The organism is Chryseobacterium koreense CCUG 49689, assembly GCF_001045435.1.
Taxonomy (GTDB): Bacteria; Bacteroidota; Bacteroidia; order Flavobacteriales; family Weeksellaceae; genus Kaistella; species Kaistella koreensis.
The window spans coordinates 1-52,388 of the sequence record NZ_LFNG01000015.1 but is presented as its reverse complement, the minus strand read 5'-3'; the positions used below and the strand labels follow the sequence as shown (position 1 = coordinate 52,388).

Annotated in this window: 42 protein-coding genes and 4 tRNA genes; 18 read left to right on the top strand and 28 right to left on the bottom strand. The window is 42.1% G+C overall.

The genetic code is table 11. The features are described from left to right. Window positions 1-117: 117 nt before the first annotated feature. The 9 genes from ACM44_RS15355 to ACM44_RS11290 form a co-directional block, all read right to left on the bottom strand. The gene (locus ACM44_RS15355; protein ID WP_160304023.1) at window positions 118-264 is read right to left on the bottom strand and encodes a hypothetical protein; all 147 of its coding nucleotides are present in this window, start codon (window positions 262-264) and stop codon (window positions 118-120) included. Between the two features lie 28 nt (window positions 265-292). After that, window positions 293-366, bottom strand: a tRNA-Ala gene (locus tag ACM44_RS11325). 100 nt (window positions 367-466) lie between these two features. After that, window positions 467-1,273: a class I SAM-dependent methyltransferase gene (locus tag ACM44_RS11320; RefSeq protein WP_048500159.1), complete on the bottom strand. Its 807-nt coding sequence runs from the start codon at window positions 1,271-1,273 to the stop codon at window positions 467-469. 60 nt (window positions 1,274-1,333) lie between these two features. Beyond that, window positions 1,334-1,750 (bottom strand): EamA family transporter, encoded by a 417-nt coding sequence (locus ACM44_RS11315; RefSeq protein ID WP_048500158.1) that lies wholly within the window; start codon window positions 1,748-1,750, stop codon window positions 1,334-1,336. Between the two features lie 43 nt (window positions 1,751-1,793). After that, window positions 1,794-3,146 carry a histidine--tRNA ligase gene (gene hisS / locus ACM44_RS11310; RefSeq protein ID WP_048500163.1) on the bottom strand — a complete coding sequence of 451 codons (1,353 nt, stop codon included), beginning with the start codon at window positions 3,144-3,146 and terminating at the stop codon, window positions 1,794-1,796. Window positions 3,147-3,259: 113 nt separating this feature from the next. Beyond that, window positions 3,260-3,709: an HRDC domain-containing protein gene (locus ACM44_RS11305; RefSeq protein ID WP_048500157.1), complete on the bottom strand. Its 450-nt coding sequence runs from the start codon at window positions 3,707-3,709 to the stop codon at window positions 3,260-3,262. A gap of 98 nt (window positions 3,710-3,807) precedes the next feature. Further along, window positions 3,808-4,248: an HRDC domain-containing protein gene (locus ACM44_RS11300; RefSeq protein ID WP_048500156.1), complete on the bottom strand. Its 441-nt coding sequence runs from the start codon at window positions 4,246-4,248 to the stop codon at window positions 3,808-3,810. 93 nt (window positions 4,249-4,341) lie between these two features. Beyond that, a complete protein-coding gene (locus tag ACM44_RS11295; protein ID WP_048500155.1) occupies window positions 4,342-4,671 on the bottom strand; it encodes a single-stranded DNA-binding protein in 330 nt (109 codons plus the stop codon). Between the two features lie 82 nt (window positions 4,672-4,753). Then, complete coding sequence (locus ACM44_RS11290) at window positions 4,754-5,092, bottom strand: single-stranded DNA-binding protein (protein ID WP_048500154.1); 339 nt, start codon at window positions 5,090-5,092, stop codon at window positions 4,754-4,756. Window positions 5,093-5,354: 262 nt separating this feature from the next. On the opposite strand from ACM44_RS11290, the gene ACM44_RS11285 reads away from it, so the two are divergent. The 3 genes from ACM44_RS11285 to ACM44_RS11275 all read left to right on the top strand — a co-directional run bounded on the left by ACM44_RS11285 (window position 5,355) and on the right by ACM44_RS11275 (window position 8,760). After that, window positions 5,355-5,873, top strand: a complete 519-nt coding sequence (locus ACM44_RS11285) for a GNAT family N-acetyltransferase (protein ID WP_048500153.1) — start codon at window positions 5,355-5,357, stop codon at window positions 5,871-5,873. 42 nt (window positions 5,874-5,915) lie between these two features. Next, the gene (locus ACM44_RS11280; protein ID WP_048500162.1) at window positions 5,916-7,496 is read left to right on the top strand and encodes a Na+/H+ antiporter; all 1,581 of its coding nucleotides are present in this window, start codon (window positions 5,916-5,918) and stop codon (window positions 7,494-7,496) included. 205 nt (window positions 7,497-7,701) lie between these two features. Next, window positions 7,702-8,760 carry an NAD(P)-dependent alcohol dehydrogenase gene (locus tag ACM44_RS11275; protein ID WP_053215463.1) on the top strand — a complete coding sequence of 353 codons (1,059 nt, stop codon included), beginning with the start codon at window positions 7,702-7,704 and terminating at the stop codon, window positions 8,758-8,760. Window positions 8,761-8,843: 83 nt separating this feature from the next. Here the strand turns inward: ACM44_RS11275 and ACM44_RS11270 are convergent, their stop codons facing one another. The 10 genes from ACM44_RS11270 to ACM44_RS11225 all read right to left on the bottom strand — a co-directional run bounded on the left by ACM44_RS11270 (window position 8,844) and on the right by ACM44_RS11225 (window position 20,014). Further along, entirely contained in the window at window positions 8,844-11,009 is a 2,166-nt protein-coding gene (locus ACM44_RS11270; protein WP_048500152.1) for a TonB-dependent receptor, read from the bottom strand. A 37-nt stretch (window positions 11,010-11,046) separates the two neighbouring features. Further along, a complete protein-coding gene (locus tag ACM44_RS11265; protein WP_048500151.1) occupies window positions 11,047-11,589 on the bottom strand; it encodes a hypothetical protein in 543 nt (180 codons plus the stop codon). Window positions 11,590-11,632: 43 nt separating this feature from the next. Continuing rightward, window positions 11,633-12,100, bottom strand: a complete 468-nt coding sequence (locus tag ACM44_RS11260; protein WP_048500150.1) for a hypothetical protein — start codon at window positions 12,098-12,100, stop codon at window positions 11,633-11,635. Further along, the gene (locus ACM44_RS11255) at window positions 12,100-14,907 is read right to left on the bottom strand and encodes a T9SS type A sorting domain-containing protein (RefSeq protein WP_048500149.1); all 2,808 of its coding nucleotides are present in this window, start codon (window positions 14,905-14,907) and stop codon (window positions 12,100-12,102) included. Before ACM44_RS11255 ends, ACM44_RS11260 begins: the two co-directional genes overlap by 1 nt. 102 nt (window positions 14,908-15,009) lie before the next feature. Next, a complete protein-coding gene (locus ACM44_RS11250; protein WP_048500148.1) occupies window positions 15,010-16,278 on the bottom strand; it encodes an alkaline phosphatase family protein in 1,269 nt (422 codons plus the stop codon). Window positions 16,279-16,346: 68 nt separating this feature from the next. Then, complete coding sequence (gene rluF, locus ACM44_RS11245) at window positions 16,347-17,066, bottom strand: 23S rRNA pseudouridine(2604) synthase RluF (RefSeq protein ID WP_048500160.1); 720 nt, start codon at window positions 17,064-17,066, stop codon at window positions 16,347-16,349. Window positions 17,067-17,127: 61 nt separating this feature from the next. Continuing rightward, window positions 17,128-17,829: a tRNA pseudouridine(55) synthase TruB gene (gene truB / locus ACM44_RS11240; protein WP_048500147.1), complete on the bottom strand. Its 702-nt coding sequence runs from the start codon at window positions 17,827-17,829 to the stop codon at window positions 17,128-17,130. Window positions 17,830-17,949: 120 nt separating this feature from the next. Next, window positions 17,950-18,762 (bottom strand): undecaprenyl-diphosphate phosphatase, encoded by an 813-nt coding sequence (locus tag ACM44_RS11235; protein ID WP_048500146.1) that lies wholly within the window; start codon window positions 18,760-18,762, stop codon window positions 17,950-17,952. Between the two features lie 47 nt (window positions 18,763-18,809). Further along, window positions 18,810-19,109, bottom strand: a complete 300-nt coding sequence (locus ACM44_RS11230; protein WP_048500145.1) for a DUF3098 domain-containing protein — start codon at window positions 19,107-19,109, stop codon at window positions 18,810-18,812. 5 nt (window positions 19,110-19,114) lie between these two features. Continuing rightward, window positions 19,115-20,014 carry a cell division protein FtsX gene (locus ACM44_RS11225; RefSeq protein ID WP_048500144.1) on the bottom strand — a complete coding sequence of 300 codons (900 nt, stop codon included), beginning with the start codon at window positions 20,012-20,014 and terminating at the stop codon, window positions 19,115-19,117. 206 nt (window positions 20,015-20,220) lie between these two features. Here ACM44_RS11225 and rsmA point away from each other — a divergent pair, with 206 nt between their 5' ends. Next, a complete protein-coding gene (gene rsmA, locus ACM44_RS11220; RefSeq protein ID WP_048500143.1) occupies window positions 20,221-20,991 on the top strand; it encodes a 16S rRNA (adenine(1518)-N(6)/adenine(1519)-N(6))-dimethyltransferase RsmA in 771 nt (256 codons plus the stop codon). Window positions 20,992-21,024: 33 nt separating this feature from the next. On the opposite strand, the gene ACM44_RS11215 is transcribed toward rsmA, so the two are convergent. The 4 genes from ACM44_RS11215 to ggt form a co-directional block, all read right to left on the bottom strand. Beyond that, the gene (locus ACM44_RS11215) at window positions 21,025-25,863 is read right to left on the bottom strand and encodes a T9SS C-terminal target domain-containing protein (protein WP_048500142.1); all 4,839 of its coding nucleotides are present in this window, start codon (window positions 25,861-25,863) and stop codon (window positions 21,025-21,027) included. A 136-nt stretch (window positions 25,864-25,999) separates the two neighbouring features. Then, a complete protein-coding gene (locus ACM44_RS11210) occupies window positions 26,000-26,791 on the bottom strand; it encodes a TIGR02757 family protein (RefSeq protein WP_048500141.1) in 792 nt (263 codons plus the stop codon). A gap of 17 nt (window positions 26,792-26,808) precedes the next feature. Beyond that, the gene (locus ACM44_RS11205; protein ID WP_048500140.1) at window positions 26,809-27,729 is read right to left on the bottom strand and encodes a ribonuclease Z; all 921 of its coding nucleotides are present in this window, start codon (window positions 27,727-27,729) and stop codon (window positions 26,809-26,811) included. A gap of 191 nt (window positions 27,730-27,920) precedes the next feature. Then, the gene (gene ggt / locus ACM44_RS11200; protein WP_048500139.1) at window positions 27,921-29,603 is read right to left on the bottom strand and encodes a gamma-glutamyltransferase; all 1,683 of its coding nucleotides are present in this window, start codon (window positions 29,601-29,603) and stop codon (window positions 27,921-27,923) included. Between the two features lie 81 nt (window positions 29,604-29,684). Between ggt and ACM44_RS11195 the strand changes: the two genes are divergently transcribed. The 11 genes from ACM44_RS11195 (at window position 29,685) to rplI (ending at window position 43,077) form a co-directional block, all read left to right on the top strand. Next, window positions 29,685-30,647: an NAD-dependent epimerase/dehydratase family protein gene (locus tag ACM44_RS11195; RefSeq protein ID WP_048500138.1), complete on the top strand. Its 963-nt coding sequence runs from the start codon at window positions 29,685-29,687 to the stop codon at window positions 30,645-30,647. A 62-nt stretch (window positions 30,648-30,709) separates the two neighbouring features. Then, a complete protein-coding gene (locus ACM44_RS11190) occupies window positions 30,710-31,462 on the top strand; it encodes a polysaccharide deacetylase family protein (protein WP_048500137.1) in 753 nt (250 codons plus the stop codon). A 163-nt stretch (window positions 31,463-31,625) separates the two neighbouring features. Beyond that, on the top strand, window positions 31,626-33,224 hold the full coding sequence (locus ACM44_RS11185) for a T9SS-dependent choice-of-anchor J family protein (protein WP_048500136.1): 1,599 nt from the start codon (window positions 31,626-31,628) through the stop codon (window positions 33,222-33,224). A gap of 486 nt (window positions 33,225-33,710) precedes the next feature. Continuing rightward, window positions 33,711-34,385 (top strand): response regulator transcription factor, encoded by a 675-nt coding sequence (locus ACM44_RS11180; protein ID WP_048500135.1) that lies wholly within the window; start codon window positions 33,711-33,713, stop codon window positions 34,383-34,385. Window positions 34,386-34,502: 117 nt separating this feature from the next. After that, window positions 34,503-35,744 carry a sensor histidine kinase gene (locus tag ACM44_RS11175; protein ID WP_241477177.1) on the top strand — a complete coding sequence of 414 codons (1,242 nt, stop codon included), beginning with the start codon at window positions 34,503-34,505 and terminating at the stop codon, window positions 35,742-35,744. Window positions 35,745-35,854: 110 nt separating this feature from the next. After that, window positions 35,855-37,126 carry a TolC family protein gene (locus ACM44_RS11170; protein WP_241477176.1) on the top strand — a complete coding sequence of 424 codons (1,272 nt, stop codon included), beginning with the start codon at window positions 35,855-35,857 and terminating at the stop codon, window positions 37,124-37,126. Between the two features lie 2 nt (window positions 37,127-37,128). Continuing rightward, a complete protein-coding gene (locus ACM44_RS11165) occupies window positions 37,129-38,238 on the top strand; it encodes an efflux RND transporter periplasmic adaptor subunit (protein WP_152669345.1) in 1,110 nt (369 codons plus the stop codon). Further along, complete coding sequence (locus ACM44_RS11160) at window positions 38,238-41,339, top strand: efflux RND transporter permease subunit (RefSeq protein WP_048500131.1); 3,102 nt, start codon at window positions 38,238-38,240, stop codon at window positions 41,337-41,339. Before ACM44_RS11165 ends, ACM44_RS11160 begins: the two co-directional genes overlap by 1 nt. A 360-nt stretch (window positions 41,340-41,699) precedes the next feature. Then, window positions 41,700-42,041: a 30S ribosomal protein S6 gene (gene rpsF / locus ACM44_RS11150; protein ID WP_048500129.1), complete on the top strand. Its 342-nt coding sequence runs from the start codon at window positions 41,700-41,702 to the stop codon at window positions 42,039-42,041. 27 nt (window positions 42,042-42,068) lie between these two features. After that, the gene (rpsR, locus tag ACM44_RS11145) at window positions 42,069-42,371 is read left to right on the top strand and encodes a 30S ribosomal protein S18 (protein WP_048500128.1); all 303 of its coding nucleotides are present in this window, start codon (window positions 42,069-42,071) and stop codon (window positions 42,369-42,371) included. Window positions 42,372-42,555: 184 nt separating this feature from the next. Continuing rightward, entirely contained in the window at window positions 42,556-43,077 is a 522-nt protein-coding gene (gene rplI / locus ACM44_RS11140) for a 50S ribosomal protein L9 (protein WP_048500127.1), read from the top strand. Between the two features lie 99 nt (window positions 43,078-43,176). Here rplI and ACM44_RS11135 read toward each other — a convergent pair whose 3' ends face one another. The 5 genes from ACM44_RS11135 to ACM44_RS11115 form a co-directional block, all read right to left on the bottom strand. After that, window positions 43,177-44,511 carry a PDZ domain-containing protein gene (locus ACM44_RS11135; protein WP_048500126.1) on the bottom strand — a complete coding sequence of 445 codons (1,335 nt, stop codon included), beginning with the start codon at window positions 44,509-44,511 and terminating at the stop codon, window positions 43,177-43,179. A gap of 109 nt (window positions 44,512-44,620) precedes the next feature. Then, on the bottom strand, window positions 44,621-46,039 hold the full coding sequence (locus ACM44_RS11130; RefSeq protein WP_152669344.1) for a hypothetical protein: 1,419 nt from the start codon (window positions 46,037-46,039) through the stop codon (window positions 44,621-44,623). A gap of 142 nt (window positions 46,040-46,181) precedes the next feature. Beyond that, window positions 46,182-49,052 (bottom strand): M16 family metallopeptidase, encoded by a 2,871-nt coding sequence (locus ACM44_RS11125; protein WP_048500124.1) that lies wholly within the window; start codon window positions 49,050-49,052, stop codon window positions 46,182-46,184. Window positions 49,053-49,114: 62 nt separating this feature from the next. Further along, window positions 49,115-50,515 (bottom strand): aspartate ammonia-lyase, encoded by a 1,401-nt coding sequence (aspA, locus tag ACM44_RS11120; RefSeq protein ID WP_048500123.1) that lies wholly within the window; start codon window positions 50,513-50,515, stop codon window positions 49,115-49,117. Between the two features lie 127 nt (window positions 50,516-50,642). Then, on the bottom strand, window positions 50,643-51,665 hold the full coding sequence (locus tag ACM44_RS11115; protein WP_048500122.1) for an N-acetylmuramoyl-L-alanine amidase: 1,023 nt from the start codon (window positions 51,663-51,665) through the stop codon (window positions 50,643-50,645). A 132-nt stretch (window positions 51,666-51,797) separates the two neighbouring features. On the opposite strand from ACM44_RS11115, the gene ACM44_RS11110 reads away from it, so the two are divergent. The 3 genes from ACM44_RS11110 to ACM44_RS11100 all read left to right on the top strand — a co-directional run bounded on the left by ACM44_RS11110 (window position 51,798) and on the right by ACM44_RS11100 (window position 52,091). Continuing rightward, window positions 51,798-51,882: transfer RNA gene (locus ACM44_RS11110), tRNA-Ser, on the top strand. A gap of 20 nt (window positions 51,883-51,902) precedes the next feature. Then, window positions 51,903-51,977: transfer RNA gene (locus ACM44_RS11105), tRNA-Pro, on the top strand. Between the two features lie 40 nt (window positions 51,978-52,017). After that, a tRNA-Arg gene (locus tag ACM44_RS11100) sits at window positions 52,018-52,091 on the top strand. Window positions 52,092-52,388 lie beyond the last annotated feature (297 nt).

The following is a 52,388-nucleotide window of genomic DNA, read 5'->3' as shown; positions in this document are numbered from 1 at the left end:
AAACAGTAATTTTTATCTAAATTTGAACCTACATTAACACATGAAAAAAGCAGTTCACTGAATGAAAAAAGGGGTGGTCAGTTTACTCCGAAATTAGGTGGTCAGTTTAAACCGAACTTAGGTGGTCAGTTTAAATTGAAACTGGGTGGTCAATATCACCGAAGTTTCCACAAAGGTCATCCCGAACAAATCGAACACCTTTTTGAAATCTTTCAGCACGCTCCAATACACCACCTCGTCGATGTTTGGAACAAAAAAGCACAAAACAATTTTTGTTCTGTGCTTTACCTTGTGGAGGATATCGGGATCGAACCGACCACCTTTAGACTGCCAGTCTAACGCTCTAGCCAGATGAGCTAATCCCCCCTTTTTCAATTCAGATTTCTAAAATGGTCCTTTTAAGATCCGAAATTGAGATTGCAATAATACAAATTTTTCTCATAAATATTCCGACTTCTTTAAAATTTTATTCGCGCTCATTGGAGAGTTTTTCGGCGACGAGAGAAAAAACATGGGGCACCTTATTCCCAAACTGAGGGATCCTGTATTTTCCTTTTTCAAATTCGTCATTGTGCTGGAAACATCCGTACGGCGACCAGTCGTACTCGTCGAAGGAAATGAGTTGAAGGTTTTCCCGCAGGAGACTGTTCAAGACGTCGGAAGTCGGGTGGTTCCACATGACGTATTCTTGCTTAATCCCCGCTTCCCGGTTCGCATACGTTCCCTCGTAGGTTTCCACGATGGCTTTTTCGTTGAAATAATTGTATTTCACAAAGCTAAACTCGTCATCGAACATCCATACCATAGGATGAAATTCAACAAACACAAACTTTCCCCCGGGTTTCAGGAAATGGGAAATCACTTCCGCCCATTTTTCCAAGTCTGGAAGCCAACCGATCACACCGTAACTGGTGAAAACGATGTCGAATTTCTGGTCCAAAACATTCGGCAATCCATAAAGGTCGGAAACTATAAATTCGGTAGGGCTGCCACATTTTTGGGCTAAATCTTTTGCGGCTGCAATCGCTTTGTCGGATAAATCGATGCCGGTCACTTTCGCACCCATTCTAGATAATGAAATGGAATCCTGCCCGAAATGGCATTGCAGATGAAGGATTTCTTTTCCTTTCACATCACCCAACAGTGCTAATTCAATGGAATTCAGCGAGTTCCTCCCATTGATGAAATCTTCCACAAAATAGAAGTCAGATTTCAAATGGGGTTCCACTTTGGCGTTCCAGGAATTTCGGTTGATTTCGAGGTAATTTTCCATGGGTTGAGGTTAAGGTTGAGGTTAAGGTTGAGGTTGAGGTTGAGGTTGAGAACGAGGGAGTTATTTCCAGATCAGAAAAAGGGTGCCTGCAATAATTAATCCTGCACCCACTGCCGTTTTCCACGAAAGGGACTCTCCCAAAAAGAGGACTGCAAAAATAATCGTCAAAGCCAGGCTCAGTTTGTCAATCCCCGCAACTTTGGAGACTTCACCCAGCTGCAGCGCCTTAAAATAAAATATCCACGAAAGTCCGGTCGCCACTCCGGAAATACCCAAAAAAAACCAGGTCCTGAACGGAAGCTCGCCAATTCCCTTCGTTTCTGCGCGGACAATCACAATGAGCCAGATCATCACCAAAACAACAACTGTTCTGATAGCAGTCGCCAAATTCGAGTTTACATGCTCGATCCCCACTTTAGCAAAAATCGCAGTAAGGGCGGCGAAAACTGCGGAAAGAAGTGCATAGATCCACCACATCTGGGTTTTGGTTTAAAGGTTGAAGTTGAGCGTTCGTATTTATTTAATTTTTGATAAATTCTTTGATGGAAAGCGTTTCCTGTTCTCCGGACAGCAGGTTTTTCACGGTAATTTTTTCTTCGGAAATTTCTTGTTCGCCGAAGAAGACCAGGTTTGGAATCCCTTTCTTCTCGGCGTAGGTAAACTGCTTTTTCAACTTCGCGGATTCCGGATACAACTCAGCCGAAACCCCTGCTTCACGAAGCTGAGTGATGATCTTCATCGCCTCCAGAGATTCGGTTTCGCCATAATTTGCAAAAAGGTATTGCACGGCATTTTCCACACCTTCAGGAAACAAACCAAGCTCCTCCATCACCAGATAAATTCTGTCCAACCCGAAAGAAATCCCAATTCCCGGAATATTCTTCACGCCAAAAACTTCGGTGAGGTTGTCATATCTTCCGCCGCCGCCGATGGATCCCATCTGCACCTCATCTGCTTTCACCTCGAAAATAGCTCCGGTGTAATAATCCAGTCCTCTCGCCAAGGTAATATCGAATTTCAAATTTTCGGCAGGAATTCCTAAGTCGAGGCATTTCGTTAAAACAAACTCCAACTCCTCCACTCCTTTTGTACCGGTCTCATTTCCGGCGAACTTTTCCTTCAGCTCCAAAATATTCTCTAGAGCATCATCAGTCTGGCTAAAAAGGAAATCCAATTTCGAGAGGGCTTCTGCGGAAATGTTTTTTTCCTGCAATTCCTTTACCACTCCATCTTTTCCTATTTTATCAAGCTTATCGAGTGCCACCGTAAAGTCGATCAGTTGATCAGCAATCCCGGCATATTCTGCCAATCCCGAAAGGATTTTCCGGTTGTTTAAATGAAGCGTAACCGAAATCTTCAAATCTGCAAATGACTTCAAATACAATTGGACCAGTTCCACTTCCTGCCATAAACTCTCACTTCCCACCACATCTGCATCACATTGATAAAATTCGCGGAATCTTCCTTTCTGCGGCCGGTCTGCCCTCCAAACTGGCTGGATCTGGTATCGTTTGAATGGGAAAGTCATGGTTCCATGATTCATCGCAACATACCTTGCAAAAGGTACCGTCAAGTCATACCGCAATGCTTTTTCAGAAATCTGTGGAATCAGTTTCTGCGAGTTTTTGTTCGTCCAATCTTCATCTTTGGTTTTTGCAGCGTAATCTCCGGAGTTTAAGATCTTGAAAATCAATCGGTCTCCTTCCTCTCCGTATTTTCCGGTGAGTGTGGAAAGGTTTTCAAAACTCGGCGTTTCCAAGGGTTGAAATCCGAAAAGCTCGAAATTCCGCTGTAATGTATTGATAATGAATTTTCGGCGGGTAACTTCCTGCGCCGAAAAATCCCTGGTTCCTTTTGCTAAACTTGGCTTCATTTTGATCATTAATGAGTAATAATAAGTACGGAGCGATCCCCACGCTTTGTTTGCAAAAATACGGAATTATGGCAATCCTTCAAGGATTTAGAATCCCTGAAGAATTGATTTCATCAAATGCGTCCCAGAATCCCGATGATTTCTTCGCCATAATGCTCAATTTTGTGTTTACCGAAACCTTTAATGTCTTGCAATTCCTCTTTTCTGTGCGGTTTGCATTTTGCGATTAAGACAAGTTCTTTGTTGGTCGCGATGCAATAACTTGGAATCCTTTGATCTTTGGATTTCTCCGCGCGCCAGAGTTTGAGCGAATCCAGGATTTTCACCTCATCAGAACTGAGTTCGGCATCCGCCTCCGCGCAATACTGCTGTGATTTCAATTCATTTACCGTCATCTTCAGTTCTTCGTAGTACAGAATGACGGACCAGTAGCTTTCATCATCGCGCACAAATGCAGATTCGTATTTGTAGATGGTATTTTGTTGCAGAAACTGGTCGAGGATTCTTTGGTCCTGATAAATGAACTCCTCCGATAAACGTACTTTTAAAATTTTAACCTTCATTGTTGTTAGTTTTGGATGAATAATAAGTTTTGAATTGCGGTGCCTGAAATGGTCGGCCCAGAGCGAATCTGAAAGATCGACAACGGAGTCTTGGATGGTTACACATTTTGAAGGACCTCAATGATTTCCAGGCCATACTTTTTTATCTTGCTTTCGTTGAAACCTTTTATGTGCAACAATTCTTCCGCGGTTTGCGGTTTGTACTTCGCGATGGAAAACAAGTGGGTGTTATGACAGATCATAAAAGGCATCAATCGAAGATCCTTGCTTTTGGACATCCTCCATTTTCTTAGTTCAGAAAAGATCAGTTTTTCATCTTCTGACAACTCTTTTTCACTGGCCACAAAGAATTTTTGAGGAACAGTGGATGCACTTTTATTTTTGTAATAAATCAGAATGGACCAATAATTCGTTTCGTCCTCGATCAATTTCGCATTCATCTGGATGATCTCATGTCGGTCAAGAAAATCGTTGACCAAACACTCATCCGGATGCTGAAACCTTTCGGAAATTCTGATTTGCAGGACTTTAATTTTCATGATTCGGAGCTTAAAATAATTTGTAAAAAAACTTTGTCAAAGTCAGCAAGAGGATTCCTCAGAAATTTGACGAAGCGATGCAGTTCAGCCGAATTATTTGCTTCCGACCATCACGAGTTCTTCCACACGGATTTCAGTAAAATAGCGTTTGACTCCTTCCTTATCCTGGTAATTTCGGGTAACGAGTTTGCCTTCCACAGCGATCTCCTTGCCTTTTTCCACATATTTTTGCATAATGTCCGCAAGCTTTCCGTTGAAAACCAGATTATGCCATTGGGTTTCTTCAACCTTCTGACCGAGACCGTTGGTATAATATTCTGTCGTTGCCAAACTTACTTTTGCGATTTGACCATTGTCGAATTTTACGATTTCGACGTCTTTTCCTGTTCTACCGATTAAGGTAACTTTGTTTCTTAGTGACATGGTTTAGGTTTTATGAGTAATGAATAATGTTTGATAAACTTTGCCAATCCGGAAGCTTCGGGATTGGCAAAGCAGGGAAAAATCAGGCAGGTTTATTTCCTCCAACCATTACCAGTTCATCCACCCGAATTTCGGTGATGTAGCGTTTCACGCCATCTTTATCATCATAGCTTTTGTAAACGATCTTTCCTTCCACGGCAATTTCATCCCCTTTCTTCACGTATTTTTCAGCAATCTCTGAAAGTTTCCCGTGGAAAACCAGGTTGTGCCATTGCGTTTCCTCGATTTTTTCACCATTTGCGTTGGTGTAATGATCGGTCGTTGCCAAGCTTACTTTTGCGAGTTGACCGTTTTCGAATTTTACTACTTCGACTTCTTTTCCTGTTCTACCGATTAGGGTAGCTTTGTTTCTTAGTGACATGATCTTAAATTTTTATAATTAAACATTAGAATTGCGTCTCACTGTCTTTCCGCAAATCTCTGGTGCAAAGGTTCACCGCTTTGCAAAAATTAGTCGGTAGAGAATTGTTTAAAATCGTTTGTAGTCGTTTGCAACGGATAAAACATTGCTAATCAGTATTTTATTTTTGAGATAAATTTTGATTTTTAAGAATGTCAATAATTAACCGCTGCAAAATTTCAAGTGTAGTTGAAGAACCAGTTCAATTTTATAAATTTGATTGATGAAAAATTCCGAAAATATTAATTGGAGAAAAGCGAACGATTCCGATTCCGAAAAGATTTGGGAGATACTGCAACAGGCGATTAAGAGGAGGAAAAACGACGGTTCCAGACAATGGCAAGATGGCTACCCAAACCAGCAAACCGTGAAAACCGATATTGAATGGGGAATTGGTTATGTTTTGACGGAAAATGAAGACGTGGTGGCCTATTCCGCAATTCTTTTGAATGACGAACCAGCTTATGACAAAATCGTAGGAAAATGGCTGACTGACGGAGATTTCCACGTAGTTCACCGGGTGGCGGTTGCCGACGCGGTTGCCGGAAAAGGTTATGCCATGAAGATTTTCAGCAAGATAGAAGAGTTCTCCAGAGCAAACAATGTTTTCAGCATTAAAGTCGATACCAATTTTGACAACGGAGCCATGCTTCATATTCTGCAGAAACTGGGATATGCTTATTGTGGGAAAGTCTATTTCCGCGGTGCCGAAAGATTGGCGTATGAAAAGGTTCTTCAGTAATTATTTTTCAAAACGCATCCCCAATTTCAACCCAAAATGCAAATGCTTGATCATCTTTCATTCTATTTAGTGGTAGTGGTTTTGATCACTTTTCTCATCATGCTTGCCGACAGAGTAAAGATTGCATATCCCATTTTGCTGGTTTTGGCGGGATTGGGAATCAGTCTCATCCCCGGAATCCCGATGATCCATATCGAACCGGAACTTATTTTTCTGATCTTTCTGCCACCACTACTTTACGAAGCTGCATGGACCACTTCATGGAAAGAACTTTGGCGATGGCGCAGAATCGTGTTGAGTTTCGCGTTCATTGTGGTTTTGCTTACCGCAATTGCCGTGGCTTTCGTGGCCAATTACTTTATTCCCGGGATTTCTTTGGCACTTGGATTTTTACTGGGCGGAATCGTTTCCCCACCGGACGCGGTGAGCGCAGGTGCAATTCTGAAATTCATGAAAATCCCGAAAAGATTCCAATCTATTTTGGCAGGTGAAAGTTTATTGAATGACGCATCATCACTGATTATTTTCCGGTTTGCCTTGGTCGCGGTTGCAACCGGACAATTCATTTGGGCAGAAGCTGCAGCAAGTTTTCTCTGGATGTGTCTGGGAGGCGTTTTAATCGGGGTTTTGGTGGGATTGGTTTTCTACAAAGTTCACCGGCTTTTTCCCACGAGTGCCAATATCGACATTATTTTAACCTTTGTTGCACCTTTTGTGATGTACATTACCGCCGAGGAATTACATGCTTCGGGAGTACTCTCGGTGGTTTCGGGCGGACTTTTTTTGTCATACCGTGCGCACCAGTTCCTGAGCAGCTCCTCCAGACTTCGTGCAGTAACGGTTTGGGAAAGCATTGTTTTCATACTCAATGGAATCGTGTTCATGCTGATCGGTTTAGACTTGCCCGAAATTGTGCAGGGATTGGGAACCACCAGTGTTTGGACCGCTTTCAAGTATGGCTTGCTGATTACCGCGGTCTTGATTTTGGTTAGAATTTTAGCGGCTTATGGCGCGCTGGTCGTAACTTTGGTGATGCGGAATTTCATAACGGTTGCAGATCGCGATTTGCCGCCAAATCTGAAAATGCCGATGATTTTTGGATGGAGTGGAATGCGGGGAGTGGTTTCATTGGCTGCAGCACTTTCAATTCCACTCACCCTGAGTGATGGCTCGCCTTTTCCACAAAGAAACCTGATCCTATTTATCACCTTCGTGGTGATCCTTTTAACGTTGGTTGTCCAGGGTTTGACTTTACCGTGGCTGATTTCTAAAATTAAACTGGAAGACCGGGATTTCATAAAGCCAGAAAGAGAAATAGACAATGAAATAAGGCATGAACTGGCAAAAATCGCCATTGCTAAAGTGAAGAAGGACTATCGGCATAAACTCGAACAGTTCCCGGCACTCAGCGAACAACTTCAAATCTGGGAAAACAGAGTGAATTCGTCGGAAATCATCTTTAACTATGACGAATACCGCGACATCAACACCGCAATTCTCGAGGAACAGCGGAAATGGATCATCGCAAAAAACCGTTCGGAACTGCTTTTGGATGAGGAGATTATACGGAAACACCTTCGTCTCCTCGATCTTCAGGAAGAAAAACTGAATCTGGGGAGCTAAAATGATCCGATCAATATTTCGACTTTGATTTCAAAATTAGCTCAATATGCTGTTCATGAAGACTGTGGATTTATGGGCCATTTTCCCATCTTAAATAAACGTTAATCTTCTCAATTTTGAATGTTTTGCCCTTGAACTATATGTAAATTTGCATGAAGCAAAATGGAGAAACCAATGGAAAAACGATTAAAAATATTTAAATAAAATGAACACTTATCAAGTTAAAGCTTTCGGAACCGAGGCAAAAGACGCCGATTTGAAAGAAATGAACATCGCAAGGCGTGAAGTTCAGCCAAGAGACGTGGAAATCGACATCCTCTATTGCGGGGTTTGCCACAGCGATTTACATACCGCGAGAAACGATTGGAGCGGAACAAAATATCCCGCAGTTCCCGGCCACGAAATCGTGGGAAGGATTACTAAAGTAGGTTCGGAAGTCACCAAATTCAAAGTGGGAGATTTGGCCGGAGTGGGCTGTCTGGTGGATTCCTGCAGAACCTGCGACAGCTGCCAAAAGGATTTGGAACAGTATTGCCTCAACGGAAATACCGGAACTTACAATAGCAAAGACAAATATTTGGAACAGCAAACTTATGGCGGCTACTCCGAAAAAGTAGTTGTGGATCAGGATTTTGTTTTAAGAATTCCAGAAAACCTAGATTTAAAGGCGGTTGCACCGCTTCTTTGTGCGGGAATCACCACCTATTCCCCTTTGAGACACTGGAACGTGGGTCCGGATTCAAAAGTGGCCGTGGTCGGTTTGGGCGGACTTGGTCACATGGCGATCAAGATTGCAAAAGGAATGGGAGCGCATGTTTCCCTGTTCTCCAGAACACCTTCCAAAGAGCAGGAAGCAAAAGCGATGGGTGCAGATGAAATGATCATTTCCACTGATGAAAACCAAATGAAAAACGCTAAAGGAAAGTTTGATTTGATCATCGACACCGTTCCTTACGACCACGATATCAATCCCTATATTTTGACATTGGGAGTTTCCGGAACTTTGGTTTTGGTGGGCTATCTCGGTGAGATGGAAGATATGCTGAAAACCGTTCCAATGATTTTGGGGCGACGTTCTGTTGCAGGATCTGTAATCGGAGGAATCAAGGAAACCCAGGAAATGCTGGATTTCTGCGGCGAAAAAAATATCCTTCCCGAAATTGAAATGATCAATATGCAGGACATCAACAATGCTTACGAAAGAATGTTGAGGAGCGATGTGCGGTACCGTTTCGTGATCGACATGCAGAGCTTGAAAGGGTAAATCCACTTTTCCAGATAAAAAAATTGCCACGAGCCCACGATGAAAATTCGTGATTTCGTGGCAATATTTATTGATAAAGCGGCCTAAAAACGATATTTCAAATTCAGTCCACCAAAGAAATACGCCTTTGACGGTCCTGGATTGACATCGGTAGTGGCAACTCCATAATATTGCGAACCGGGATCGCTGTCCTTCACATTATTTCCGAGGAAAAGAAAAGTGTAATTAATCTGGCTGGTCAGATTATTTCCCGCGATATACGCATCCAGGTCAAACTTCCCGAAACTGTGCTTATATCCAAGTTTCGCATTGTACTGCGTGAAACCGTCCACATAAGGATTGGGATTCTGCGGATTAAAATTATTGAAATCAGTGTACACTTTGTCCAAATAACTGAAGGTATTAAGCAGATAGATTCCAAAATGAGTGTCAAAGTCCAATCCTACCGTAAACTTAGTTCGGGGAACACCCACCACCGACATGTGCGAATAATCCTGCAAAACTCCACCGGTCATCGTCTTAAAATCTTTATACTTGAAATCGTAATAAGACAAATCTACAACAGGACGAATGCTGCTTAAAAAACTGTTTTTGGGATGGTAAACATATCCCAGACTCAGCTCCAATCCCTGATTTTTCTGACTTCCGGTATTTGCCCAATAGTTGTAATTTCCACCAGAAAGCTGCGTAAGCTTGTCCTTCACGTCAATCCTGAACACAGAAACCTGATAATCCAAATGCGTATGCTCCAACAATCCGTGGATGCTGAAATCCCACATTTGAGCCCTTTCCGGTTTCAGGTCATCATTGGCTTTGCCCGTTCCCGCAATAAAAGCGGTTGCGGCACTTGGCGCATTGTAACCTTCGCTGTAACTTAGGTTGAAAATCTGGTTGTGCCAGGTTTTCTGTAAGGCGAAATGCGGCGTGAAAACCGTGGAAAAATTCTTCTGGAAAGACAAATCCTTGTTGTAATTGGGAACCAGTCCCGGCATAGCCAACAAATCAAGTCTTTCATACTGAAGGGAATTTCCGCTTACTCCGACCAATAGACTCATATCGTATGGAACATAAGTCAACCTCTCAATGGCGAAAACCGTATATGCCCGATTGATATTCTTAAAATAGCTTCCGCCTTTTGCCAGATCCTGCACCTGATTGGGTACCGCATCATTGGTTCCCGTAAACCGGTAATTGGTCACCAAAGAGCGGGAATCGGTATACTCCACTCCGGCTTCTACCGAATTCTGAAAATCTTCGCCGATTTTATTTTTAAGGCTAAAAGTGGAACGGAATCCATAATTCGGGTTCATGCTTTGTTCATAAGCTCCCGCCGCAATTCTGTTGGCATCAAGATTAGAATAATAAACCGAAGTCATATTGCTGAAATTCGGCAAAATATTCCAGTGATGGGAAACCGTGACCCGATCAGAAATGAATTTATTTCCCGCGTTTTTCTTGGCATAGGCATAATTCCCGTTATCGATTCCGGCATAATAGTCCGCATAAGATATCTGTCCGGAAACACCTTCATTAGAGAAATTATGACTGGCATAAACCGTCAAGGACTGTTTCGGATTGAGCTTGAAAGTTCCCAGGAAGGCATAATTGTTTTTAAGACTGCTTCCTCGCGGTCGATATCCGTCACTTTCCAAATGACCGTAATTCAACATCACGGAATAGTGATCTCCCACCGCATCAACACGGGTATTGGATTGCAGAAGTCCGAATGAGCCGGCCGCAATTTTTTCGGAGAGCGACACGCCTTTCGTGATCTCGGGACGCATATAAAATCTCACGGCACCGCCAACTCCGCCTCCATACATCGTGGCAGCAGGACCTTTGACGACTTCTATATTATTGATGAGCGAAAAATCGATATCCTCCAAAAGCGTCACTCCGTCTGCATTGGTAAGCGGAACGGAATTCAGGTAAAACTTCGTTCCCCAGTTGTTGAATTTCTGGTCGTTTCCGTAACCACGAACCACGACTCGCTGTCCACCCAAATTGGTTCTTTTATCGACCTGGACTCCCGCCATGGTATTCAAGGTCTGTTCCACAAAGGCGGAGTTGTTGCGGCTCAGTTCATATTCGCTAAGGGTCTCGGTACTTTGCCCGTGTCTCTTGAATTCCGCCCGCTCTTTTTTCACTTTGGTTCTACCGCTGATCTGCACGGTATCGATCATTTGTTCCTGCTGAGCACAGAGGAATGTTGCTGCAAAAATGGCAACAATTGATAATGTTTTATTCATTAATGAAAATTTTACTGTTAAAAAAAATATTGAAAATCTAACAGTAATTTTCAGGGGGGATTTTTAGCTTTTGGCAATAATTAGAGGTAAAACTGAACTTCTTCGAAGGAAATACAGTGGACAGAAAAATGATGCCCGCCAATTCAACACCATCCGCTTCCGGCTTTTCAAAGAAATGATTGGGAGGCGCGTGAAAAACTATTTTTGGAGCACCTATTTCGGGAATTTGATGATGTTTGAAACGCAAGTGTTCAGCGATGAATTTTTGGACTTTCCGGATCTTATTTTCTTTGCCATCTTTGTAGCAGTGATAAATGGTCTTACCATCGATCTCTTCCTTCATGATCACATCAAACATTGCATCATCCAGAATAAATTCGTGCTGATCAATCCAATGGGCGTTTTTCAGCTGGTTTTCCGCAAACACCAAAACCGTCTTCCGCTTAAAATTTTTGTTGATGATATCAACCTTGACTTTATATTTAACATGATTTCTAAAAGCAGTAAGGATCTGCAGATTAAATACAAAAACTGTAATTAATGCCGCAATTAGAAGAAGATAAAGATTTTTAAATCTCATTAAAATATAAAAAGTGGATAAAATCTACCCACTTTAGTCTAAATTATTGAACCGGTTCCTCTGAATTTTTCACCACGTTTTCCACATGGATAAATTTCGGAACAGGCAGTTTTTTCAATGTTTTGCTACCGCTTAAACTATAATGCAAAATCCCGCTTCCAATGGTGGGATTCCCATTTTCTTCCGGTATTCCAAAATCAGGAACCGGGTTCGAAATGCTGGTCCTTGCAGTAATGGTGTAGATTTTATTTTTGACTGAAACGGAAACCGGTATCTTTTGGTCCATAATTTCCAGATCGGAAAAAGTGGGTTTCTGCTTCAACTTGGATTCCAGGCAAATCGTGAAAATTTTTCCACGAACTCCCCGTACTCCTCCAAACCAATCGGTTTCGGTAGCGCTGAGAATCCTTAAAGCTGATGCTGTTTCTGTCCCGAGTGCGGATGATTCTTTCGCCGCTGGACTGCAGCAAAGAATCACCAACATCGGTATCAATAAAATCTTCAGGGACATTATCTGATGATTATGGGAGTGGTATAAACCATTTCGGCACCATTATTTGCTTTCAGGATATAGAATCCTTTTTGCAGATTGGTAATCATTTCCTCATCAGACGCTACATTTTTCTTGCTAAAAACTATTTTTCCTGAAGCGTCATATAGGCTCACATCTACTTTTTTGATTTTTGCCGATTCAAATTTCACGAAAACCGAACCTCTTGATGGATTAGGATAAACCTTGAAATCCTGTTTTGAAGTGGCTTGATCGCTTGTTGCCATGTTTGACTGCGTGTTGGTAGAGGTCCACGCTCCCCTTCCGTAGGTTGCCGCCAAGAGAGTTCTGGTTGCAGGTCTGTAGTCCAGTTGGGTAATTCTGGTATTTCCGATGGCACCTGAGAATTGCGCCCAAGTTGGGTTGGTGGAATCAAAATCTGAAGTTCCCCAGATTCCCATTTCAGTCCCGATAATTACTTCTTTCGGTTGGTCAGGATTCATGAAAATCGCTCTTACCGGCATGTCCGGAAGATTTCCTTCTTTGTTTTTCCAGCTTGCACCACCATCATTGGTGTACCACACATTGACCATGGTGGCTCCATAATTAGAGACCGTCACCAGAATTTCATCCTCATTCGCTCCGAATTTGATGTCTGAAACTGTTCCCGCGAAAGGGGTCGTGATAGTGTTGTTAACCGGCGTGGTGTCTGCGTTGGTAATTTTAATCAATTTCCCAAGATTGGTTCCGGCAAAAAGTGTGGTAGAAGCTGTGGTAAAAGGCGAAACGGTGAGTTTGGAAATCCCGTCTGATCCGGCACTTCCTGCACTGATTGTGGAACGGGTATAAGCATTGTTGGTGTTCAATCCCAACACTCGGTTCAAGCTGTAGCCACCTCTAGTTGAAAAAAACACGTTCCTGTTTCGGTCCACCGCCAATACATTGACAAATAATCCTGTGGTTCCTTGACCTGTGTTGATCAGGGAATAATTGCTACCATTTGGAGCGGTGATATAGTGGTAATTGTACACATAACTGTAAATTTTGTAGTTCCCGGTTGGTCCATACTCTGTGTTACAGCCATCTCCGCCATAATAGGAAGATTCACTATAGAAATTATTGGTCAGTGGAGCACCGGCGAAAAGGGAAGTCCCATTATCTTGCGCACCAGCCAAAAATTCCTCATTGGATGGCGTCTTTGCCGGGTTCAAAGTGGCCCCGTAATATTGGGTCACATTATATCTCGTATTCCTCATTGGGATGGAAGAGGTAGTATTCAAGCTGTTTTTATTGGCGGCAAAGAATATTCCACCATCATTTCCAAAAAGGATTTGGCCGGGGTTTTTCGGATTGAAAACAATAGCGTGCTGATCTGCATGAACCATTGAGACAGATAGTCCCGCAAGGTTATTGTTATTGGACCACTTGCTGATCTGCGTCCAGGTTCCTGCACCATTGGTAGATTTAAAAAGGTCAATTCCTCCTGTATAGACGATTTCATCATTTTCCGGATCTGGCACGATGACCAAATCATAAAACGCCTGTCCTCTGGTGAAATCGTTATTGGGAATCCCTGTGTCTGCGTCTTTTGGCAAAGTGATTACCGGTGTGGCATCATTGGTCGCAGACCAAGAAGTTCCGCCATCAGTGGTCTTAATAATTCTCACTGGTTCAGTAACTACAGATGTGCTTAATAAAGCATAGGCTTTTAGCGGGTTGGTCTTTGACAATCCAAATTTCACCCTGGAATTCGCATCGTTGGCATCATAAATTTTACTAAAGTTTTCACCATCTGTGGAACGGTAGATTTTCCCTCCCGAACTAGCTGAAGATCCGAAGCGTGAAGTTCTGGTAGAAACCCAAACTGCATTATCAGCCGCGATTTCAATTTGCTGGATAGACAATCCGATAGTGGAGCTTTCTGGAACCACCATGGAAGTTGATTTGGTAAAAGTGGCACCACCATCGGTAGATTTATACAGGCCGGCTTGGTAAAGACCCAACCATCCATCATTAAAATAAATACGGATATTGGCTCCACTTACACCCGCATAAATTTCTGAAACACCATTATTGTTTCTCACCTTGATATCGGTAATATAGAAATTACCGTTTTTGATAGTCGAGGTATATGGCGATCCCGAGAAAACAAAAATATTGGTCCAGGTTACTCCCCCATCAGTGGACTTCCAAATTCCGGAACCTGCCGCATCACCGGTTTCCGCTTCGCCGGTTCCTACGTAGAAAGTGTTGGTATCATTCGGATCATAAGCCATGCAGGTCACAGAAGTGTTAGACCACATTCCGCTGAGTGGAGTCCACTCCGAAGCGTTATTGGAAACATCATTGTTAACCCACAAACCGCCTGAAACTCCACCTGCAAAAACTCTTTTTCCGGTAGGGTCATTAGGATCGAACATAATGGCGCGGGTCCTTCCTCCCACATTGTATGGACCACGTTCTGTCCACGGCTCGCCGATCACTCCTTTCTGGTTTCCATCCACATTTGCGAGAAGCGAAAGCGGTTTGGTCGGCTGGTATTTCCCGGCATCTAAATCACCTTTGATAGCGACGAGTTTATAAAATTCCGGTTCACCAGTGACAGGATTCATGGTGTTTTTAAAATCCTGCTCGTTATAGGCATTCGGCGGGATTCCGTCTTTTTGGGCATGAAGCTTTTTCAAGCTTTTTTCATACTTGGCAAGCTGATGCTGCAATTGCTTTCGCTGCTGCTTTACTGTCAGATTTTTTTGTTCTGTTTGCTTGGTTTGAGAAAATCCCAGTAGGGAAAAACAAACCATAGTCGATAATAGTAAATGACTTTTCATGATTACTTTCAGTTTTGTTTAATTTTTAATTCTCCAAAGATAGAGATATTCTCACAAAATTCTTTTAGAAAATAGGAGCCAATGTTGTGAAATTTTTGATCCCTATTTTTTCAACACAAGCTTTGCAGTAGAGGGTTTCCCATCAATCGGCTGCTCAGTTTTTAAATTAAGAAGCTGGGTCACAATGGGATAAATATTGACGTTCCTGAATTCACCAATTTCTTTGCCCTGTTTAATTTCATCACCAAAAGCAATAAAGGTCGCCTTCATCTCAGGAGTAAGGTATGGATTGTAACCGTGTTTTCCTTCCGATGTTTTTTTGCCTTTTTCTAAAAATATCTTCGGCGCAAGCGGAACCAGCAAGATTTGCCCGATTCGGCTGTAGCGGTCGTCTCTTTGCGCATATTTCAGTTTTCGGGAAAATCTTTTGCTGAGCAAAACATTATAATCTGCAGTTTTATCTTGCTTTAATTTTTCGTAAACCCCCTTTACTTCTGATGGGTTTTTAACCACCACTCTTAGTAAGGTCTGCGAATTGAAAATATCGAATCTTTTTTTGTCCAAAAGCATCTCCGGAATTTCCAAAGGTTTTTCCCGATCCACATTCGTCATTCCATGATCGGAGACAAAGATAAAGTTGACATTTTTTAGTCCTAAAGTTTTTACGCGCTCCACCAAAGCTCCCACGGCTTCATCAATCAGCTGAACCGCTTTTTCAGTGCGATCATCCTCTGTCCCAAAAGAGTGTCCACTCGCATCCACCTCCGGAAAATACATGGAGATAAAGTGCGGACGAACATTCTCAGGCAATTTCAGCCAGTTCACCACTTTTTCCACTTTTTCCATTGGTGAGAATTGTTCGTGATAATGGTAATAATAACTCGAACGAATTCCACCTGCATCACTCGCAGAACCTACCCACATCATCGATGCAGAAAGAATTCCATGCTTTTCAGCCAGACTCCAAAGCGGAGTTCCCCCATACCAACTTCCATCTTCTACAATTTCTTTGTTGCTCATGGTGTAAAATTTCCGGCGTTGGTAATCATAGAAATAATTATCTACCAAACCATGATGCGAAGGATAAAGCCCGGTAATCAAAGTCCAGTGATTCGGAAAAGTAAGCGACGGAAAACTTGGAATCATTGCTTTGGCGGAAACGCCGTGTGCTGCAAGTTTTAGAAGATTTTGAGCCTGATATTTTTTCGCGTAATCATACCGAAATCCATCGGCGGAAATCAGGATGACATAAGGTTTTGAAAGTGCTTCCGCAGAATTATGCCGGTTTGGAACGGTCACTTGAGCGGTATCCGCCTGTGAAAACACCTGAATGGACAGAAAAATCAGTAAAAGTTTGAAACCTATTTTCATGCTGTTGATTAAAGCACCAAATTTAGAAATAGTTTATGCAACTCCGGTGTTAACTTTTCTTATTCTTCCTAATCCACGGTCTTTTCGGAATCTTCCAGCAGCAAATTCAGCTCCTGCATTTCGGCACGGGTTAAGTCCCGCCATTTTCCGGTGGGCAGATCGAGTTTGATGTTCATGATCCGGATGCGTTTCAGTTTTTTCACTTCGTACCCGAGAAACTCGCACATTCTGCGGATTTGACGGTTCAAACCTTGCGTCAAAATAATCCGGAAAGACAAGGCATCAATTTGTTCCACCTCGCATTTTTTGGTGACGGTTCCCAAAATCGGGACGCCATTTCTCATTTTGTCTAAAAATTTTGGGGTAATTGGCTTATCGACCCGCACGATATATTCTTTTTCGTGATTGTTTCTGGCACGAAGAATTTTGTTCACAATGTCGCCATCAGAAGTGAGCAGGATCAATCCTTCGCTGGGTTTGTCCAATCGGCCAATCGGAAAAATCCTTTTGTGATGATTGATAAAATCAACGATATTGTTTTTCTCCCGTTTCGTGTCTGTGGTGCAAACTATTCCTACCGGCTTGTTCAGGACGATGTAAACATGTTTATCTTCCGGTTTTCTAATCGAAACGCCATCCACCAAAATTTCGTCTTCATCCGAAACTTTGGTTCCGAGTTCGGGAATCCTTCCGTTGATGGTGATTCTCCCCTGCTCCAGCAATTTGTCAGCTTCTCTGCGCGAACAGAAACCGACTTCGGAGAGGTATTTGTTGATGCGGATGTTCATGAGTAGTAAATAATGAGTAATAGTAATACGGTTCCTGAGCGAATTCCAAGACGGAGTAATTTTAAGATTCCGATGAAAATCTAAAATCATTTTCCAAAAATGCTGAGGACGCATCTTCAACAGAATATTCCCCGATTTTTGTACGGCGCAAATTCGTGAGATACGCTCCCACTCCCAGTTGCTGACCGATGTCGTGCGCCAAACTCCGGATATAGGTTCCCTTCGAGCAACCCACGGTGAAACGGACAAAAGGCAGTTCAATTTCAATATCTTTGATATAATGAATCGTGGTTTTCCGGGATTTCATCTCGACTTCCTCTCCTTTTCTTGCCAAATCGTAGGCTCGTTTCCCATCAATTTTTATGGCGGAGAAAACCGGTGGCTTCTGCTCAATCTCTCCAAGGAATTGGTTTAAAGTCTGGTTGATAAAATCATCGGAAACAGCGGAATAGTCCTGATGAAGGATTTCCGGCTTTTCAGTATCGTAGGATTCGGTTTGGACGCCGATTTTGATTTCGGTGAAATATTCTTTTGGCGCGTCCTGGATCTCCGGTATTTTTTTGGTGAATTTTCCGGTACAGACGATCAGCAAACCGGTTGCTTTCGGGTCCAAAGTTCCGGCGTGTCCTATTTTGAATTTCTTGGGAAGATCAAATTCTCGTTTCAGTTTATACTTCAACTTGTTCACCGCCTGAAAACTGGTCCAATCCAAAGGTTTGTCCAGGAGGATAATTTGGCCTTCTAAAAGATTTTTATCAGTCATTTAGTCAATTACTTTGTGGGAAGCCTAAAATTTGCAGCCCGACCTGAGTGGAGCTCTTTTTTGTGGAGCTTGCGGAGCAAAAAAAGCGGGAACGGAGGGCGGAAAAGCTGCCCAAAAAAATCATTTAAACATTGTGAAATAAACCAATAAAGCAATTCCCACCACAATTCTGTACCATCCCCAAGGTTTGAATCCGTATTTCGTCAAAACTCCGATGAAGAATTTGATCGCTATCACCGCAACCACGAACGCGACCACGTTTCCGATGAGAAAAAGTTTCAGATGTTCTCCCTGCAAAAGCAGGTCATAGCCTTTCTGCATGGTTCCGTCGTGATTCCATTCTTTAAGGAAAATGGAATAAACGGTTACCGCCAACATGGTGGGAACCGCCAAAAAGAAGGAAAATTCCGCCGCGGCTTTTCTGGTCAGATGCTGCTGCATTCCACCGATAATGGAAGCGGCACTTCTGCTGGTTCCCGGCATCATCGCCAAACACTGCCAAAAACCAATGATGATCGCACTTTTGTACGAAACATCTTTTTCGTCGTCAATCGTATGGACTTTAAATAACTTGTCGATAAAGAGTAAAACCACGCCGCCCAAAATCAACACAATCGCAATGGGAATCGGATCTCCCAACACGGCCTCGATCTTGTCGTCAAACAGTTTCCCCAAAACCAAAGCGGGAATTACGGCAACTGCCAGTTTCAAATAAAAGTTAAGGTTTTTGAAATTGAAAAATTTCTTCCAATACAGATAAACAACCGCCAAGATAGCCCCAAACTGAATCGAGACCTGGAACATTTTCACGAATTCATCTTCCTGAATCCCAAAAATGGAGCTCGTGAAAATCATGTGAGCGGTGGAAGAAATCGGTAAAAATTCGGTTAAACCTTCTATAATTGCAATGATGATTGCTCTGATTAAATCCATCGATTACTTATGAAAAATTAAAAATTAAGAATGAATCAAGTAGGAACTTATTTGTTCCTTCTGAGGATGGCATAAACCTGCACCACGAAACCTGCTACGACCAACAAAGGTGCAATGCGGATTCTGCGGATGGAAAAAATCTCCTCATTCCAGGAATTGGGGTCGTATTTTCCATCTACGGTGTTGGCGTCGGCTCCCATCATCAGTAGAAAACCTACCACGATCAGCGCCAATCCGATCAACATGAATTTGTAATTCTCTTTGCCGAAATAGAATCTGTTTTCCGGAGTTTCCGCCTGTTTATTACCGACACTGTCGGCATTGAAACTATTATTTTTTTTGCTCATTTATTTTAAGAATAATAAAGGTCGTCCACATTGGAACGTAAAAATCGCCATGTCGCGAAAATCGTGCTGAAGACCGTGATCAAGACTCCGAGTAATAAAATTCCAATGACCAGGATAATAAGTTGATTATTGTCCTGTGCGAAAGGAGTCCCGATCTGAGTGATGAAATAGTACCACGCCCCGAAAAGAACGGACAAACCAAGCACCGCACCGATGACGCCAAGAATTGCCGCTTCTTTCACAAATGGCTTCAAAATAAATCTGCGCTTAGCTCCTACCAATTGCATGGTTTTGATAATGAATCTTTTAGCAAATATTTTCAACCGAATCGAGTTGTTGATTAAGACTACCGCCAACACCAAAAACAAGATGGAGAACCCTAAAATCCACTTCAGGATGTTGTTCAGATTATTGTAAACTTCCACCATCAAAGTAGAGTTGTTCTTCACATCCACAATTCCGGGGGTGGCTTTGATCTGTTTGATGGCTTCGTCAATTTTTGCGGGATCTACGAATTCCGGTTTCAGGGCCACTTCCACAGAAGACGGGAAGATGTTTTCCTCGAAAAGGGCGCTGGATTCTATCCCCATGCTTTTCTTGGCTTCTGCTGCGGCCATTTCTCTGGTGATGTAGGTCGCTCTTTTGACAGGCGTAAGCTTTTGAATCTTTTGAAAGGTTTCGTATTCCATTTTGGCAATCTTCGCGGAATCCTTTGCATCATAGTTTTCATCAAAATAGGCGTTCACCACGAGTTGCTCCTTGATATAATCGGAATATTTCTGGGCATTGATCAGGATTAATCCCATTAAACCCAATAAAAATAAAACCAACGCGATACTGACGACTACGGTGATGTTGCTGGAACGAAGCCTTCTTTTGTTAAAATCCTCTACTGATCTGGCCATTAAATAAAAAATTTCTGCTAAAATAGAAAAAAACTTCCGTAATTTGCCGTGAAATAAAGAATTTCGGTGTTAAAAAAAACTTAAAGGAGGGGTGCGTTGCCGGATTCCGGGTCCGAAATGGCGTAAGCGATTATCAGAATAATTTCCATCAAACTGAAAGGAAAAACCACCATCCGAGCACACGAAACACTCCACAAAAAAAGCTTATGGTCAAAGCCAAAAAACATCTCGGTCAGCATTTTTTGACCGATGAAAATATTGCCAGAAAAATTGTAGAAGGACTTGGTTTTGAAGAGTACGGCAAAGTGCTGGAAGTGGGTCCCGGAATGGGCGTTCTCACGAAATACCTCTTGGAAAAAGATGCAGAAACCTTCGTTGCAGAAATCGATTCGGAATCCATTGATTATTTGAAAAAACATTATCCAAAGCTTCAGGATAAAAACTTCATTGGTGATTTTTTGAAGGTGAATATCGAAGATGTGTTCGAAGGTCAAGTTGCTGTGATCGGTAATTTCCCTTATAACATTTCCTCGCAGATTTTGTTTAAAATTATTGACCACTATGAACAAATTCCAGAAATGGTGGGAATGTTCCAAAAAGAGGTCGCAGAAAGAACCGCTGCAGTTCCACGGACCAAAGATTATGGCATTTTGTCGGTTTTGGTTCAGGCGTTATATGATGTGAAATACCTTTTCACGGTTCATGAAAATGTTTTCAATCCGCCACCAAAAGTGAAATCGGGAGTGATCAAACTCACCAGAAATCCGAAAGCGGGACTGGCCGGAAATGAAGTGCTCTTTAAAAAAATCGTGAAAGCCGGCTTCAACCAAAGGCGAAAAAAGCTTTCGAACGCCTTGAAAGTACTGGTAATTCCTGAAAATCTGAAAACCCATCCCTTCATGGATAAACGAGCGGAAGAACTCTCGGTGGAAGATTTCATCGCGTTTACCAATCTGTGGCAGACAAGTCCTAAGTAAAAAAAGCATCCAAATGTTGGATGCTTTTTTGTTTTAATGGGTTTTAAGCAAGATCCATCCCGTCTTGGTATGTTTCTCTTTGGTGATCGGATCATCCCAACTTACCACATACCAATAACTTGCAGACGGAAGCGTTTTTCCCATCTGTTTTCCGTCCCAATAAGTTCTGTTGGTATCTGCCCGGAAAACTTCTACTCCATAACGGTCATAGATAACGGCTTGGAATTCTTGATAAACGCTGATTCCGCCAAAATCGATCCGGTCATTGATGCCATCATCATTTGGCGTGATCACGTTGCTCAGTTTAAAGGTGAAATATTCTGCCTCATTCCGACAGGTCGTATTTTTTACCCGAACCGCAACCTGATAATTCACATTGCTGTTTACGCCAACGAATACATTGGAACTTTGCCAAGTGAATCCTCCATCAATGGAATATTCCAATGGATACTGCATCGCATTTTCGGCAATGATGGTCAGATTATCATTTTCATAAAGTACTTTCACCAATGTGGGCGGAATTCCGGGAACCACCTGCGCAGTAAATGTGGCCGAACAAACGGTATTGTTAACCGTCACACTATAATTCCCGACATTGGTGGCATTGATGGTTTGGGTAGTAGCTCCATTGCTCCAAAGGTAGGTATAGCCAGGTCCGGAACCCGCATCCAGCAGAATGGAGCCGCCCGCACAAATTGGTCCTCCTTCCACATCGGAAGTGATTTTGGGCAATACCGTAATGGTAATTTTAGTAGGGACAGAAGCACAACCGTTTGCTCCGGTACCGGTTACGGTATAAGTAGTCGTAGTTGTAGGATTCACCGTAATTGAATTGGTGGTTTGGTTTCCATTGGCCCACAAATAAGTTTGAGCACCTGTTGCAGTAAGCGTCACAGATTCACCTTCGCATATTTTGATGCGTGGCGCCGAAATATTGACTACCGGCTTCACTTTATTTTCAGTGACTACTATCGATTTGCTTCCTGCACAGTTTATTCCGTTGATGGTCAAAGTATAGGTTCCAGCTGCGCTGACTACAGGATTCAAAGTATTTGCCCCGGAAACAATTACTCCGCCATTTGAAGCCACCCACAGGAAGGTATCTCCTGCTTGATATTGAGATGAACTTGCATCTAAAGTAATTTGGCTGTTGGTGCAGGTAATCACTTGCGGTGCGGCAATCTGAACAACGATTGGCGGCGTCTTTACCACGGTCACGGTTTTCGAAAACTGGCATCCACTCGGTAGCGTTACGGTCACGGTATAATTTCCGGGAGCAGTAACCACGATTGAATTGGAGGTAGCACCCGTGTTCCAAACATTTCCGGTGGCCGAACTTGAAGTGAGCGTGGTAGAGAACCCATTACAGAAACTCAACTGACCGGAAATCTGAATATTTGGATCTGCGATTTTTACGATATTAATGGAAGCCAAACCGGAATCGCAGAAAGTTCCAACTGTTTTGACGGTATAAGTTCCTCCGGTGGAAACGGTGATGCTTTGCGTGGTTTCACCGGTTGACCAAAGGTTACCTGTGGCCACATTCGAGGTCAATGTAACGGTGCTGTCTCCGCAAATCTGCAGATTAGATGCTGTAATCACAGGAGTGGCCGGAATCAGGTTTACATTCAGCTGCAGCTCTGAAACCTTATAGCAAAGTCCACTTGTTACCCTGACAAAAATTTTCTTTGTCGCAGATAAATAGGTGTTCGGATTCGGGATGAAGTTGGTATTTCCAGCATCCGCATCGGATTGCGCTTCATAATACCTGAAAGTCACTCCCGGAGTAGTGCTGATGTCCGCTTGTGCATCCGATAATTTAAATATCGCGGTATTCGTTGCCGAACATTTATTTAGTAAAGAATCGTTCGCCATCGGATACATTCCTCCAGTGATCTTCACTTGAGCAGTTCCGGGACATGTATTCCCCGGAATACTTGCCACTACCTTATAGGTTCCCAATTGTGTTGCCACATATGTGGAAGAATTTGCGCCAGGAATCAAAATGTTGTTGAGATACCACTGGTAAACAGTTCCGATATTGGTTTGTGCAACAAGAGTTTGCGGAGTATTGCTGCACATAATAGTTGGCGGCGCGATGGAAACCGTAACTTGTGGAACCTGAACCACTGTGACCGATTTTGTAAAGACACATGCCGTTCCCAAAGTGGCCGTTACTGTGTAAGTTCCAGGTGTTGAAACGGTAATGGATGGGGTGGTTTCGCCGGTACTCCAAACTATTCCGGTGGTTAAACTAGAGGTTAGCGTGGTTGAAGAACCGCTGCACATATTAAGGTTTCCTGTAATTTTTAGATTTGGATCGGCAATTTTGGTAATGACAATTGATGCCGAAGCCGATTCACAGAACGAATCCACAGTTTTCACAGAATAGGTTCCGCCTGCAGTCACTGTGATACTCTGTGTGGTTGCACCGTTGGACCAAACATTTCCAGTTGGATTACTTGACGTCAATGTTACAGAGGTATTTCCACAAATTTCAGTGTTGGATGCAGCGATCACCGGTGTATTCGGAATCACATGCACATTCAGCTGCAGTTCAGCGACCCGGTAACAGCTTCCATTGCTTACTCTTACATAGATTTTCTTCGAAGCACTGTTGTAGGCAGTTGGATTCGGAATAAAGTTTCCATTTCCAGCATCTGCATCAGTCTGGATTTCATAATATTGGAAAGCTACACCTGCCGTGGTACTCAAAGAGGATTCTGAATCCTTTAGATTAAAAGTATAGGTGCTTGTGCTGGAACATTTGTTCTGGATAGCATTGGTCACTGTCGGAAAAGCACCTCCAATGATCGTCACTTGCGCAGTTGCGGTACAATTGTTTCCAGGGACGCTTACCAAGACTTTATATATTCCTGGCTGGGTTGCCACATAGGTACTTGTTGTAGCGCCGGGAATAATACTTCCATTCAGGTACCACACGAAATTCGTTCCGATATTGGTTTGCGCCACCAGTGTTTGCGGCGTATTGTTACACATGGGAACCGGTGCCGGAATTGAGGCAGTCACTTGGGCAGACTCCGTAACCACGACCGATTTATTAAACGAGCAACCCAACGCTGGTGTCACGGTCACCGTGTAGGTTCCAGGAGTTGTCACTATGATACTTTGAGTGGTTTCACCTGTGCTCCAAACATTTCCTGAGGCTACGCTAGAAGTAAGCGTGGTGGACGAGCCACTACAAAAATAGGTATTCCCTGTAATTTGCAGATTTGGATCCGCTATTTTGGTAATATTGACAGAAGCAACAGCTGACGAACAAAATCCATTCACCACCTTCAAAGTATAGGTTCCGGCTGCCGTTACGGTGATGCTCTGTGAGGTTTCACCAGTGGACCAAACATTACCCGTGGCAATACTTGATGTAAGCGTAATGGAACTGTTTCCGCAAATCTGGGTAGATGGTGCATTAATGGCTGGATTGGCAGGCTGTAACCCGGCATCTAATTGAAGTTCAGCAACCCGGTGACACGCTCCGTTCCAGACCCGAACATAAATTTTCTTGGTTCCGGAAGTGTAATTGGTGGGATTTGGAATATTATTCGCATTTCCTGCCTCCGCATCTGCCAGATTTACATAATAGGTAAAAGTGAGCCCCGGAGATGTACTGATATTTGGTTCAGCAGATTTTAGATTAAATACTGCCGCGTTCAGCGGTCCACAAGCAGTTAGTGACGCATTCTGAACCACAGGATAAGGCTTCGCAAGAATTTCTACGGTAGCGGTTCCCGGACAATTATTTCCGGGCAAAAAAACTTCCACCTTATAGGTCCCCGGCTGCGTTGCGACATAAGAATTGGTGGTCGCGCCCGGAATCAGATTTCCGTTGAAATACCAATAGAAAGTAGCGCTAGGAGCGGAAACCTGCGCCACCAAAGTTTGCGGAGTAGTTCCACACATGTTGATCTGCCCCGGTAATGTGACACCAGCTCCATCCTGAACCTGAACACCTATATTAAAAGAACCCGCTTCCAAAAAAACCGCCGAATCATATTGTCTGTCGATCGCATCCGCAAGTACCATTTTAAAATGATAGGTTTGACCCGGAATCACCGTGGCGACAGCTTTCAGAGGGATAGTTCTTCCATTGTAATTGGTCTCAATATTTGAAGTGTTAAGTCCGCCAAAATACTGCGCATTTAGAGGACCACAGGAAAAATTGGAAGGAATAATGTTGGTCACACTTACCGGTCCGGCTCCTCCCGGCAAAACTGCCATATTGGTATAATTAGCATCTCCCACCTTCTTCAGAAGCAATGCAAAACCATCGGTAAAACCAGAGCAAGGAAAGGAATTGTTCCATGAATATTCTTCGGAGGCAAACAAATAATTAAAAGAGATTTGGGTGGACTGAGGCACAAAATCAAATTCAACAGAAGTGGCATCAAAATAGCTTGCACCACTACCCATCGCTTGCGAAAGATCAAAATCGCCACCCGTTGCAATATTGTCACTTAATGTACTTGCGATATAGGAATTTCCGGCATTTCGTGCAAAACCTGTAGCAAGCACAATCCCTTTGCTAAACGGGAAAGCCGTAGTTCCCTTACTAAAATATCCCCATGAACGGTTAGCGTTATTGGCTGCCAAATTGGGAGAAACAGTAACATTGGAAACGTTTGCCGCTACACAGGTTCCGCCACCGGAAATCAACACATCCTTAATTAATTGAGAAATAGAATAGGCAGATTCGGGGTTCGCTGCCACATTCACATCTATGAACGCGCCGGCTCTGTGACTTGCTGCGGTTGACTTTTCCCGTTCTGGCTTTCGGTTCGTAGTCTGTGCATTGAAATTGCTGAAATAAGGAATGACAGACAAAGCGAAAAATAAATAGAAAATTTTTTTCATGGCCTTGAAATGTGCGCCAAAGATAACAATAGATATGTTAAATTTTAGCGATTTTCAATAATTAATGGAATACAATACAAAAATAATCAGCAAACCCTATTAAATCCTCAAAAATTGACCATTTAAAGTGAAACCGTCAAAAATCACCTGAAACACCCAAGCCAAAAAGCGCAAAGTCGTATTTGGAAGGATCTTCCGCATCGTAAACCCTGAGAACCGAGTCCATTTCCAAAACGGTTTTCCAATCATTTTGCTTTCTTTGGATCAATCCCAGTTTCCTGGAAATATTCCCGGTATGCACATCCAGGGGAACGGATAGCAACCTTTGATCAATGTTTTCCCAAATCCCGAAATCAACCCCTTTTTTGTCTTTCCTAACCATCCACCGCAAAAACATCATCAATCGTTTGGCAGAAGAATTCTTGTAGGTGGAACTCACGTGCTTGTGGCTTCTGTGTTGCTTACTTCCCAAAAACGCACTTCTGAACCTTTCCAGGGAATGATAGAAATTCTCTTCGTTCCTATGCACTAAAAAAAGCTGTTCCAAACTTTCATTTTCAGAATAAATCCGTTTCAGGTTTAAAATAAATTCAGTGAAATCTTCTCCATTAAAAGTCCGATGGATGCTTTTATTTTCTAGGATTTTCAGCTCTTTCAGAGATACATTCCGTATAAAATCAAACGGTGAATCCTCCAGGAAACGCATCATTTTTTCGGCATCATGGATGATGGATTTTCGGTTTCCCCAGGAGATGGTCGCGGTGAGAAAACCTGCAATTTCAATATCTTGTTTTAAGGAAAACCGATGCGGAATCCGGACGGGATCATTTTCGATGAAATCGTGATTATTGTAGAAATCTGCCTTTTCATCCAGAAAACCTTTTAGATCACTCAGCAGATCCGGCAATGGGGTTTCGGATTTTTTCATCTTCATGGGAATCTAACTTAAACGCTGATTTTAACAGATTCTAATGCTTTAGGCAAAAAAGTATTTGGGAAAACTTCCCTGGCTTCATCAGTAAAAACCGACAAATCTCCATACCGGTTGGAAAAATGCCCCAAAATGAGCTTCCCCACATTGGCTTTCCTGGCAATCCGCGCAGCTTCCAAAGCAGTGCTATGTCCGGTATAATCCGCCATTTCTTTCAGCTCATGAAGAAAAGTGGATTCGTGATAAAGCACATCCACATTTTCAATCATGCTGATGATCTGTTCAGAATATCGGGTGTCGCTGCAAAATGCATAGGAAACCGATTTTGAGGGCGGCATGGTCAAAACCTCATTTTTCAGCACATAACCATCGCTCAAAACAAAGTCTTTTCCCAGTTTTAAATTGTGGTAATCACAGGTTTCGATTTCCGGGTATTTGGAAATCTCTGCCATGTTCAGGTGCCTTTCCTTAGGTTTTTCCCGAAAAAGGTAACCATTGCAATAAATCCTGTGATCCAGCGGAATGGTGAAAACCTCCACCTTGTTGTCCTCAAAAATCTTCTCCGGAGACTTGCTTTTCAGCTCGTGGTAAACGATCTCAAAACCTCGGTGCGTTTCTGTAATTCTAAAAATAGTCTCCAGCATTTCCCGGATTCCTTTCGGACCGTAAATATGCAGCGGCATTTCTCTGCCCAAAAGCCGGAAACTCGCCACCAAACCGGGCAAACCGAAACAATGGTCGCCATGAAGATGCGATATAAAAATATGGTTGATCTTGGAGAATCTCGCTTTTGCCTTTCGTAGCTGCACTTGGGTCCCTTCTCCGCAATCGATCAGAAAATGCCTTTCTTCCATTTCGAGAAATTGCGCGGTAGGAGACGAATTCACTGTGGGAATCGCCGAATTAAAACCGAGAATAGTGAGGTAAGTACTCAAAATGATGGATAAATGATTCCCGAAAACTCGGGATTATGGGTTGATAATTTTCTCTGCACGAATTTTTTGTGAAACCACAAATTTAAGGAATAAAAGTTTGGGAATTAATACCTGCTAAGGATTTTATTTTCTAAAAGACGCCAATTCTCCCATGATCACTATCGGGATTTTTAACTGCCCAAATACTCCCGTCACTCCACCGCCACTGAATCATCACCACGACCGTCTGCTACTGCGATTGCACCTCCGTCCTCATCCATAACAATCATCTCGGTTCTGCCGATTTGGGAGACCCTTTCGAATTGATATCCTTTTTTTTCCAGCTCTTTAATGGCGGTTTCAGGAAAACCTCTTTCTACCAAAACCGATTCCGGAAGCCACTGGTGATGGAACTTCGGAAGATTAACCGCTAAATTTGGGTTCAACTTGAAGTCAACCACATTCACTATCGATTGAAAAACGGAAGTAGGAATCGTGGTTCCGCCGGGTGTTCCCACAATGATGAATGGCTTTCCGCTTTTCAGAACAATGGTGGGAGTCATGGAACTGAGCATTCTTTTCCCCGGTTTTATGGAATTGGCTTCACCACCCACTGCGCCAAACATATTGGGAACGCCTGGTTTTATGGAGAAATCATCCATTTCATTGTTCAGGAAAAAACCGGCTCCCGAAACCACCACCTTGCTGCCATAAAGTCCATTCAATGTGGTGGTCACCGCAACCGCATTGCCTTCTTTGTCTATGATCGAGATGTGCGTGGTCTCTTTGGATTCCTTTGGCTGGGAAATAATTTTTCCCACTTCAGAACTTGGAGTCGCCTCATTTTTTTGGAAGGATTTCCAGCGGTTTTTCAGATACTCGTCGGAAATCAACATAGATGTTTGGTCTTGAGTAAAATCCGGATCCCCCATAAACTCTGCCCGGTCTGCAAATGCCCGCCGCTCCGCTTCCACCATAATTTGTACGGCTTCCGCGGAATTTTGCTGTAATTTATCCAAATTTTCGAAGGAAGCCATTTTCAGCATTTGCGCCAATAGAATCCCACCACTTGAAGGCAATGGCATGGAAACGATTTCATTTCCTTTATAGTCAAAAACCATGGGTTTTCTTTCGGCGACTTTGTAATTCTTTAAATCATTTAAAGTGAGGATTCCATTGCCACGTTTCATTTCCGCAATGATCAGGTCTGCCGTTTTGCCTTCATAGAAACCTTTCGCACCATTTTTTTGGATGCGTTTTAAGGTTTCAGCCAGATCTTTTTGAACTAAAATATCACCGGCTTTCCATTTTTCTTTTTGAAATACGGTCTTGTTTATATTATGCCGATCAAAAAACTCCATTTGATCATTGAGCAAATTGGCTTCCCGATCCGTCACCGGAAATCCCATTTCCGCCAAATCAATTGCAGGCTGAATCAGTTTTTCCATGGGAAGTTTCGCATATTTCAAGGTGGCAAAAAATCCTGCAACGGATCCCGGAATTCCCACCGCCAATCTTCCGTTTTGGGATAAATCGGTGTTTGCATGTCCTTTTTTATCCAGATACATATCGCGCGAAGCCTTTTCCGGTGCGGTTTCACGAAAATCAATCGTGAATTTCTCGCCATTATTTTTAACTCCGACCAAAAAACCTCCCCCGCCGATATTTCCTGCTTGCGGATAAACCACCGCCAATGCATATTGGGTGGCAATTACCGCATCAAATGCGTTTCCACCCATCTTCAAAACTTTTGCACCGGCTTCGCTTGCCAGTGGATGTGCCGAAACCACCAAACCTCTGTCTTTCGAATGGATTTCTTTGATGACCTTAATATCGGTAAATTGAGCGAAAACAAAGTTCGCGGAAAGAGCGAACAGCAGAACGAATTTCTTCATTTTGAAAAATTTTACCAAAATTACAGATTTGTTTCGGAAAGCATTTAATTTGTTTAAATTTGCTTCACTTAAAATTCAACAATGGAATCCTACACGGAAAAAATCCTTATCACAGGTGCATTGGGACAAATCGGCACCGAACTCACGAACAGATTGGTAGAAATTCACGGTGCAGAAAACGTAGTGGCGTCGGGACTTGACAGGTGGGACAAGAACCTGACTTCTGCCGGATTTTATGAAAGGATGGATGTGACCAACACGCAGCTCGTTCGCCAGATCATCAAAGATTATGAGATTACCACTGTTTATCATCTGGCATCGCTCTTATCCGGGACTTCAGAAAAACAGCCGCTTTTCGCCTGGAAACTGAATGTGGAACCATTGCTGAATTTTTGCGAAATGGCAAAAGAGGGATTGCTGAAAAAAATTTTCTGGCCAAGTTCTATCGCCGTCTTCGGAAAAGGGATCCCAAAGGAAAATGTAGGTCAGGACGTGGTTCTGAATCCAACTACCGTTTATGGAATCTCAAAAATGGCGGGCGAAAAATGGTGCGAATATTACCACGACAAATTCGGGGTGGATGTGAGAAGCATCCGTTATCCGGGATTGATTTCATGGAAAACTCCTGCAGGTGGCGGAACCACTGATTATGCGGTAGAGATTTTCTATGAAGCCGTGGAAAATGGAAAATATACCAGTTTCATTTCTGAAAACACGGCGATGCCGATGCTTTATATGGACGACGCGATCAACGCCACCTTGAAACTGATGGCCGCCCCGAAAGAAAGCTTGACGGTTCATACTTCTTATAATTTGGGCGGATTGTCTTTCACGCCGAAGGAACTTGCCGATGAAATCAAGAAAGTAATGCCGGATTTCAGCATCGATTATAAACCGGATTTCAGACAGGCGATTGCGGATTCGTGGCCGGCTTCGATTGACGATGCTGTGGCAAAAAAGGATTGGGGACTTTCTTACGATTTCAGTATTTCTGAAATGACGAAAGAAATGTTGAACAACCTCCGGATAAAGCTCCTAAAATAACAACCAAAATCTGCATTTCAGCAGATTTTTTTGTGTATTTTTGGTTTTCAACTTTTGTGCTGATGATTCTGCTGACTTTCAACATTATTAACAATAAAAAGGAGTTTAAGAAAAACTTTTCTATTGATGATGCGGCGAATCTGGAAATCACGCAGAAAAATACGGAATCTATCCTAAGAATTTTGGAACTGCACAATGTGTTATCCACTTTTTTCGTCGAAATCACGATTGCGGACAAGATCCTTCCACTTTTGAAAAAAATCATTGGCAAAGGGCATGAAATAGCACTTTTTAATGATAATTCCAGTTTCAAAGAAATTGCGGCCGTCAAACAAAAAATGGAGGATTTCACCGGAAAAGCCATTCGGGGGATGAGACAAAAGAAAGAGACCCATTCGATTGGCGAACTGAAAACTTTGGGATTCAATTATATTTCCAATATTGAAAATACCAATATTTTATTTCCTTTTAAAAGATTAAAACGAAGCACCGAAATTTTGGAGAAAAACGGGATCAGCGTGGTTCCGGAAAGCATTTCGCCTTATTCGCAAATCCCGTACAATGACTTCGTTTTTCAGGTGATGCCGATGACTTATTATGAAAATATGGTTTTTGAAACCATTAAGAATGATGATTACGTGCTGATTTACCTAAATGCTCATCAGTTTACAGATTTTTCAAAATATGGGTTCGCGATCCCGTTTTACCGAAAATTCAACACCGGCGCGAAAATAACTGACAAGCTGAATGACTTCTTAAGCTGGGCGAATGAAAATGAACTCGCCACCTCCCGGATGAAGGATTATTTATTCTAAACGGAAATTTATCAATTATTCCACGCCTGCGTGAAAGCAATAAAAAATTACCGCAAAATAGTAACTAAATGTGAGAATTTTTTAGAAAACACTCACCTCCCTTGCATTTTCGATTTTCTTTTAATAATTTTGAAGCACATATAATCAAAAAATATAATTCATTATGAAAAAAATTCTACTCATTGCCTCATTAGTGGCGATTCCGTTTTTTGGAAACGGACAGATTTTTCAGGAAAATTTTGACGGGCAAGGTCCCGGAATTGGAGCATGGACCGTGATTGATAATGACGGGCTTACTCCCGCTGCAAATGTTTCCTTCATAAGTAATGGCTGGAACAGAATCGACAGACAAGGTGCCAACGGAAACTTTGGGGGACCCGCTGGTAATTTTGCAGCGATGAGTACCTCCTGGTACAATCCGGCAGGCACGTCAGACGACTGGTTGATCACTCCACAAATTGCACTGCCATCACAAGCAGCCTTCCTGCAATGGGATTCCAAAGCTCAGGATCCCGCTTACAGAGACGGATACAAAGTAATGCTTGCACCAAACGGCGGAAACACGATCGCTGATTTCACGGTGACTTTATTTACCATTAGTCAAGAAAACTCTGACTGGATTACAAGGCAGCAATCTCTCGCTCCTTATGCGGGCACCACTGTGAGGATTGCTTTTGTGAACAATTCCAATGACATGTTTATGCTATTGATGGACAACATCTCTGTTCAGCTGTCACCTACAGCACCACCAAACTGTCCTACACTGACTTCGCCAGCAAACGCTGCAACCGGTATTAGTTATTTGTCACCTGTGAATCTGTCGTGGTCTGCTCCAACTGGTGGAGAACCGGTAAGCAGTTATGACGTTTTCTTTGGCACCTCCGCCAATCCAACTACCTTATTGACCAATGTAACCGCTACCAGCGCAAGCGTACCTACAGCAAGTTTGGCTCCATCTACGACTTATTATTGGAGAGTGGAGGCGAAAAATGGAGCAGGTAACTCAACCGGTTGTTCAGAACGAACATTTACCACGATGGCGAATCCGGCCGCTCCTTATTGTGGACCGCTAGTTTTCTCTTTCGTAGAACCGATTACCAACGTTACTTTCGCTGGAATTAATAACACTTCTTCTGCAGCCACTTCTTCTGCGGCGCATGAATTCTTCCTTGACAAAATTGCAAACGTAACTGCCGGTGGCACCTACACCCTGAGTTTACAAGGGTATACCGGAGGAAATTACAACAACAAATTCTATGTTTTCATAGACTGGAACCAAAACGGTAATTTTAATGACCCAGGAGAAGCTATTCTGATAAACGGAACCCTGACCAATTCAACCGGATCCGACGGAAAAACAGTGACACAAGATATTGTGATTCCTGCCGATGCGACAATCGGAAACACCAGAATGAGAATTAAAAAAACATTCAGCACTGCATATCCTGATCCTTGCACCAACGGAAGCAGTTTTGGACAGGCCGAAGATTACACGGTAAACATTGCTTCTTTGGCTGTTTCAGATGTTACAAAAGCTCAGACCAAAGTGTATCCGAATCCGGTTGTTGATGTATTGAATATCGACGCAGCTTCAAAAGTAAATTCGGTTTCCGTTTATGACCTTTCCGGCAAAGTGGTTTCCACGCATCTTTTGAACTCGGCGAAATCCCAAATCAATCTTGCCAAATTAGCTCCGGGAGCCTATATGGTGAAGATTGATACCGAAAACGGGCCGCAAACAGTGAAAATTGTTAAAGAATAATTTTATTCAACTGTTGATAAAAAAAGGAGCCGTCTCAAAACAATAATTTGAGGCGGTTTTTTATTTTCAAATGAATTTGATGGATGAAAAATTTTGGCGGAAGCAGGCTAATTATGCTACCCTTTTTTCTGATGTATTATGCCAGCTCATGCAATCCGAGCTGCCTTCTGGTTAAGCTTTCAGAAGTGGGACCATGCTTATCCTGTCCAGAATGTCGTTCACAATGTGCACGGGATCATCCACGAAAATTAAGCCGTAGAAACGATGGGTAAACAAAACCAACCGGTTCCGAATACCATGTCTGAAACTTATTTATGCACTTGCCTAACAATGAAATACACATCATACCATAATAAAACAAAAAAAACGCCTATTTTTTAATCAAAAAGACCTCTCAGTTGGGAGGTGGCCACTTTCAGGGCAGGGCAAAAAAACTAAAGCCAACCAATTTAAATTCTTTATATTTATCCGAAAATTAGAAAAGGGATGAATATTTTGCTTGTTGAAGACGATAAAAGGATCAGCGATTTTCTCTTAAAGGGTTTAACAGAGGAGGGCCACCAAATCAGCCTTGCCAAAAGTGGTGAAGAAGCTCGTGAAATCATTTCGAATCACGAATTTGACATCATATTGCTGGACATCATGTTACCGGGATTAGACGGGATGCAGCTTACGCAAATGATACGTTTCAAGAAAAACTTTACGCCCATATTGGTGCTTAGCGCACTCAACAGTCCCGACGACAAAATAAAAATGTTGGATTTGGGTGCCGACGATTACCTGTCAAAACCTTTTCATTTTGCCGAATTACTTTCCAGAATCAAGGCTTTAACCAGGCGGAACACCAGAAACCTACAAGGTTTTTCGTCCGAAATCGTTTGTGGGAAGCTCGTCATTAATACCGATATGCATTTCGTGTCTTATAATGATGTAGAAGTCGAACTTTCACCAACGGAATACAGACTTCTTCTCCTGTTGATGCAAAACAAAAACAAAGTTGTTGGGAGAACACAGATCCTGAACCATGTATGGGGAATTGATTTTGACAACAACACCAATATACTGGATGTGTACATCTCCTTCATTCGAAACAAACTAAAAACGGATGGCGAAAAAATCATTCACACCGTAAAAGGGAAAGGTTACCTTATCAAGGATTAATCCATGACACTGCGCAAAAGATTTATTCTTATATCAAGTTTATCATTTGGGATCGTTACAATAATTACGTTCGTTGTTGTATTTCTCGGCTATTATGACAGTTCAAAGCAAGTGTATATGGACAAGCTTCAGAACAAGGCTTTGGTATCTGCGATTTATTACCTGGAAAAAGACGAGCTCCCGAAGGAAAGGCATGCCGAAATCAAAAAAGAATATAATAGGCTAATTAGCCGCGACAACGTTGCTGTTTATAATGATCGAAATCAGGTAACTTTTGGCGGGAACAAACTGGATCCCAACATAAAAAATCCGCTGCACCTTGATCTGGTCCGAAAAAACAAGCGACTAGAATTCATGTCTGGCGATTTTTTTTATTATGGTATATTTTACAAAGACAATCAGGGTAATTTTGTTGTTTTTGTAAAGAACTCCAACTCCTCTTTCAAGGACGAGATGTTCAGACTTTCGGTAATCATGATCTCTGCATTGGTTTTGGGCTTGCTGGTCATTTTTTTTCTCAGCATGTATCTTTCGAAGATTGCATACAGACCCATTTCCAAAGTGGTGGAAAAAGTAAACAACGCAGACTATACCGATATATCCAAGGCAATTACCTCTACCAATACCAACGATGAAATAGAAGAGCTCATCAAATCATACAATAAGCTTTTGGCCAGGATTTCGGAAAATATAATGGTGCAACAAAACTTCATTAATTATGTTTCCCACGAGTTCAAGACGCCTTTGGCCGCAATTTCAGGCTCCCTAGAAGTTTTTGCCCAAAAAGACAGAACGCCAGAAGATTACCGGAAAGTAGTCGCCGACTCACTCATCAATGTATATCAAATCGAAAGCATCCTTAGCAACCTGCTGTTAATGTCCGGGCTCACCAAAATTGAAAAAAAACACAGCCTTTTGCGGATTGATGAGATTATTTGGAATATTTACGAAAAACTTACGCAGAAAGCAGCCGAATTCCGCACGCAGATTGATGTGCGGTTAGAGGTTGAAAATCCCGGCAAACTTCAATTTCCTGGCAATGAAACCTTATTATATCTTGCTTTTTACAACATTATCGAGAACGCCATTAAATATTCCGACGAAAAGCCCATAGCCATCATCATCGCAGAAAACAACAACCACCTAGAGGTAAGCATTTTAGATCATGGGAAGGGAATCAGCAAGGAGGATCTGCCCCAAATATGGGAAACATTCTATCGCGGCCATAATGTGGCACATATCAAAGGAAGCGGCATCGGCCTATCTCTTTCCAAAAACATTTTCGAACACCACCACATTACCATGGACCTGCAATCCCAACTTAATAGAGGGACCCGTGTCACATTAACTTTCCCATGATATCCAATGCTTTAATCTAACATTAATATTCTGTTAATTTCATTCTAATTAGGCTTAAAGTTGATTTTAAACTTAACAGGATAGCTTTGTGGTCTTAAAAAATTAAGACATTGAAAAAGCTGGCCTCATCATTAATTTTCGTTTTCGGCATCACGAATCTGTCGGCACAAAGCGACAGTTTAAAAATGTCCCGAAAAGAAGCGGAAAGCATATTTCTTTCCAAAAACTTTGACCTCATCACGCAAAAATTAAATATCTCTCAGGCACGGGCACGTGTTCTGCAAGCAAAACATTGGCCCAACCCTACTTTAAGCCTTAGCGAAATAAATCTTTGGCGGACCTATGAAGTGGACGAGCTTCCCGGCATCATCGGAGACTGGGGCAAGACCTCGCAAATTGCGGCACAAATCGACCAAGTAATCCAGACCGCCGGAAAGCGCAGAAAAAACATCGAACTTCAGCAGATAGAAGTTCATGGTGAGGAATTCGAATTGCAGGAGGTCCTCCGAGAGCTCAAAAAAGATTTGCGCCATGTGATTACCGAAATCATCTACAACCAAAAGCAACAATTAATTTACAAAAACCAAATCGAGTCCATCGTAAAGCTCACAAAATCTTACCAAAATCAGCTGAGCGAAGGTAACATCAGCAAAGCGGAATATATTCGGTTAAAAGCACAAGAACTGGACTTTAAGAAAAAACTGGTCGCCCTGCACCAAGATTTAGAGGAATTACAAACCGAGATTAAAGCCTTTTTAATCCTGCCTGCGGACCGCCATGTTTATTTCGTGGACGATTTGGAGGTTCCACAAAAAGACATTTCTGAATCGAATCTGGTGCGCTGGACTCAGTTGGCGAAAGAAAACCGCCCAGACATTCTGATCGCCCTGAACCAAGAAAAGCACGCCCAAAAAAACTTGGAAATACAACAGGCGCTAAAAATCCCCGATCTCACTTTCTCCATCAACTATGACCGCGGCGGAAATATCATGAAAGACTTTATCGGCGTGGGGATCGCGATGGACCTACCAATCTTTGACCGCAACAAAGGAAACATTCAGGAAGCCAGAATCGAGATTGAAAAGAGCGGTATCGAAACCCGCAAAAACAAACTAAAAGCCGAAAACGAGATCACGTCGGCGATTAGGAATTACCAAAGAACGCAAAAGATTTTTGAGGACATCGATGCAGATTATGAAGAAAGCCTGGACAAGTTGCTAGTGAGCCATGAAAAAAACTTTAGACTGCGCAACATCAGCATGTTAGAGTATATGGATTTTTTAGAAACTTATATCGACAATAAACTCATCATTTTAGATACCAAGAAAGAACTCAATCAATACTTTGAAAATCTACAATACGCTGTAGGGCAAGATTTATAATTATGAAGACAAAATACATCATCTGCACAAGCTATTTGGCTGCAAGTTTACTCCTCAGTTGTTCACCTGGAAATAAAAACGAAGGACTGGAAACAAAAAAATACTGCATTTCCCAGGACTTAAAGAAAGATACCCGAATCACGGCAGTTAGCATGCAGCCTATCGAAGAAAGCATCACCTTAACGGGTGAAGTAGAAAGCAATTCCGATAAAACAGTGCCTTATGTAAGCATGGTGGACGGCGTTGTGGCGGATACCTTTTTCTCTTTAGGAGATTATGTTAAACAAGGACAAATTTTGGCCACGGTAAAAAGCGCATCAGTAAATGAAATGCAAGACGACTCGCAGACCCTGCAAGCGCAATTGGCGGTTGCAAAAAGGAAACTGTCAGCCGTGCAGTCCATGTACAAAGACGATATTGCCTCTCAAAAAGATTTGGAAGAGGCCAGAGCAGAAGTCAATATTCTACAATCCAACATTTCTAAAACAAGAAAAAACATGCAGGTGTATTCCGCAGGACAATCCACGATCCAAATAAAAGCACCCGCAAGTGGTTATGTCATCGAAAAAAACATTTCCAAGGGGATGCCTGTTGCTGCGGGTGGCGAACAATTATTTGTGGTTTCCAACCTCGACAAAGTCTGGGTAATGGCCAACGTTTATGCAACAAACATGCGCCATATCTATGTTAACCAACCCGCCGCCGTAAAAACCCTGGCCTATCCCGACGAACGCTTCAGCGGAAGGATCAACGCGGTTTCCCAAGTCTTTAATGAAAATGAACGCGTACTGAAAGCGAAAATCATCATGGATAATAACAACATGAAGCTTCGCCCCGGAATGTCTGCCGACATCGAACTGCCTATTAAAACTAAAGACCTATTGGCAATCGCGGTTCCCACAAAGTCTCTAATTTTTGATAATAATCAGAATTATGTCATTGTTTACAAAAACGATTGCGATATGCAAATCCGAATGGTAAACGAAATAAGCACCAATAACAACACCAGTTACATTGAAGGCGACATTAAGGCAGGCGAAAAGATAATTTCGACCAACGCCTTATTAATCTACGAAAACCTAAAGTCTAACATTACCCAAAATAAGAAGTAATGCGAAAATTTGTGCAGAACATCGTTTCTTTTTCATTAAGAAATTCTCTGATTGTCCTTTTCACAACCGCTTTATTATTGGCAGGCGGCATCTATGCTTATTTCCACACAGCCATTGAAGCCTTTCCGGATGTGACCAATACCAGAGCGAGGATCATCACCCAATGGCCGGGAAGAAGCGCGGAAGAAATCGAAAAATTCATCACCCTTCCCATTTCCAAAGAAATGAATACGATCCCGAACAAAACGTCGGTAAGATCAATCTCGTTATTTGGACTCTCAGTAGTAACGGTCACCTTTGATGATCATATTGATGATTTTTATGCGCAACAGTATGCTTCTAACCGAATGGGAAATGTGGAGCTTCCCAGCGGTGCCGATTTCGAGATAGAACCCCCTTCTGGTGCGACGGGCGAGATCTACCGCTATATCATCAAAAGTAAACTCCCTATTAAAGAAGTCACCGCCATCCAAGACTGGGTGATCGAGCGGGAGCTGCTTGCGGTTCCCGGCGTGGCGGATATTGTGAGTTTCGGCGGAGAGGAGAAAACCTACGAAATCAAAATCAACCCTACCGAACTTCACAATTATGACCTTTCGCCTTTAGATGTTTTTGAGGCGGTTTCTAAAAGCAATATCAATGTGGGCGGAGATGTGGTTTCCAAAGGGGACCAAGCTTATGTCGTTCGCGGCATAGGCCTTTTAGAAAGCAAGGCAGATATCGAAAACATCCAGATCGAAGTGAAAGGATCTACACCTATACTGGTAAAGCACGTTGCCGAGGTCAAAATCTCCGCAAAACCCAGACTGGGGCAAGTAGGCTACAACAGCCAAGACGATGTGGCGCAAGGCATCATTATTATGCTTCGAGGCGAAAACCCAAGTGCCGTGATTGCAAAGCTGAAGGAAAGGATTGCCGAGCTGAATGGCGGCGAATTACCGGGCGACGTAGAAATAGTGCCAATTATTGACCGCACCGAACTGGTGAACACCACCATCCATACCGTGTCCAAAAACCTGGTGGAAGGCATTATCCTGGTTTCTATTATTGTATTTGTTTTCTTATACAATTGGCGCACAACCTTTATTGTAGCGTCGGTGATTCCATTGGCGTTTCTGTTTGCCATTATCATGTTAAAAATCCAAGGTTTGCCGGCCAACCTCATCTCAATGGGCGCACTCGATTTTGGATTATTGCTGGAAGGGACCCTGGTCATCGTAGAACACGTCTTTGTAGCTTTAGAACTCAAGGCCAGACAGGTTGGTTTGCGGCGATTCAATAAAATGTCAAAACTCGGCATTATCAAGAAAAGCGCAGGAAGCGTTGCCAGCTACATTTTCTTCGCGTTACTTATTCTTATTGTTGCGTTAATGCCCATCTTTTCATTCCAAAAAGTGGAGGGCAAGATGTTCTCACCTTTAGCCTTCACCCTTGGTTATGCTTTATTGGGATCATTGATATTGAGCCTAACTTACGTGCCGGCAATGTGCAAGCTGCTGTTAACGAAAGACATCGTTGAAAAAGAAAATTTCATCTCCAGATTTTTCCGACAAAACATTTTCAAACTTTACCAGGTGAGCATGCGCTACAAAAAAGCCTTTATGGTTGGCTTCTTAGCTTTGTTGGCCTTGTGTGGCTGGAGGTTTTCAAATTACGGATCCGAGTTCTTGCCGAAACTCAATGAAGGCGCCATCTACATTAGAGCCACATTGCCCAACAGCGTGAACTTAGAAGAATCCGTGAGGCTAACAAAGGAAATGAAGCAAATATTGAGTAAATATGAAGAAGTGCAATTCGTGATGACCCAAACCGGTCGCCCCAATGACGGAACGGATCCGACAGGATTTTTCAACATTGAAATAAACATGCAATTGAAACCGGAAGACAAATGGAAGAAAAAAATCTCCAAAGACGAGCTTTTGGAGGAAATCCGAAAAGACCTTGAGCGCTTCCCGGGAGTTAATTTCGGCTTCAGCCAACCCATCCAGGATAATGTGGAGGAATATGTGGCCGGTGTAAAGGCACCTTTGGTGATTAAAATCTTTGGCAACGATCTATTTCAGCTGGAAGATTACGCCAAACAAGTCGCCAATTCAATCCGAAGTGTTAAAGGAATTACCGACATCAATGTTTTTAAAAACATCGGATTACCGGAATTGAGAATTCAGCTTCACGACTCCCAAATGGCAAAATACGGAGTCTCCACCGCCGATGCACAAGCGGTAATCGAAATGACTATCGGCGGGCAGGCCGCAACCAAATTTTATGAAAATGAAAGAATGTTTGACGTGATGCTTCGATATGAAAAACAATATCGGGACACCCCAGAAAAAATTGGCGACATCCTGATCCCCACGCATGACCATAAAAAAGTTCCTTTAAAGGAAATCGCTACGATCGATTACCACACAGGTCCTTCCTTTATTTATCGCGAAGGGAACAGCCGATATATAGGGGTGGGATTCAATATCGAAGGCAGGGACTTAGGAAGTACAATAGCCGAGGCCAAAGCTAAAGTAGCCAAAGAAGTTCAGCTCCCTAAAAACCACAAAATGCTCTGGGCAGGAGAATTTGAAAGCAAGGAGCGCGCAGCCAAGCAACTCGCCATGGTTGTTCCCATATCCCTGGTTTTAATCATGATGCTTCTGTATTTTAATTTTGGCAATATAAAAGACACCCTCATCTCCTCGATAACGTTAGCATTTGCCTTTATTGGAGGATTTATATCGCTCTGGACCACGGGAACCATCTTCGGAATCTCGGCCGGAATCGGATTCATCATCCTATTCGGGGTTGCCACCATTGACGGAATCGTCCTAATCGGTGTAATGAAAGAAAACCTCCTCCAAAGAATGCCGCTAAAAGAAGCAATTTCCGATGGGGTGAAAAGCAGAATCCGCCCAGTGGTGATGATTGCCCTGATGGGCTCTATGGGGCTGTTCCCTGCAGCAATATCCCATGGAATGGGTTCCGAAATCCAAAAACCTTTGGCGATTATGATTGTGGGCGGATTGCTCATCTGTATGCTTTTATCATTTACCATTTTGCCATTGATATTTTATTACTCCTACCGCAAGCCTTTGAAACCACGGGAATCTTAGAATACGCACTCAAAAATAAAAATTTCATTGAATAAAACTAATTGGAACCTCAATGATAGAGCCCGCGCGAAAGACCATTCCCATCACAGGAAAACAAATAAGGCAACCTCATACAGCAACTTACAGGTGTGCAGGCAACACCTTACTCAGCCAGGTGAAAATGAACGAAACATCTTATGTGACCTCAAAAAAAGATGGGAGGCAAATCCTAAAAAAATTGCAGCTAAAAAAAAACAAGCACTCCCTCTTTTTTGGGCTTTTAAATCTGCTTCCACTTAATTATTGCATTGAAACCTTGTGGGTTTCATAAAATATGGTTACTTTTGCACCTCGAAATAATTAACAAATTCATTTAACATTATGAACAATTACGAAACTGTTTTCATTTTAACTCCCGTTCTATCTGACGCACAGGTGGAGGAAGCAGTAAAAAAGTTTGAAGACCTGTTGACTTCAAACGGATGCGAAATCGTTGCCAAAGAAAATTGGGGACTGAAAAAATTGGCTTATCCGATTCAATTGAAAAAGAACGGATTTTACACTTTGATCGAATTCAAAGGTGAAGGAACAGTGGTTGCAGATTTGGAACTTGCCTACAAACGTGATGAGCGAGTAATCAGATATCTGACTACCAAATTAGACAAACACGCAGTAGAATATGCGATCACCAGAAGATCAAAGGCAAAAACTGCAAAAGCTTAATTTTAACCCTTAAAAAAATCTAGAGATATGGCAATCGACGATATGGCTAAACAAGCCTCAGCTGGAGGAGAATCTGAAGTAAAATTCCTTACTCCGCTTGACATCAATACAAAATCAGAAAAAAAATACTGCCGATTCAAAAAATTCGGAATCAAGCATGTAGATTATAAGGATGCAGACTTCCTTCTTCAGTTCGTGAACGAGCAGGGAAAAATCCTTCCAAGAAGATACACTGGAACTTCTTTGAAATACCAAAGAAAAGTTTCCTCTGCCATCAAAAGAGCAAGACATTTGGCTTTGATGCCGTATGTAGCGGATCTTTTGAAATAAGACTTTAAGAAACAAGAGAAAAGAGAATCAACCTTTTGGCGAGTTCTCTTTTTTTAAGTTGCTGAATAAATAATTAATTCTAACGATTTTTGGATAAAAGCAGAGAAACTTCGATGAAGACCTCATTCGTCTATTCTCTTTTTTCTTTCTACTTTTCTCTAAAACAAAAAAACGGACAACAACAATGGACATTATTCTAAAAAAAGACGTAGAAAACTTAGGACTTGAGTTCGATACAGTAAGTGTAAAACCAGGTTACGCAAGAAACTTCCTTTTGCCACAAGGTTTGGCAGTTTTGGCAACCCCAAAAAACAAAGCCGCTTTGGAAGCTACTTTAGAAGCAAGAAAAGAGGAGGAAGCTAAATTGATCGCTGCTGCAAACGCAATCGTGGACCAATTGAAGAAAACTGTAATCACCATCGAAGCAAAAGTAGGTAGCGGTGACAAACTTTTCGGATCTATCAACAATGCAAACCTTTCTGAAGAATTGGCAAAAGCAGGTGTAGAAGTGGATAAAAAATACATCAAAATTCCAGGAAGCACCATCAAGAGAACTGGTAAATTCTCTGCATTGATCAGACTTCACAGAAATGTGGAACATACTTACGAATTCGACGTAATTTCTGACGCTCCGGTGGAAGTGGCTCCAAAAGCTGCTCCGGCTCCTAAAAAAGTGGAGGCTACAGAAACTTCAGAAGAAGCTTAAGATTTATTATTCCACGAAGGAAAACCCATATAAAAATCCCGCAGATTATTTTGCGGGATTTCTTGTTTCCGATATCTGCACCCTCAAAGCATAATTCCCTCAATTCCCTTCTCCGTATGGAATGGGATCTTTCAGGATGATTTTAAGTTTCAGGGGCACTCCATCTCTATTCAACTCAAAATTAACGGCAGTTCCATCTTCACCCTTCAGGATATCGTAAATTTTCTCCAAATTGAAAGAACCGACTTTTCGGCCATTAATACTGATGATCTTATCACCTTTTTTAAATCCGGAATCGCTGCATGGTGAATCTTTTCGGCACCCTGCAATGGAATATTTCGGCACCAAAACAAAATTGTACTGAAACTGATCCGGCGTGAAGGGCACATTGATGCCTTCACTTTCGCGGTTGCTCCTTTTGGGTTCAATCCTCACCAAATCTCTTTCCCAGGTCATTCCGTCGTGTTGTATATCCAGTCCGCTCTTGTTAAAAAGAAATGGGTCTTTGTAATGGTTGTTTTTCCTCAGAAAGATCTTCTTATCGGGATAATCAAAAATCACCGAAAATCGCCTCAAAATCTCACTTCCCACAGAACCTTTCCGATCGGGAACCAACCGGAGATTTTGGATGGAATATTCATCGGGCATTGCAGTCAGTGGTTTTTCGAAGACGAAATCACGAAGATACAGGCGATGGATCCTGCTGCGTTTTCCATAGATATCCCCATTAAATCCCTGTCCCAAATAATCCTCAATATTGGGTCGGTTGTAAACGAATTGATCTATTAATTTCGGGAAAAGCCACACTGCATCGCTGTTTCCAAGATCGATCAGCATTTTGGAGTCCACCTTTTTGTCCACCATTTCCACTCCCACGGTGATATAGGGTTTATTTCCTTCAATCGTAATGGGGAATTCCTCGAACTTTTTACTTTTTTGCTGAAAGGTCTTTTCATCATTGAAAACCGTAATTTTCTTCGTGTTAAAATCAATCTGCACCGGGTGATTTTGGAAGAATTCGAAACCTATGATTCCATTGACCGGAATTCCTATATGTGCCGAAAAATTAATGTCCTGATCCACGATAATGAAAACAGTATGCTTGGAATCTTTAAAGTTTTTGCCGATGGTGACTAGATTATTTTCAGACTTTAAACCTTCAATAGTCTTGGTTTCACCCAGTCCGGAAAATTTTATCTTTTCTATATCATTAAAATTCACATCTTTGTTTTCCAGACTGAACAGGATGGTCTCATTGACCCCAGAATCCAGCAAAAACGTCAGATCTACCCCATTGATATTCAAAGGAATAAAAACCAGATTGTTGATAAACTGAAATGGAATAACCGTTTTCTTCCCGCTGGAAACCCGAAAACCTTCCTGTCCAAAAGAAATGGCGAAAATGAAAACCAAAAGTATCTTCAAAAATTTCATTCCATGAAGTTACAATATTTTGCTCAAAAGAAAGCTTTGTTTTTATGCCCCACCTTGAATTTTTTCGCTCTTCTTCAATCCTTTAAAGAAGATTTCAACAACAGATAAATCAATCGCAGTTGCATTTCCGTCTTCGGTGCCGCTTCATTTCATTGTCCCAGAAAGGATACAGTTTTAGGGCAAAATAAAAATCCGCCGAATGCAGTTTCTTTTGACTAAACAGCATCGGAAGTAAGTTTTCACTTCCCAGAATCAAAGGTCCCACCCGGAAATAGCCACCAAACTGCACATCGCGGTATTCATAAAGCGACGAAGAAATTCCATAGCCAATCACCGGTTTTTGCACGGTGTAGGAAATATTGAAGATATTACTCCGCCTTAAAGAGTTTTCGAAAACGGGAACCCGCTGAATCCAGTTGGCATTAACAAACTTGTTAGTTCCCACATTTTTGCTGAAATTCACGTGAATGCTCGTAGGCAAGCCGATTTTGAATTCGGTTCCGCGCAAAGACTGATGGGGATCTCCATAAACCTCATCGCTCAAGGTTTGAAGAATTTTCTGTGGATCGTCGAACTTTTTATTTTCAAACGCCGGGTTATCCGTAAGCTGAATGGCGGATCCCGTGAAATTGTGGTTCTCGCCTGTGAAATTAACATAACCAAAATCAAGGATATTAAAACTCAGTTTGGTGTCATATTCGTCAGCATCATCATCCTGGTCGAGCATGGTCAATCCAAAGTCAATTCCGAAACCGGTTCCTGCTCTTTTGGGTTCGTAACGTTTGGTACTGAAATTATAATTGGTGGCATAACTTGCATCGATGTCAAAATCATGAGCCGAAATAATCTTCTTCCCAATCCCCGAAGAGTCCGTCGCCGTAGTCCTTCGCAACTCGAGCGACTTTTCGGAAATCAAGACACCATCCAATCCGTTTTCATATTTTATATTTCCACCTATAATCCAGTGTTTATCTGCGTATGGGAAAATCTTGGTGGCAAAATTGAAACCTAATTCTGCCCAATTCATGAAACTCAGTTTCAAGGGCTGCATCTCATATTTTTCCGGTTCCAGAATCCCCTGATTGTCAAACCTTATATAATTATCCGCATTAATCGTGGAACTCTGCGTTCTCAATCTGGAAAAAAAACCAAAGGCGTACTTTCTATCTTTTATGTTAGTTCTAATACTAAAAGATGGGCCATAAAGGTCTGAACTAAAATGGTAGGTGGAGAAATCTTTGTTGTAATAGTCAAAAACATTCGGCGTGTTTGTCCCGGTGACATTTTTTGGGATACTCGCCGTCTTGATGGTGGATCCTGGCAAACCCAAAATATGCTGGCTGGAAATATAGCCATAATCATTCTGTACAAATACATCTTCGGCAAGCAAGTTTACTTCCCAAGGATTCGGGTTGAGGAAAATATGCGTCGGCGAAATCCCGGCGGCATTGATCCCGCTGTAGAGATCATTGCCGAAAAGGTAAGAATCCTGTCCCAAAACATGGCCGCAAAAAAAGAGTGTGACCACAAAAAAAATACTCTTTTTCAACTATTTAGATTAAATTACACTGGTTCTACAATAACAAATTTAGTACAGAAATATTTTAGAATCCATAAAAATAAAAAAAGTGAAACCTCGGCTCCACTTTTTTTACAATCTTGACCCCCATTTAGTACCCAAAAATATCCTCCAAAGTCATTTCATATACCATTCCCATTTGTGACATCGCATTTTGGTCCAGGTTTTCACGTTTCCCGATAATCGCAGTGTTGTAAGTGAGTGGCTTTATTTTTTTGTAATAAAAATTGGTCAAATCCGCCAAAGTCAATTTCTGTATTTCGGAGTACATATTTTTTCGAATATCATAATCAACTCCCAATTTTTTGAGATTAAGTTGGTTGAAAAAAATATTGGTTCTGGTAATTCTACTAGACGCGATTTGCTTCAGCACGGCATTTTTTGCATTTTCAAACTGGGCCGGAATCTGTGGAAACTCCGCCATCAAATCGTCCATGGCATTCACCGCTTCAGCGAGTTTGTTGGCTTGCGTTCCTATATAGGTGGTTACATAATCCGGATGGTTCAGCTCTGGATTCGCCACATAGGAAACATATGCAGAATAAGCCAAACTCTTGCTCTCACGGATTTCCTGGAATACGATGGAGGAAAGTCCCCTTCCAAAATACTCATTGAAAACATTGATTTTTCCAAAATCTTTCAAATCCACATTGGATGCTTTTCCGGTTTTTGCCATTTCGGTTTGAACCATGTCATAATTCGTGAAAAACACCTTTCCGGAAGTCTCCGGTTCGGGATAAATTTTTCTTTCGGGAGTTTTCAGGGTTTCTGCCTGAATAAATGGTTTCACATAATTCTTAAAACCGGCAAAGTCTTTTCCATAAAAGAAAATCTGATAATCCATTTTCAGCAGGCTCTGAATTTTTTGAGTCATCTCCTGCGATTGGATGGATTGGAGTCTTTCCTTGGAAACCACATCTGTCATTCTGGAATCTTTGCCAAATTTGGCAAAATTCGACAGTGCGTTCATGATCCGCTGCTTGTCTTTTTTGGCAACTTCCCTGCTTTCCAAAATCGTGTCCACATACTTCATGTACACCTTTTGATCAGGTTTGGCATCGTGCATCCAATTTCTTAAAAGCTCAATTCCTTTGGCCATATTTTCTTCTAATCCCGCCAAAGAGATGGTCAGCTGATCCGGACCGGTTTTGAAATCGTTAGTAATTCCCAATTTAAAAAATTCCTGTTTAAGTTCCTCAGCAGAAAGTTGCCCGGTTCCCAAATACTGCAGAACCTGCGTTGCCAAACCAAGTTCTTTGTCATGATCGCTGCCAAAAGGGAAAATGAAATAAACCTGAGCAAGATCGTTATATTTATTTTCCACAAAACTGACCTTCTTTTTCAAAACACTGTCGATTTCAATTTCTTTTGAATAATCGATGAACACCGGTTGAAGGTCTGCTGTTTTTTCCGCCAAAATTTGCTTCAAGAACTGCGATTGATCTTCCCGATTGATTTTCACGGGAGTTATCCCAGGATTTTCAACACGGACTAATTTATCATTGGTGCCTTTTTCTTTTCGTACGACAACATAATTGTCCTTGAAAAAATCGTTGGCGAATTTGACCACTTCTGCCTTGGTGATTTTTTCATATTCATTGATTTCATTGAGTTCTTCTTCCCAGCTTTGACCAGCGATAAAATTGTTGTAAAGTGCAGTCGCCAATCCATTTGCCGTCTCGAAATCCTTCATCCGCTGAATCTTGAAATCGGTGACAATGGCCGGAATCAGCCAATCCGGAAACGCCCCTTTTTTCACCAGGTCAATTTGTTCAAGCAGAAGTTCCTTTGCTTCTTCGAGCGATTGTCCATTTTTTGGAATAATCACCAGCGAAAAATTTCCGTAAGTTTTGAAGGGAGAATTGTAGGCCACTGCATGAAGCGCCACTTGTTTATGGTTAATATTGAGGTCTATCAATCCCGATTCTCCGGAATTGCACAAAATATTGGCAACCAGATTTGCAATCCTCTCCTCTCGGGTTCCGTAGGAACTGCTTCTCCACGCCATCTGCAGCCGAGGAGCGGTTGGACTTTTCACCGTTCTTTCCACTATTTTGGTCATGGGCTCTTCCGAAATCGTTAATTTTTCAGGGAGTTTTTTGTAGGGCAACTTTCCGAAATATTCATCGACCAACTTGATGGTCTGATCAAAATCCAAATCCCCCACCAAAATCAGTGCATAGTTATTTGGAACGTAGAACGTATCGAAATATTTATGAATCGCGACCATGGAGGGATTCTTCAGATGTTCGCCTTTCCCCAAAGTGGTTTGTTGTCCATTCGGATGTTTGGGGAAAAGCGCGTCCATCAACTCATAATTCACCAAACGTGCATCATTGTCCTGCGCGCGGTTAAATTCCTCGTAAACCGACTCCAATTCAGTATGAAACAACCTCAAAGTCAATTCCGAAAACCGCTCTTTTTCTATTTGAAGCCATTTTTCAAGCTCATTGCTTGGAATATTATTCTTGTAAACGGTTTCGTCTAGCCAGGTGTGTGCGTTGGTTCCGGTTGCACCCAATGAAGAAATCGCTTTGTCATATTCATTTGCGATGGCAAATTTGCTCGCTTCCTGAGATATTTCGTCAATCTTTTTGTAGATCATCTTTTTCTTTTCGGGATCAACTTCAGCTTTATGTTCTTCGTAAAGCTGAGCAATCTGGTCCAGAAGCGGCTTTTCTTTCTCCCAATTAGCAGATCCCAATTTTGAAGTTCCTTTGAACATCATATGTTCCAGATAATGCGCCAAACCGGTATTATCAGAAGGATCGTTATTACTTCCTGTCCTTACCGGAATATAGGTTTGAATTCTGGGTGCGTCATCGTTTTTTGCCAAATATACTTTTAGACCGTTTTTCAAAGTATAAATTCTGACCCCGTTTTTATCGTTTCTTACCGTTTCGTAGGGATATTCGGATTGATCTGTGATGGTGATTGTTTCAAATTTTTGTGCTTTCGCCATAAGTTAGGGGCAATTTTGAAAATCATTAATTCCGTTCATTTTTCTCCTTTCTGATTTCAAATTTAAAATTGGTGAGGTTTGAGCATATTTTCCGGATCCAGAATATGATCCAGTTTTTCTTGAGACAAGATTCCTTTTTCCAACACTAAATCGTAAACACTTTTTCCGGTTTCCAGAGCTTCTTTTGCAATGGCAGTCGAATTTTTGTAGCCGATGTATGGATTTAAAGCGGTGACAATCCCAATGCTGTGTTTCACCATGTTTAAGCAGTTCTCCTTGTTGGCCGTGATTCCGTTGACACATTTCTCCCGTAAGGTATCGATTGCATTTCCCAGGAAAATATTGCTTTCCATGATGGAGTGAGAGAGCACCGGCTCCATCACATTCAATTGAAGCTGACCTGCTTCTGCGGCGAAAGTCACTGTCAAATCGTTGCCTATCACTTTATAGCAGACTTGGTTCACCACTTCTGGAATTACCGGATTTACTTTTCCAGGCATAATGGAAGATCCCGGCTGCATCGGTGGCAGATTGATTTCAAAGAGTCCGGCGCGAGGTCCGGAAGAAAGCAACCTCAAATCATTACAGATCTTTGAAAGTTTTACCGCCAAACGCTTCATCGCGGAAGAATAGATCACATAAGAACCCGTGTCAGGTGTTGCTTCGACCAAATTTTTTGCAGAAATAATGGGAAATCCTGAAATCTGCGCAAGGTTCTTCGCACATAATGTGGCGTATCCTACAGGTGCGTTCAATCCTGTTCCAATCGCGGTTGCGCCCATGTTGATTTCCACGAAAAGGTTTGCATTCGCATTCAGTTTTGAAATATCTTCCTCAAGGTTTTCCGCAAAAGCCTCAAACTCCTGACCGAGCGTCATCGGAACTGCATCCTGCAACTGGGTTCTACCCATTTTGATCACACCGGCGAATTCATTTCCTTTTGTACGGAACGCCAGAACTATTTTTTTCAGTTTTTCCACCAGTTCCAGATTCATATTAAGCAAAGCTATTTTGATGGATGTAGGATAAGCGTCATTGGTGGATTGAGATAGGTTGATATGATCGTTTGGCGAACAAAACTGGTAATCGCCTTTTTCTTTTCCTAATTTCTCCAAAACACGGTTTGCAATGACTTCATTCGCATTCATATTCACCGAAGTTCCAGCTCCGCCTTGGATCATATCGATTGGGAACTGGTCATGCAATTTTCCGGCAATGAGTTCGTCACAGGTCTCTGCAATTTTGTGGTAAAGGTTTTCTTCCAGCAAACCCAATTCGTAATTGGTTTTCGCGGCAGCTTTCTTCACCATCCCTAAAGCAGCGATGAAGTGTGAATAAGAAGAAAGCTTCTGCCCCGATATTTTGAAATTGTCAATTGCGCGCTGGGTTTGAACTCCATAATATGCATTTGCGGGGACCTGGAGCGTACCGAGCAAATCGGTCTCATTTCTGAAATTTTCCATAAAAATAATTTGATGAAAAGTTAAGGTTATTTAATGAATTTTAAAAATTGATTTTGTCTAAAAACATAATAAAATCGGACGAATCGACCTCGTCCGAAATTTGGTTTTCCAAATAAATCCTGATGAATTATTTGCTTGGATATTTTTGGTTTAGCGCCTGAAGAATCGCCCAGGTTTCTGCGTCCATCACACCGTCTGCTTTTTCCGGTCGGAAGTGATATTGAAATGCTTCAATCGTTTTTTTCGTCGCATCATCCATTGAACCGGAAGTCACTAGGTCATAACCAAAGCTCTGCAAGGCAACTTGATATTTGTAGATAAATTGTGGGGTGGTAAGATTTACAGCAAAGTTCGGATCATTGTTTACCGTGGTTTCTAGGAAGTTTTGTTTGGCAGCTTCGTCATACCACATTCCAATTTGATATTCGTCGTAAAGCTGTTTCCATGGGAATTTGGGACCGGGATCCTGTTTTCTGGTTGGCGCAATGTCAGAATGTCCCAATATGTTGGTTGGTGCAATCATGTAGCGGTTCGCAATGTCTTTCACCAGTGCCGCAACTTTCTTGATTTGCTCTGCATCAAAGCTTCTAAATATTTTTTGTCCGGAAGCATCTGTCGTAAAACCTGCATTCACTATTTCGATTCCGATGGAAGTATCGTTCAGCATTTTATCATTTCTCCAGGCACTGATTCCGGCGTGATAAGCTCTTTTGTTTTCGTCAACAAGTTGGTAGATTTCACGATCATTAAAATTATTGACCAAATAATGGGCACTCACCGACTGCTGGGTCAAAACCTTGACAGACTTATCATCATCTAATGCAGTGTAGTGCAGGATAATATATTTTTGCCGAAAGTTTTGTGCTACGGCGGGGAAATAAGTGTTCACCACATGATAACCTGCGGGATTTGCAGAAACTATAGAGCCATAACTGATAGTGTTGTCGTTTTTCGTGGGGTCAGCAATATTTACCCTGTAGAAATTGTAGCCGCCGTCATGCTTTACTGCTGGTTTTGGGGGAACGGCAGGTTTTGTGGTCACCGAAATATTGTTTGCTGTTGGTTTTGTTTGATTATTTTTCACCGGCGTTTGAGAGCCGCACGAAAGTAGCAAAACACTTAACCCAATGACAAATAATGTATTACGCATTATCATTGATTTTTTAGGATTCAATATCCAAAAATACAAAAAAAATTAAGTAATATTTTTTGGTAAATATGGAAAACAATTATATATTTGCACTCGCAATTACAGAAAAGGAGATCTTAAAAAAATTGCTAAGGAGGGTTGCCGGAGTGGTTAACGGAGCAGTTTGCTAAACTGTCGACCCGCAAGGGTCGCGTGGGTTCGAATCCCACACCCTCCGCAACCTTTGGACAATTTACTCGGGGCGTAGCGTAGTCCGGTCATCGCGCCTGGTTTGGGACCAGGAGGTCGCAGGTTCGAATCCTGCCGCCCCGACATTTTTGGAATTCCTTCGGGAATTTTTTTTTACCTTAATGGGTGCGTAGCTCAGCTGGATAGAGCATCTGCCTTCTAAGCAGACGGTCCCAGGTTCGAATCCTGGCGCGCTCACTACTGATAATCGAGACTTTACAGATTTGTAAAGTCTTTTTTATTTCTACCTGATCCAACATCAATCCTGCAATTTCAAGCTCAGCAGTACAACTTATAAACAAACCGTAATTGTGACCACCTGAGGTTGGATCAGTTTTAAAACTTGGGGGAAGCTATGGAAAGCATTAATTTTGCTGGATGTTAAGTAGCTACGAAATCCTCCGACTTTTATTACCTGAATTTTTGATAGAACATTTCGATATTACCGCCATTAGTAATATTGATGATGTTTTACATATTTCTTTTGAAGAAAAA

Coding starts and splice junctions, on each gene's coding strand:
- ACM44_RS11320 (WP_048500159.1), bottom strand. CDS start 1,273: ATGGAAAATTACCTCGAAATCAACCGAAATTCCTGGAACGCCAAAGTG.
- ACM44_RS11315 (WP_048500158.1), bottom strand. CDS start 1,750: ATGTGGTGGATCTATGCACTTCTTTCCGCAGTTTTCGCCGCCCTTACT.
- hisS (WP_048500163.1), bottom strand. CDS start 3,146: ATGAAGCCAAGTTTAGCAAAAGGAACCAGGGATTTTTCGGCGCAGGAA.
- ACM44_RS11305 (WP_048500157.1), bottom strand. CDS start 3,709: ATGAAGGTTAAAATTTTAAAAGTACGTTTATCGGAGGAGTTCATTTAT.
- ACM44_RS11300 (WP_048500156.1), bottom strand. CDS start 4,248: ATGAAAATTAAAGTCCTGCAAATCAGAATTTCCGAAAGGTTTCAGCAT.
- ACM44_RS11295 (WP_048500155.1), bottom strand. CDS start 4,671: ATGTCACTAAGAAACAAAGTTACCTTAATCGGTAGAACAGGAAAAGAC.
- ACM44_RS11290 (WP_048500154.1), bottom strand. CDS start 5,092: ATGTCACTAAGAAACAAAGCTACCCTAATCGGTAGAACAGGAAAAGAA.
- ACM44_RS11285 (WP_048500153.1), top strand. CDS start 5,355: ATGAAAAATTCCGAAAATATTAATTGGAGAAAAGCGAACGATTCCGAT.
- ACM44_RS11280 (WP_048500162.1), top strand. CDS start 5,916: ATGCTTGATCATCTTTCATTCTATTTAGTGGTAGTGGTTTTGATCACT.
- ACM44_RS11275 (WP_053215463.1), top strand. CDS start 7,702: ATGAACACTTATCAAGTTAAAGCTTTCGGAACCGAGGCAAAAGACGCC.
- ACM44_RS11270 (WP_048500152.1), bottom strand. CDS start 11,009: ATGAATAAAACATTATCAATTGTTGCCATTTTTGCAGCAACATTCCTC.
- ACM44_RS11265 (WP_048500151.1), bottom strand. CDS start 11,589: ATGAGATTTAAAAATCTTTATCTTCTTCTAATTGCGGCATTAATTACA.
- ACM44_RS11260 (WP_048500150.1), bottom strand. CDS start 12,100: ATGTCCCTGAAGATTTTATTGATACCGATGTTGGTGATTCTTTGCTGC.
- ACM44_RS11255 (WP_048500149.1), bottom strand. CDS start 14,907: ATGAAAAGTCATTTACTATTATCGACTATGGTTTGTTTTTCCCTACTG.
- ACM44_RS11250 (WP_048500148.1), bottom strand. CDS start 16,278: ATGAAAATAGGTTTCAAACTTTTACTGATTTTTCTGTCCATTCAGGTG.
- rluF (WP_048500160.1), bottom strand. CDS start 17,066: ATGAACATCCGCATCAACAAATACCTCTCCGAAGTCGGTTTCTGTTCG.
- truB (WP_048500147.1), bottom strand. CDS start 17,829: ATGACTGATAAAAATCTTTTAGAAGGCCAAATTATCCTCCTGGACAAA.
- ACM44_RS11235 (WP_048500146.1), bottom strand. CDS start 18,762: ATGGATTTAATCAGAGCAATCATCATTGCAATTATAGAAGGTTTAACC.
- ACM44_RS11230 (WP_048500145.1), bottom strand. CDS start 19,109: ATGAGCAAAAAAAATAATAGTTTCAATGCCGACAGTGTCGGTAATAAA.
- ACM44_RS11225 (WP_048500144.1), bottom strand. CDS start 20,014: ATGGCCAGATCAGTAGAGGATTTTAACAAAAGAAGGCTTCGTTCCAGC.
- rsmA (WP_048500143.1), top strand. CDS start 20,221: ATGGTCAAAGCCAAAAAACATCTCGGTCAGCATTTTTTGACCGATGAA.
- ACM44_RS11215 (WP_048500142.1), bottom strand. CDS start 25,863: ATGAAAAAAATTTTCTATTTATTTTTCGCTTTGTCTGTCATTCCTTAT.
- ACM44_RS11210 (WP_048500141.1), bottom strand. CDS start 26,791: ATGAAAAAATCCGAAACCCCATTGCCGGATCTGCTGAGTGATCTAAAA.
- ggt (WP_048500139.1), bottom strand. CDS start 29,603: ATGAAGAAATTCGTTCTGCTGTTCGCTCTTTCCGCGAACTTTGTTTTC.
- ACM44_RS11195 (WP_048500138.1), top strand. CDS start 29,685: ATGGAATCCTACACGGAAAAAATCCTTATCACAGGTGCATTGGGACAA.
- ACM44_RS11190 (WP_048500137.1), top strand. CDS start 30,710: ATGATTCTGCTGACTTTCAACATTATTAACAATAAAAAGGAGTTTAAG.
- ACM44_RS11185 (WP_048500136.1), top strand. CDS start 31,626: ATGAAAAAAATTCTACTCATTGCCTCATTAGTGGCGATTCCGTTTTTT.
- ACM44_RS11180 (WP_048500135.1), top strand. CDS start 33,711: ATGAATATTTTGCTTGTTGAAGACGATAAAAGGATCAGCGATTTTCTC.
- ACM44_RS11175 (WP_241477177.1), top strand. CDS start 34,503: ATGGACAAGCTTCAGAACAAGGCTTTGGTATCTGCGATTTATTACCTG.
- ACM44_RS11165 (WP_152669345.1), top strand. CDS start 37,129: ATGAAGACAAAATACATCATCTGCACAAGCTATTTGGCTGCAAGTTTA.
- ACM44_RS11160 (WP_048500131.1), top strand. CDS start 38,238: ATGCGAAAATTTGTGCAGAACATCGTTTCTTTTTCATTAAGAAATTCT.
- rpsF (WP_048500129.1), top strand. CDS start 41,700: ATGAACAATTACGAAACTGTTTTCATTTTAACTCCCGTTCTATCTGAC.
- rpsR (WP_048500128.1), top strand. CDS start 42,069: ATGGCAATCGACGATATGGCTAAACAAGCCTCAGCTGGAGGAGAATCT.
- rplI (WP_048500127.1), top strand. CDS start 42,556: ATGGACATTATTCTAAAAAAAGACGTAGAAAACTTAGGACTTGAGTTC.
- ACM44_RS11135 (WP_048500126.1), bottom strand. CDS start 44,511: ATGAAATTTTTGAAGATACTTTTGGTTTTCATTTTCGCCATTTCTTTT.
- ACM44_RS11125 (WP_048500124.1), bottom strand. CDS start 49,052: ATGGCGAAAGCACAAAAATTTGAAACAATCACCATCACAGATCAATCC.
- aspA (WP_048500123.1), bottom strand. CDS start 50,515: ATGGAAAATTTCAGAAATGAGACCGATTTGCTCGGTACGCTCCAGGTC.
- ACM44_RS11115 (WP_048500122.1), bottom strand. CDS start 51,665: ATGCGTAATACATTATTTGTCATTGGGTTAAGTGTTTTGCTACTTTCG.